The organism is Microcoleus sp. CAWBG640 (assembly GCF_020883015.1).
Classification (GTDB): domain Bacteria; phylum Cyanobacteriota; class Cyanobacteriia; order Cyanobacteriales; family Microcoleaceae; genus Microcoleus; species Microcoleus anatoxicus.
In genome coordinates this window covers 8,938-66,608 of record NZ_JAHRFC010000012.1, presented here as the reverse complement: position 1 = coordinate 66,608, position 57,671 = coordinate 8,938, and the positions used below count along the sequence as shown (strand labels likewise).

Annotated in this window: 39 protein-coding genes and 1 tRNA gene (1 of these 40 running past the window's edge); 13 read left to right on the top strand and 27 right to left on the bottom strand. The window is 45.7% G+C overall.

The window, feature by feature from the left end; all coding sequences use genetic code 11:
• From AAFP11_RS08920 to AAFP11_RS08875, 10 genes are all read right to left on the bottom strand, one after another.
• Positions 1-326 carry the 5' portion of a PAS domain S-box protein gene (locus tag AAFP11_RS08920; RefSeq protein ID WP_341736722.1) on the bottom strand. The gene continues 3,838 nt to the left of window position 1, outside the view, so the window shows 326 of its 4,164 coding nt (coding positions 1-326); the start codon lies at positions 324-326; the stop codon falls past the left edge of the window.
• A gap of 75 nt (positions 327-401) precedes the next feature.
• Positions 402-5,660 (bottom strand): PAS domain S-box protein, encoded by a 5,259-nt coding sequence (locus AAFP11_RS08915; RefSeq protein ID WP_341736721.1) that lies wholly within the window; start codon positions 5,658-5,660, stop codon positions 402-404.
• Between the two features lie 823 nt (positions 5,661-6,483).
• A complete protein-coding gene (locus AAFP11_RS08910; protein ID WP_341736720.1) occupies positions 6,484-7,770 on the bottom strand; it encodes a response regulator in 1,287 nt (428 codons plus the stop codon).
• Positions 7,767-9,989, bottom strand: a complete 2,223-nt coding sequence (locus tag AAFP11_RS08905) for an ATP-binding protein (protein WP_341736719.1) — start codon at positions 9,987-9,989, stop codon at positions 7,767-7,769. Before AAFP11_RS08905 ends, AAFP11_RS08910 begins: the two co-directional genes overlap by 4 nt.
• Entirely contained in the window at positions 9,986-10,924 is a 939-nt protein-coding gene (locus tag AAFP11_RS08900; protein ID WP_341736774.1) for an ABC transporter substrate-binding protein, read from the bottom strand. Before AAFP11_RS08900 ends, AAFP11_RS08905 begins: the two co-directional genes overlap by 4 nt.
• Before the next feature lie 710 nt (positions 10,925-11,634).
• Complete coding sequence (cydB, locus tag AAFP11_RS08895; protein WP_341733200.1) at positions 11,635-12,648, bottom strand: cytochrome d ubiquinol oxidase subunit II; 1,014 nt, start codon at positions 12,646-12,648, stop codon at positions 11,635-11,637.
• A gap of 8 nt (positions 12,649-12,656) precedes the next feature.
• Entirely contained in the window at positions 12,657-14,099 is a 1,443-nt protein-coding gene (locus tag AAFP11_RS08890; protein ID WP_341736718.1) for a cytochrome ubiquinol oxidase subunit I, read from the bottom strand.
• Between the two features lie 284 nt (positions 14,100-14,383).
• A complete protein-coding gene (locus AAFP11_RS08885; RefSeq protein WP_341736717.1) occupies positions 14,384-14,776 on the bottom strand; it encodes a hypothetical protein in 393 nt (130 codons plus the stop codon).
• Between the two features lie 55 nt (positions 14,777-14,831).
• The gene (locus AAFP11_RS08880; RefSeq protein ID WP_341736716.1) at positions 14,832-16,037 is read right to left on the bottom strand and encodes a sulfite exporter TauE/SafE family protein; all 1,206 of its coding nucleotides are present in this window, start codon (positions 16,035-16,037) and stop codon (positions 14,832-14,834) included.
• Positions 16,038-16,107: 70 nt separating this feature from the next.
• Positions 16,108-18,309, bottom strand: coding sequence for a transglycosylase SLT domain-containing protein (locus AAFP11_RS08875; RefSeq protein WP_341736715.1), 2,202 nt, complete (start codon positions 18,307-18,309; stop codon positions 16,108-16,110).
• A 227-nt stretch (positions 18,310-18,536) separates the two neighbouring features.
• On the opposite strand from AAFP11_RS08875, the gene AAFP11_RS08870 reads away from it, so the two are divergent.
• Both AAFP11_RS08870 and AAFP11_RS08865 read left to right on the top strand, forming a co-directional pair.
• Positions 18,537-20,009: a leucyl aminopeptidase gene (locus tag AAFP11_RS08870; protein WP_341736773.1), complete on the top strand. Its 1,473-nt coding sequence runs from the start codon at positions 18,537-18,539 to the stop codon at positions 20,007-20,009.
• A 563-nt stretch (positions 20,010-20,572) separates the two neighbouring features.
• Positions 20,573-20,713, top strand: coding sequence for a photosystem II reaction center protein Ycf12 (locus AAFP11_RS08865; RefSeq protein ID WP_340525940.1), 141 nt, complete (start codon positions 20,573-20,575; stop codon positions 20,711-20,713).
• 106 nt (positions 20,714-20,819) lie between these two features.
• Here the strand turns inward: AAFP11_RS08865 and recJ are convergent, their stop codons facing one another.
• A complete protein-coding gene (recJ, locus tag AAFP11_RS08860) occupies positions 20,820-22,907 on the bottom strand; it encodes a single-stranded-DNA-specific exonuclease RecJ (protein WP_341736714.1) in 2,088 nt (695 codons plus the stop codon).
• A 246-nt stretch (positions 22,908-23,153) separates the two neighbouring features.
• Here recJ and AAFP11_RS08855 point away from each other — a divergent pair, with 246 nt between their 5' ends.
• The gene (locus AAFP11_RS08855; RefSeq protein ID WP_341736713.1) at positions 23,154-24,056 is read left to right on the top strand and encodes a bestrophin family ion channel; all 903 of its coding nucleotides are present in this window, start codon (positions 23,154-23,156) and stop codon (positions 24,054-24,056) included.
• A 93-nt stretch (positions 24,057-24,149) separates the two neighbouring features.
• On the opposite strand, the gene AAFP11_RS08850 is transcribed toward AAFP11_RS08855, so the two are convergent.
• The 6 genes from AAFP11_RS08850 to ndhL all read right to left on the bottom strand — a co-directional run bounded on the left by AAFP11_RS08850 (position 24,150) and on the right by ndhL (position 35,186).
• Positions 24,150-30,080, bottom strand: coding sequence for a Calx-beta domain-containing protein (locus tag AAFP11_RS08850; RefSeq protein WP_341736712.1), 5,931 nt, complete (start codon positions 30,078-30,080; stop codon positions 24,150-24,152).
• Between the two features lie 171 nt (positions 30,081-30,251).
• Positions 30,252-31,178, bottom strand: a complete 927-nt coding sequence (locus AAFP11_RS08845) for a metal-dependent phosphohydrolase (RefSeq protein ID WP_341736711.1) — start codon at positions 31,176-31,178, stop codon at positions 30,252-30,254.
• Positions 31,179-31,399: 221 nt separating this feature from the next.
• Positions 31,400-33,412 (bottom strand): apolipoprotein N-acyltransferase, encoded by a 2,013-nt coding sequence (gene lnt / locus AAFP11_RS08840; RefSeq protein ID WP_341736772.1) that lies wholly within the window; start codon positions 33,410-33,412, stop codon positions 31,400-31,402.
• A 360-nt stretch (positions 33,413-33,772) separates the two neighbouring features.
• Positions 33,773-34,570, bottom strand: a complete 798-nt coding sequence (gene trpA, locus AAFP11_RS08835) for a tryptophan synthase subunit alpha (protein ID WP_341736710.1) — start codon at positions 34,568-34,570, stop codon at positions 33,773-33,775.
• 94 nt (positions 34,571-34,664) lie between these two features.
• Positions 34,665-34,970 carry a DUF3007 family protein gene (locus tag AAFP11_RS08830; RefSeq protein WP_340522087.1) on the bottom strand — a complete coding sequence of 102 codons (306 nt, stop codon included), beginning with the start codon at positions 34,968-34,970 and terminating at the stop codon, positions 34,665-34,667.
• Positions 34,971-35,186, bottom strand: coding sequence for an NAD(P)H-quinone oxidoreductase subunit L (gene ndhL / locus AAFP11_RS08825; protein ID WP_340522086.1), 216 nt, complete (start codon positions 35,184-35,186; stop codon positions 34,971-34,973).
• A 210-nt stretch (positions 35,187-35,396) separates the two neighbouring features.
• On the opposite strand from ndhL, the gene AAFP11_RS08820 reads away from it, so the two are divergent.
• Together AAFP11_RS08820 and thiL are read left to right on the top strand one after the other, a co-directional pair.
• Positions 35,397-35,481 (top strand) — tRNA-Leu (locus AAFP11_RS08820).
• Positions 35,482-35,598: 117 nt separating this feature from the next.
• Positions 35,599-36,840: a thiamine-phosphate kinase gene (gene thiL, locus AAFP11_RS08815; RefSeq protein WP_341736709.1), complete on the top strand. Its 1,242-nt coding sequence runs from the start codon at positions 35,599-35,601 to the stop codon at positions 36,838-36,840.
• 40 nt (positions 36,841-36,880) lie between these two features.
• Here the strand turns inward: thiL and AAFP11_RS08810 are convergent, their stop codons facing one another.
• The 4 genes from AAFP11_RS08810 to AAFP11_RS08795 form a co-directional block, all read right to left on the bottom strand.
• A complete protein-coding gene (locus tag AAFP11_RS08810; protein ID WP_341736708.1) occupies positions 36,881-37,528 on the bottom strand; it encodes a hypothetical protein in 648 nt (215 codons plus the stop codon).
• Positions 37,529-37,699: 171 nt separating this feature from the next.
• Positions 37,700-37,900 (bottom strand): hypothetical protein, encoded by a 201-nt coding sequence (locus AAFP11_RS08805; protein WP_341736707.1) that lies wholly within the window; start codon positions 37,898-37,900, stop codon positions 37,700-37,702.
• 7 nt (positions 37,901-37,907) lie between these two features.
• On the bottom strand, positions 37,908-39,077 hold the full coding sequence (locus AAFP11_RS08800) for a cysteine desulfurase family protein (protein WP_341736706.1): 1,170 nt from the start codon (positions 39,075-39,077) through the stop codon (positions 37,908-37,910).
• A gap of 67 nt (positions 39,078-39,144) precedes the next feature.
• The gene (locus tag AAFP11_RS08795) at positions 39,145-39,546 is read right to left on the bottom strand and encodes a hypothetical protein (RefSeq protein ID WP_341736705.1); all 402 of its coding nucleotides are present in this window, start codon (positions 39,544-39,546) and stop codon (positions 39,145-39,147) included.
• 191 nt (positions 39,547-39,737) lie between these two features.
• Between AAFP11_RS08795 and AAFP11_RS08790 the strand changes: the two genes are divergently transcribed.
• On the top strand, positions 39,738-41,423 hold the full coding sequence (locus tag AAFP11_RS08790) for a phospholipase D-like domain-containing protein (RefSeq protein ID WP_341736704.1): 1,686 nt from the start codon (positions 39,738-39,740) through the stop codon (positions 41,421-41,423).
• Positions 41,424-41,715: 292 nt separating this feature from the next.
• Here AAFP11_RS08790 and AAFP11_RS08785 read toward each other — a convergent pair whose 3' ends face one another.
• The 3 genes from AAFP11_RS08785 to AAFP11_RS08775 form a co-directional block, all read right to left on the bottom strand.
• Positions 41,716-42,426: an MORN motif-containing protein gene (locus AAFP11_RS08785; RefSeq protein ID WP_341736771.1), complete on the bottom strand. Its 711-nt coding sequence runs from the start codon at positions 42,424-42,426 to the stop codon at positions 41,716-41,718.
• 102 nt (positions 42,427-42,528) lie between these two features.
• Positions 42,529-43,281, bottom strand: a complete 753-nt coding sequence (locus AAFP11_RS08780) for an MORN motif-containing protein (protein ID WP_341736703.1) — start codon at positions 43,279-43,281, stop codon at positions 42,529-42,531.
• A gap of 415 nt (positions 43,282-43,696) precedes the next feature.
• Positions 43,697-45,685: a hypothetical protein gene (locus AAFP11_RS08775; protein ID WP_341736702.1), complete on the bottom strand. Its 1,989-nt coding sequence runs from the start codon at positions 45,683-45,685 to the stop codon at positions 43,697-43,699.
• 499 nt (positions 45,686-46,184) lie between these two features.
• Between AAFP11_RS08775 and gpmI the strand changes: the two genes are divergently transcribed.
• From gpmI to AAFP11_RS08740, 7 genes are all read left to right on the top strand, one after another.
• Entirely contained in the window at positions 46,185-47,786 is a 1,602-nt protein-coding gene (gene gpmI, locus AAFP11_RS08770; protein ID WP_341736701.1) for a 2,3-bisphosphoglycerate-independent phosphoglycerate mutase, read from the top strand.
• Between the two features lie 365 nt (positions 47,787-48,151).
• Positions 48,152-48,391: a preprotein translocase subunit SecG gene (secG, locus tag AAFP11_RS08765; RefSeq protein ID WP_341736700.1), complete on the top strand. Its 240-nt coding sequence runs from the start codon at positions 48,152-48,154 to the stop codon at positions 48,389-48,391.
• Positions 48,392-48,663: 272 nt separating this feature from the next.
• Complete coding sequence (locus AAFP11_RS08760) at positions 48,664-49,314, top strand: peptidase (RefSeq protein WP_341736699.1); 651 nt, start codon at positions 48,664-48,666, stop codon at positions 49,312-49,314.
• 117 nt (positions 49,315-49,431) lie between these two features.
• Positions 49,432-49,899, top strand: coding sequence for an NUDIX domain-containing protein (locus tag AAFP11_RS08755; protein WP_341736698.1), 468 nt, complete (start codon positions 49,432-49,434; stop codon positions 49,897-49,899).
• A gap of 781 nt (positions 49,900-50,680) precedes the next feature.
• Entirely contained in the window at positions 50,681-51,391 is a 711-nt protein-coding gene (locus AAFP11_RS08750; protein WP_341736697.1) for a hypothetical protein, read from the top strand.
• 45 nt (positions 51,392-51,436) lie between these two features.
• A complete protein-coding gene (locus AAFP11_RS08745) occupies positions 51,437-53,302 on the top strand; it encodes a hypothetical protein (protein WP_341736696.1) in 1,866 nt (621 codons plus the stop codon).
• Between the two features lie 12 nt (positions 53,303-53,314).
• Positions 53,315-54,796, top strand: a complete 1,482-nt coding sequence (locus AAFP11_RS08740) for a DUF1802 family protein (protein WP_341736695.1) — start codon at positions 53,315-53,317, stop codon at positions 54,794-54,796.
• Positions 54,797-54,855: 59 nt separating this feature from the next.
• Here AAFP11_RS08740 and AAFP11_RS08735 read toward each other — a convergent pair whose 3' ends face one another.
• The 3 genes from AAFP11_RS08735 to AAFP11_RS08725 form a co-directional block, all read right to left on the bottom strand.
• Positions 54,856-55,668, bottom strand: coding sequence for a Uma2 family endonuclease (locus AAFP11_RS08735; RefSeq protein WP_341736694.1), 813 nt, complete (start codon positions 55,666-55,668; stop codon positions 54,856-54,858).
• Positions 55,669-55,752: 84 nt separating this feature from the next.
• The gene (locus tag AAFP11_RS08730; protein WP_341736693.1) at positions 55,753-56,343 is read right to left on the bottom strand and encodes a YdcF family protein; all 591 of its coding nucleotides are present in this window, start codon (positions 56,341-56,343) and stop codon (positions 55,753-55,755) included.
• A 904-nt stretch (positions 56,344-57,247) separates the two neighbouring features.
• The coding region (locus AAFP11_RS08725; RefSeq protein ID WP_341736692.1) for a GUN4 domain-containing protein at positions 57,248-57,671 on the bottom strand (424 nt) is incomplete at its 5' end.

Sequence of the window (57,671 nt, the reverse complement as noted above, 5' to 3'; positions counted from 1 at the left end):
GTGCGGATTTCTCCATCAGCCCGCACTAGAGAGAATTCTCCTCGTGCTGTTTCTGGTTGTCGCCATTGTTGCCATAGTTGTGTAAAATCAACTCCAGGCTCAGTAAAATCACTAATAGAGCGTCCGAGGAGTTCATCTGTGTCTTGGCCAAATAATTTACAGGCGGCGGGGTTGAGATCGAGATATCTGCCTTCGTCGTCGGCGATCGCGATCGCATCTAAGGCAGTTTCCAACACAGCCCGCAATTGTGTGTCTCTAGCGGATAGCAAAGGGCGATCGTTTGGGGCCATGTCATCGTTTAAGAATTGGCACGTAAACTTTACCATTCTAGCCCAAAGCGTGCTACAAACACGGGTTTTTCAACCCCATTTCTGGAAATGTCCGCTTTTCCACACGTAAATTTATGTGGGTTTTAACTCACAAATCGGTAACTCGATCGCCAACTCAGTCCCCTCTCCCAGTGTAGAAATACACCGCAAATTACCACGATGATTTTCCGTGACAATTTGATAGCTATTTGCTAACCCCATCCCCGTACCTTTTCCGATAGGTTTCGTCGTGAAAAATGGATTAAATATTTTTTCTTGAACTTCGGGAGTCATGCCGCAGCCATTATCCTGAACAGAGATGCGAACCCAATTTTCCGAAGCCATAGAAGTGGCGATGCTAATGTGACCAAAGTAATCTAACGTGGTGCTATTTTCGATATTTTCTTGCCGTTGTTCGATGGCATCAATAGCATTGCTCAACAAATTCATAAACACCTGATTTAATAAACCGCCATAACATTCAATTAAAGGTAATGCGCCATAATTCTTGGTAATATTAATTTCTGGTTTTCCAGCCCTACCGTTCAACCGATTTTGCAAAATCATTAAGGTACTATCCATATTTTCATGGATATCTATTTCTTTTAAATCTGCTTCGTCCAAGCGCGAAAAAGTCCGCAGAGACTTGACAATATCTCTAATTCTTGTGGCTCCTGTTTTCATAGATTCCAAGAGCTTAGAAAAATCACTTGCCAGATACTCAAAGTCGATATCTTCGAGAATATCCGAAATGACCTGCGGTGGACTCGGATAGTATTTTTGGTAAAGGTGAATTACCTTAATTAATTCGCTCGCATAATCAGTGGCAGGTTGCAGATTACCATAAATGAAACTGACGGGATTATTAATTTCATGAGCAATTCCGGCTACTAATTGCCCCAAACTTGACATTTTTTCGGCTTGAATTAACTGACTTTGGGTTTGTTGCAACTTGTTGAGGGTGGTGGCTAATTCTTCTGATTGCAGCCGCAGTTGCATGGACGATCGACGCAAGGCTGCTTCCGCCTGCATCCGTTCCATTTCCGCACCGGCACGGGTGGCAAAAATTTTCAAGATAGCTGACTGCATTTCGATATCTTGTACCATGGGTTTAGTGTCTAAAACTACCAATAGTCCCAAACGATTGCCCGTCGCATCTACAATCGGCAAACCAGCATAACTTTCGGCTTGGAGAGTGACTAAATCATCATCTTTGGGGAACAAGCACTGGACCAGATTTGGGTATCGACACACCTCAGCGATGCGATGGACATTGTGACAGGGTGTGCCACATAGATTGTAGGTAAAATTCTCGCCAAAGTCGTCTCCAGCCCAAAATGCAAGAGTTGTGGCGATGGATTTTTCGGAGTTAACAAATTCGGAAATACAAGCATAACGGACTTCTAAGGCTTGGGCGAGATATTGAACGCAACTTTTGAAGAATTCTTCCCCTGTTTTCGCCGCCGTACCTTCGACAATTAAGCGGAGAGCTTGTTCTTGACGTTTGCGATCGGTAATATCTCTGGCTACCCAAACTACTCGCTCTTGAGACATGGGAGAAATCCTGGCATCAAACCACAATAAACGATCGCCTACGGGTAAGGAATATTCCAACTGGGTGACGGATTGAGTAATGATGGCTTGGTGAATGCCATTGAGGAAAGTATCGGCGAGATTTTGGGGTAAGACTTCGTGAAGAGTTTTGCCCAAAAGTTCCTGGGAAGGTCGGTATAACAGACTTGATGAACCACCAGCTATTTTGAGATAGCGTCCCTCTGTATTCAGGACAATAATCACATCCTGTATGGCATTCAATAATGCCGTTAACTCTGCTTGAGATGTGGCTAACTTGATTTCAGCTTGTTTGCGATCGCTAATATCAGTGACAGTGCCCACATATCCTTCGATTTCACCCCTACTATCAATCAGAGGTAAAGCTTGACCTAGCACCCAAGCGACACTACCATCGGGCCGCAGAAAGCGGTACTCTGATTGAAATTTTTGTTTAACTGAGGCGCTGTCATACCATTCTTTAAAAACGCGCTCTCGGTCTTGAGGATGGAGAGTCCGATCCCAATTTAGACCGAGGGCTTTTTCCTGAGTTAATCCCGTAGTTTGCGACCAAGTTTGATTCACATAGAGACAGTCTCCTTTGGCATCAGTTAAGAACACGCCAATTGGTGATGCTTCTGCTAGGGTTTCATAACGTTTTTGGCTTTTTTGAATTAGCATTTCGGCTTGTTTGCGATCGCTGATATCAATAATCACTGACCAGATATATTGACTCCCATCCTTACCTGTCACCAATACTCCGAGCAATTCCACGGGCAACAAAGATCCATCCTTGCGGATATACTCTTTTTGGTAAGGGCCGTAACGACCGATGGTGTTGAGCAATTCTAATTGATGGATTTCAGCAGCGGCATACTTTTGAGGGGTTAAATCCAAATAGCTTAAGTGCTTCAATTCCTCAAGAGTATAGCCATAGATGGTTTCGGCGGCGCTATTGACTTCGATGAAACGACCTTGCATATCCTTGAGTGCAATTCCCAAAGGACACAAGTCGAAGAGCGATCGCAGTTTTTCTTCACTCGCTCGTAGAGCATTTTCTGCTTGCTTGCGATCTGTGATATCTTCAGAAATCCCTAATAAGTATTTCGGATTGCCAAGTTCATCCAGAATCGGAATTTTCCTTGTATGCAAAATTCGAGTGCCTTGATGACTCGTTTGAATCCGTTCTTCAGGAATATCCAAAACCTGACTGCTGGCCAAGGCTGCTCGATCTTGGGAGCGGAATGAATCGGCTGCGGCTGCTGTAAACAAGTCGTAGTCATTTTTTCCTAGTAATGCTGTTCTTGGATAACCGATTAGTTCTTCGCCAGCTTTGTTGAAGCTCACATATTTAAGATCGACGGCATCTTTGACAAATACCATGTTGGGGATATTTTCAATGACTGAGCTGAGGAACTTCTGAATCCGCCAATTTTCTAACTCTGCTTGTTTGCGCTCTGTGATATCCCGTGCGGTGGCATAAATCAAATTTCCACAGGGAGTAGAACGCCATTCCATATATCGATAACTACCATCTTTGGCGCGATAGCGATTAGTGAACTGGGGAATTGGTTTCTGTTGGCTCAAATTAGATATTGCATCTAGAGTTGAGGCGAGATCGTCGGGATGAACCAAATCGAGAAAGAGTTGACCTTCTAGTTCTTGAGTGCTGTAGCCGAGAACTGTTTCCCAAGCGCGATTCAGGCGACGAAAATGGCCGCTGACATCGGCAATGCAGAGCAAATCGATAGCAAGGCTAAAAAACTGTTCGAGTTCTAATTCAGCGGTTTTGCGATCGCTAATATCACAATGAGTGCCAATAAACCGCAAAGGTTTACCTTCAGTATCCCACTCAACCACCTGGCCACGGTCTAAAATCCACTTGTAAGAACCGTCTTTGCAGCGCAGGCGATGCTCGTTGCGATAGGTAGAAGTTTCGCGGTCAAAGTGTTTGGCAAAATCTGCATAGCATCGAGCTTTATCTTCTGGATGCACCAGAAGATCCCACTCTGCTAAAACATTCGTAATTTCATGTTCTGCATAGCCCAGCATCGCTTTCCACTGCCGAGAAAAGATAACTTCATTCGTTTTGAGGTTCCAATCCCAAGTGCCGTCTCCTGCTCCTTCTATGGCTAGCTCCCAGCGGCTGTTGCTTGCTTCTAAAGCGATTTGTGCTTGCTTTTCGGCGTGGATATTACGCGCTATTCCCAAACAAAAAACCCCAGGTCTATCGTGATTTGGCAAGGCGGTTAAATTTGCCGAATGCCAGTAATAATTGCCATCTTTATGCAAAACTCTGTATTCAATTCCCCGCAGTTTCTCACCTTGCAAACAGCGATGTAGGGTATTTACACAAATTGGTAAATCTGCTGGATAAACCCAAGGAGCAAAAGGCCGCTCTAACAATTCTGTTATTTCGTATCCCGTCATATCTTTTAATTGGGGACCCAGATAGCTGAAGGTGCGATCGGGATTGATGACATAAACCAGATCGTTGATATTTTCAATGATGCTGCGGAATTTTTCTTCACTGGTTCGGAGTGCTAGTTCTGTGGCTTTAGTCTCTGTGATATCCCGCATAATTACGGAAAAGTGTTCTGCTGTTCCATCTTTCGATTTATGAGCTAGGACGACCAAAGAAACCGGGATTTCACCTCCTGCCGGATCTAGTAAAAATGTCTCGCCCCGCCAAGTACCACAACGGGCTGTTTCCGGTAAAACTTGATTGAAAATACGATCTAAAACCCACTGGGGATGAGCATTAGAGATTTCGACGGAGGCTATAGCCTCCTCATCGTGATTCAGGAATTTTCGCCAAGCTTGATTGAGGTAAATGGGTTTACCTGTGACATCAGCAGTGGCGATGAAATCTGAGGTGGTTTCTAAAATGGCCAGCAGACGTTGAGTATCAGCTTCGGCAGTTTTGATGTCAGTGATATCTCGAATATAGCCATACCAAATAATACTGCCATCAGTTTCTCGCTGGGGTGTAGAACTACCGCGCAACCACAGCACTCGCCCATCGGGTAAGCAAGTTCGATATTCGCAATACCAAGGTGTCAGATGGGCGGCGGAATCGAGAATGGATTGATGGATGCGATCGATGTCATCCGGGTGGATTGCTTTAAATACCCCAGAGGCATCTTCGCACACTTCTTTGGGGGAAACTGCATGAATCTCTCGCAATTTCTCGCTGGCGTAGGGGAAATGGAAACTACCATCAGGGCGCATCCGAAATTGATACAGCACTCCCCCGATGTGGCGGGCAATTTCATCTAGGCGATGATACTCTGGCGGAACATTTGGGCTGGCGGGCTCCATGTTGGCCGATCGCACTTGGGCTCTTTCTTGGGCGAGTTGGCGGGTAAGTTCTTCTACTTGTGCTTCTGCTCGCTTGCAATCTGTGATGTCTCGCATTACTAACAGATGGCTCTGGGGTACAAAGTTTGCCGTCACCGCATATTCTACGGTGCGGATTTCTCCATCAGCCCGCACTAGGCTCAATTCCCCTCGTGCTGTTTCTGGTTGTCGCCATTGTTGCCATAGTTGTGTAAAATCAACTCCATGCTCAGTAAAATCACTAATAGAGCGTCCGAGGAGTTCATCTGTGTCTTGGCCAAATAATTTACAGGCGGCGGGGTTGAGATCGAGATATCTGCCTTCGTCGTCGGCGATCGCGATCGCATCTAGGACGGTTTCAAACACAGCCTGCAATTGTCTGTCTCTGGTGGATAGCAAAGGGCGATCGTCTTCAGTGGTTAAGGGATTAATTGGTTGATTCTGTTCTAAGGATTGGGACATAGATTTTCAACTGGGATGTTAAAAACGTTGGCTGTTTTTGGCAAATTTTACTACTTTAACTGTCCTATTCCTGCAAAAAACACTGCTCTTCTCTAGTTATTTACTAATCCTAGTTTTTGCTCTCGGATGCACCCTCGCAGTGGCTTAAGTTAGGAGATTTAAGTCCAGAAATTACAAAAAAGGTTATACCAATTTAATGTGAAGTTGCACATATTTCGATCCCCCTAAATCCCCACCCCCCCCTAGCCCCCCCCAAGGGGGGAAGGGGGACTTTGAGAAGATTCTTGTCCCCCCCTTCTTAAGGGGGGCTAGGGGGGATCGGATTCTATGCAGCCTCATAAAAAATTGGTATTAGAAGTTACCCAGCGGGTGCATCCCAGTTTGGCAAATATAGCCTTTCTCAGAAAGATGAGGTACGACTGGGCATAGGGCATGGGGCATGGGGCATAGGGCATAGGGTTCCGTGGGCATACCTCACTTTTTTGAGAACCGCTATATATTAGTAGGGGCGAAGCATGACCGCAGACAATTTATTAGTTATAACCAGAGATTTACTACGGTCATGCTTCGCCTATGCAAAATTGAAATGCACCCTACCCAGGTAAGGAGAAATATGCAATTTAAGGGGTAAATCCTATGGTAAATCCTATAGTTGCATTTGGATTATAACTGATTGGGAATGATAAATGGGCTGCCAGCGATCTAAAGTGCCGATCGCACTTGCAGCTTGTTAGGCATAGGTGATTCAGGTAGATATATATCAAATTGCTTTAATGTTGAGATTTAAATTAGAACCTTTCCTTATATTCTATTCCATTTTATTTTATGATTTGACAGGAATGGCGATCGCAAACTCTGTACCGTGGTCAGGTACTGAATTAACAGTAAGTTTACCACCATGTTTTTCAACAATAATTTGATGGGCGATCGCCAATCCCAACCCGGTACCTTTACCCACCCCTTTCGTAGTAAATAAATGGTCAAATATTCTTTGTTTCACTTCTTCAGTCATCCCTTTACCCCCATCCTTAATCCGAATCACCACTTCGCCATCGCCCGATAACTCCGTAGTGATCACAATTTGCCTAGGCCGAGCCTCAATCTCCTCATAAGTCCGCCCTTGATTGCTCTCATCGATCGCATCGATCGCATTAGCCAACAGATTCATAAACACCTGATTCAACTGCCCCGCATAGCACTCCACCAGTGGCAAATCCCCATAGTTCGCGACTACAGGAATTTCGGGACGCAACTCATTAGCCTTGAGACGATGTTGAAGAATCATTAGCGTACTGTCGATGCCATCATGAATGTTATAGGGCACAGGGCGATCGGTATCTGCACGAGAAAAAGTACGCAGACTCTGGCTAATGGCCTTAATGCGATCGCCACCCTCCTTCATCGCCTTCACCAGCTTCGGCAAATCTTGGCGCACATAGTCCAAATCAACCCTCTCTAACGCCATCAACATCTCAGGATCGGGATGGGGCAACCTCTGGCCATAGAGTTCAATGATGCCAAACAAAACCGCAAAATAATCATTTACCGCACCCACATTACCCACAATGCAGCCAATGGGATTATTGATTTCATGAGCCACCCCAGCCACCAAATTGCCCAGGGCCGACATCTTTTCGCTTTGAATAACTTGCAGATGAGAACGCTGGAGTTCCTCCAGAGCCAGACTCAGTTGGCTCGTGCGCTCCCGCACCTGCTGCTCCAGAGTTTGAGTCAGATGACGCAGTTGGAGGTGGACGCGCACGCGGGCAATAGTTTCCTGCTGCTCAAAAGGCTTAGTGATGTAATCCACCGCCCCCAGAGATAGCCCCTTCACCTTGCTAGTAGTATCAGAAAGGGCCGTCATAAAAATAATGGGAATATCAGCAGTCTTCGGATTAGCCTTCAGTCGCAGACAAACCTCAAAGCCGTCGATTCCAGGCATCTGTACATCCAGCAAGATCAGCTCCGGCGGATTTTGTGCTACTTTGCTAAGGGCATCTTCGCCATCTATGGCAATGCGGACTTGCCAGCCCACACTGCGGAGTGCTTGGGAAATTACTGCCAGATTGGTAGGATTGTCATCCACAACCAAAATAAATCCGCCACTCATGATGCCGCCTCCAGATACTCTTGAATGAATGCCATTAATTTTTTAGCTTGGAAACTCTCAGCCAGTTGAATTACAGCCTCAGCAAAAAAAGCACACCCAGGCTGGGACTGAGCCAAACTATGACACTCTTCTTCGACTTTGAAAAGGTCTCCTTCTTCTATCAATTGAGCTAAATATTGTAGGATTTCGATCGCCGGTGGAACTATTGCTGGGGGACTTTCAGAGACTGTTTGATTCCAATTAGGGTTGGCAGATTCATAAATCCATTCGAGTTTGAGCAGTGCTTGCAATTTGTCTAGCAGGATTTCCGCCTGGACTGGCTTGGCCAAAAAGCTGTTACCTCCGGCGACGATGCTTTTGTCCTGGTCTAGCTCAAACACGCTGGCGGAAGATACAATCACAGGCAAGGTTTGGTAAGCTGGATTTTGGCGCAGATGTTTGAGCATCTCAAAGCCATTAAGAATCGGCATCGCAATATCAGTGATGACTAAATCTGGGCTGTGGACAAGTTGCGCCAAGCCTTCTTTCCCGTCACAGGCTTCGATCATTGTAAAGCCGATCGGCTCCAGCAAATTCACAATCACAGCCCGATTTTCCCATCGGTCATCCACAATTAATATCTTGCGCCTTTCCCCCTGATAGGCGATGATATTTCCGTGGATATTTTTGCGAGAAGCGATCGCCCACTCTGCCGCCTCAGTTAACTCAACTTCAAACCAAAAGGTACTGCCAACACCAAGCTCGCTTTTTACTTGAAGATGACTGCCCATTAATTCGACAATTTTTTGGCTAATTGATAGTCCTAATCCCGTCCCTTCTGACTGTTTTTTACTACTACCAACTTGCTCAAAAGGCAGAAAAATTTTCTGCAAATGGTCTGTCGCCATCCCCACACCCGTATCTTGAATTACGAACCGAGCCAGAAAGCAACCCGGTGTATGATCCGACTCAATATTCACCCTGAAAGTGACACAACCTCGATCGGTAAACTTAATAGCATTACCCAACAGATTAATCAAAACTTGACGCAACCGCTGCTCATCCGATCGCACCCCCAAGGGCAACTCACCAGGCGTGTAAATAAAATCAATACCCTTTTGTTCTGCCCGAATCCGACAAATTTCCGCAATCCCCTCAAGAAAAGAAGGCAAATGAAAATCGCCAGGGCGAATATCCATTTTGCGAGCCTCAATTTTAGAAATATCCAGAACATCGTTAATTAGAGTCAGGAGATGGGAACCACATTGATAAATAATGCTGACCCCCTTACTCCCTCGCTCAGTCAGATTTTCGCTACGATCAAGAATTTGAGCATAGCCCAGAATGCCATTGAGCGGAGTTCGCAATTCATGACTCATGTTGGCTAAGAAATCACTCTTAGCTTGGTTAGCACTATCAGCCAGCTTTTTCGCTTCAGACAAAACAACAGCCTGTTGACGAGCTTGTTCCAGTAAATCTAAATTTTGCTTAAAAATCCGATTAAACGTAGCAGCCAGGAAACCAATTTCATTACTAGAAATAGACGGCGGGAGGGCAAAGTTCCCTGTCTCCTGACTGAGGATTACCGCTTGACGCAAGCGATCGATCGGTTGCAAAACCAAGAGGCGAATCAAAACCCCTGTGAGCGCTAATATCGCTCCAATACCAGCCATAAAAACCAACATTGATGCCAGAAAAGTTTGCCAAATACCTCGCTCCATCTGCTCAACATCCAGCATCACAATTGCCAATCCTCGTCTGCCACCAACTTGAAATAAAGTGGTGCTAAAAGGCAACAAACCCACCAGCACAGCCTTGTCTTGCACCTGGAGGCGATCGCTAGTTTCCACCCCAGTCCTAGCAGCCTTCTCCATCACAACAGCCAACTCTGGATGAATTGCCCCATAGGGACGACTGGGGATAAACCCAGAACTATGAGCCATCACCGTGCCATTGGGACGGACGATCGCAATTTCCACCACCGCGGGCAAAGTAGCATAATTTTGAACCACCCGCTGCAAAGCACTCGTATTGTCAAGCTCAATTAACCCCTCAGTAGCAAACTGCAAACCTTGATTAATCGACGAAGCTCGCTGTTCCACTTGTTTTTCTAAATTGGTCCGAGTCAGTTGATAGTTGACTCCCAGTGTAGTTAGCCCGACGGCGACAAGAGACACACCAAGACTACCAAGCAACTGCCTCTGGAGACTGCGCCGCTTGAGCAAGATTGTAGACTTCAAGGTTTCCATAGCTCAATGGCAGCCTTAAGCGGCCGATCGTTAATATCAATATCTTCCCGGATGATTTGACGATGGCGAGAATCGGCAAGCAACTGAATAATTTGTTGCTTTGCCGACTCCAAACGACCTTCAAACATCCGTTTATTCATGGCAATATCTCCTTTTTTTAGTCCTGAATAATCTTGCATAAAGGACTCTTTGGTTTGTCCTAATTGCCGAGCTACACTCTCAAAGACTTCGTTGGGTTTGGTTTCTACTGCATGAATTGTATCGAACCATGCTAGGATAAATTGCGTGAATTCTGCTTCATGTTGGGCTGCAAAGCTGCTGCGAGTGGCTAAACCATCAATGACGAGACTATCTACATCTTTAGTAGTAAAAATAATTTTTCCTTTAATGGCTGTAGCTGTTTGACTTAATAGTGGTTCCCAAACGACTGCTGCATCGATTTTACCTTCCTTGAGCTGTTGAACTGCCGTGTCATTGGAAATGTCTTTGATTTTGATGTCGCTTGGTTGCAGATTCTGGGATTTCAAAGCTTCTAACAAAATCAAATGACTGACTGTCCCCAGCTTAGCTCCTACAGTTTTGCCACGCAAATCCGCCATCGATTTCACCTTTGATCCAGCGACAATTCCATCGGAACCGGAGGAAATATCTACCACCATCAAAAAAGCTGGGCGATCGTTCCCAGGGTCTACTTGCATCGCCTCCCACAGCGGTACAAAGCTGGCATCTAAAGACCCCCGAAGGCTGGCGCGAATGTTATCTTGCTGGTTGTTGAATCGAACTAATTCTACGTTGAGTCCGCGGTTCTTAAATATGCCTGCTTCTTTAGCATAGAGGGCGATCGCGTATCCAGGCCAATTATTCATCCCCACTCGCAAAGATTTAAGGGATAGGTTCTGTTTCCCGACACATCCATGTAGCAACATGGTAGATGCCAGGGTTAGGATAAATAGGCTCATGACGATTGACTGGAATTTAAGCGGGACTAATTTCATGTTTTTTTTAGATACAACAAGTGATGAAAATCAGGATCGAATGCTATCGATCGACTCTTTAGTTAGTGAATTTTTAAAAAAACTACAGCCCCCACGGCTTGTATTTTATATAGAATATTCACTTTTAAGCAATTTTTGAAAGTTGTGGGAGTTAAGTTACCATCGGGATTGATTTGAGATTTTTCTTTTGATCTTCCACCGTCTTATGATATCATGAGCAGAGCCATCCATACTCTTAGCAATCGCAGTATACAAAGTGCGATCGCTAAGAGTATTGATAGCTAAGAACTATTTTATCCGAGATTTTTTTCAAACAGGACTAAGGGAAAGTGTCCTATCAATTCCGGTAACAATATGAGCAGCTACTTTTAGATGTGCTCGTTTTTTAGTCTAAACTCCAGTAAGTTGTGATGGTATCAGAAAAGAATAATTTATAATTTTTAACCGCAGATACACGCAGGTATACGCAGATATATAGCAATCCTAAATCATTTGTGAATTTCTTACTCCCTCCCCTTACTAAGGGGAGGGTTGGGGTGGGGTAAAAAAACTTTACGACTCATTTAGGATTGCTATAGAGTGGCAATTATCTACTTATACCTGGTATATTTGCGTATATTTGCGGTTTTTTTTATGCGGCTTTATTCCCCGTAGTGACCACCAGCAACCTTACCCCGAAACACCACATAATTGTAGATGTTGTAGAAAATCATAATCGGGATCAGAAAGCCAATAAACACAATCATAAATACCAGGGCGCTGGGAGCCGCCGCCGCTTGATAAATCGTGAGTTGCGTGGGAATTATGTACGGAAAAACAATCAATCCCAAGCCGATAAAACTCAGCAAAAAAATCAAAATTGTCCAGACAAACGGCGTGCGTTCTTCTTTCCTTTCTAGACTTCTTAGCAAGAGTCCAACTAGCAACAATCCCAGCACAGGAATTGTCGCAAAGACATAAACTAGCGGTTTCTCGAACAATCTTGCTCTGGTACTTTCATAAAAAATGGGAGTGGCGATGGTAATCAAAATGGCTCCGATTAATGTCGTCACGGCCGCAATTTTAGCGGTGCGATAGTGAGTGGTTTGCAGTTCCCCATCTGTTTTCATGATCAGATAGGTAGAACCAATCAAAACGTAACCTTGAACTAAGGTTAAAGCCACTAAGATCGATCGCCAATCCAGCCAATCCCAAGTAGTACCCACAAAGTGACCTGCTTCATCCACCGCAATGCCTTCGAGCACCGCACCGAGGGCAAATCCTTGAGCTAAAGCAGCCAGAAAACTACCGGCCCCGAAGGCATAATTCCAGAATAACTTCCGATTAGAATGCTCGCGAAATTCAAAGGCTACAGCCCGAAATATCAACCCAAAAAGCATCATACAAATGGGTATGTACAAGGCAGTTAAAATCGTGCCATAAGCTAGCGGGAAAGCCCCAAATAAAGCTCCTCCCATCAAAACTAACCAAGTTTCGTTAGCATCCCAAACGTTGCCCAAACTTGTCATTAAGATGCCCCTGCGTTCATCGTCATCAGCAGTCAGAGACAAGATTCCTACTCCTAAATCAAAACCGTCTAGCATGACGTAGAGTAATAGAAATAGACCCAAAATTACGAACCAGACTTGCGGGAGAAAATGCTCCAAAGCTTGCATAAAATCTCCTATTGTTGTGCTTCTGCGGGACGTCGATCGGGAATGTGTTCTGCGGGTTCAGTTTCGATGGCTGGTTGATTGTCTAAACCAGGCACTGGCAGATTTAAATTAGGCCCTTTGCGGATAATGCGACTGCCAAAATACATGGCACAAACAAACAAAAAACTGTAAATAACTGCAAAGAAACTGAGGGAAGTTAAAACATTGCTAGCGGGGATGTTTGACACCGCGTCAGCCGTGCGAATTTGTCCGTATAAAACCCAAGGTTGTCTGCCGACACAGCGCACTATCCAACCCGATTCTACAGCTATATAACCTAGGGGCGCTGCTAATACCCAAGCGCGCATTAGCCAAGGTTGACTGCTAATATTTTCAGCGGAAAGTTTGCCTCGACTCCACTGAATTGTACTGAACAGCATCAATCCTACAAAGAAGAATCCAATGCCGGACATGATGCGGAAACAATAGTAGATTAAACCTACCATTTTGGGTCTATCTTCTGGCTGCCATTCTTTTAATCCTAGGACTGGTTCGGAGAGCTTTTCTTTGAATTCTAGAACGTATCCCAAGCCATTGGGAACTTTAATTTCCCAGTCATTTTTTTGGGCTTTTTCATTAGGAAGAGCCATTAAAGTCCAATCGGCGGAACTTCCGGCTGGGGAGGTTTCCCACTTAGCTTCGATGGCTGCTAATTTTGTGGGCTGATAGTGATAGACTTGTTCGGCGCTCAAATGTCCGATGAATATCTGTAAAGGTGCAACAGCAATGGCGGTAGCTATGGCAATCTTTAAAGATTTGGAAAAAAAGGCTTCGTTGCGCTGATTCAGAATGTACCAAGCGCTAATTCCTCCAATGACAAACAGCGAAGTTTCTAGCGTCGCAAAAAACATATGGAGAATGCTGTTTAAGGCGAAGGGGTTCATGATTGCTTGGAAGTAATCGGTGACAACAAACTTGCCGTTAATCATTTCTCCGCCGGCGGGTGTTTGCAGCCAAGAGTTAGCGACGAGAATCCAGACTGTTGATAGGTTTGCGCCGAAGGCTACCATGATTGTAGCAATGTAGTGGACGATCGGGTGAACGCGCCCCCAACCAAACAGCATAATGCCTAAAAAGCCGGCTTCTAGCATAAATGCCATGGAAGCTTCAAAGCCTAAAATACTGCCAAAAAAGTCACCAACTGCTTCGGAAAATGGTGCCCAATTTGTGCCGAATTGAAACTCCATGGGAATGCCAGAAGCTACTCCAATGCCGAAGTTTAAGACATAGAGTTGAGACCAAAAACGAGCATGATGGTAATAGTCAGGGTTGCGAGTTTTTAGCCATATTCCCTCAACAATTACCAGATAAATTCCCATTCCCGTAGTGAGAACTGGCCACAGCATATGAAATATAGCGGTTAGCGCAAATTGCATTCGCGATAGGGCTACGGTGTTAGATAAGATATCCATGTTTTTTTTGTATCCTTTGGTCAGTTCAATAGGGATTTGTTTGCACAATTCCGGGAAGTGACATTAACTACAGTGTAATGTAAGAATTTAGGATATGTTTTGGAGTCAGCCAATTTTAAGGTTTTCTACATATTTGGGTTGTATTTTATTCGGTTTTAAAATATAGAGGTAGATGAGGGTTTGCTGTTGGGTGGGGGCGGGTTTAGGAGATTGGGGATTTTAGGCAATTATGGTTGGTAAAACCCGCCCCTACAAGATTTATGTTGATTGATGCGGAGACGATCTTACCGAACGGTGATTTTATAAGTCAGTTTAAAGGGTTTAAAATTAGCTGCTGTTTTCGCCGATCCGCTCAGTTCTAATTCGTAAATCCCTGCCTTGGGAAATACAATATCAGCTCCGGGAATGCCTTTGTAACGCTCGGCAGATACTGCTTTTAAGGGGGGTTCAATCAGGGGTTTATCGCCTGGTTTATGACCTGGGGAATAAACGGCTAAGTTGCAATTACACTGCTCTAAGGGGATAATTATCCCGCCCTTGCGAGTTAGTGCAAACCAGACTTTGGCGGTCTCTCCGGCGCGGGGATTGTGGTTTGGTTCTAGGTGAAAGGTGGCGGCGACATCTCCTGATACTTCGACTTCGTGGGCTAACACTGAAGTTAATTTTAAGGGGGGCATGGGACCTATTCCTGCTTCAATTAGCAATCCCAAGAAAACTAACAATCCTAAATTTTTACTTTTGTTTGACAGGGGAAACATAGAAATTATCCAGTGATAAGAGGGACCAAAATAGGCGCGATCGCACCAACATAACTAATAGCGTAACCACCGCTAACACGGCTGTCAGCAGTTGATTGTGCAAGTTCCATTCAAAGCCGCCGAGATAGTGGGAACCGATGAGGGCTGCATGAAGGGTACACAGCAAGAAAGCGGGTATAGTTAATAGGTGGATTTGCCGCCATAGTTTGCCTAGATAGTCTTGAAGGCGATCGCAACTTGTAGCCGCCGCCGGTATCATTAACAGTAGCGCCACTATCCCAGCTATCATCCCTAACTGATGCTGAGGCAACATAAAAGATAGGGCGTCAAAATTCCATTGCAGGGTATGATCTAGCATATGAAATGTGTGGGCAAGGGCGATCGCAAACCCTCCAACACCCAAAGCTCTACGATAGCGCAAAAGTGGGGGGAAAAACTGACTAAGGGGACGGGAAATCAGTGCTAGGATTAAGCATAGTAGGGATGCGTGGCCCGTAACATCAACCATTTCATCGGTTCGCAACAGAGTAATTATGCCGATCGCCATTGTCACCCAACCACCAGCGCGAAAGAGTTGACTGCGTTTGTGGGCGCTGAATCTACTAGCAAAAAACCCGACTCCCAGCATTGTTGGTAGCGTACCCATTCCAAATGCCAACATCGTTGTCGCGCCCAAAATTGGGTTTCCGGTTTCTGCGGCTTTTATTTGTGCTGCATACAGGAAACCACAGGGAATGAAACCCCAAAGCAAACCCAAAGCCCATGGTATCCACCAACTTTTTTGAGTAGAAATCTTAGTCATTGCATGACTGATGCGATGGTGGGAAATTGGGTGCAATAATGGCAAACGTGGCAGTAAATCTGGTTTAATTTGTACTAATCCAAACCAAATTAGCATAGTACCAGTAAGAAGTGCGATCGCCCGTCGCCCTCCGCTACCAATCCCAGCCATTTGTCCCCCAGCAATTAATACCGAACCTACTCCACCAATGGCTGCCCCAACTAAGGCATAGGCAAAAATTCTGCCCAAATTTAAGAGTAAATTAAAGCGGAAAGAAGCTAATTTATCTTTGGGGTTAATGGACAAGGAAAATGCCACTGTCAGCGGGCCACACATTCCAGCGCAGTGTCCAAAACTGCCGATAAATCCTAAGATACTGATTAGTAGGAGCTCTAGCATGGTGAGGGAGTAGTTAGTAGTAATTATTCATCTCTTCCTTGGGCCATAAAATTTCTTCATGATTCCTTGATTAAGGTTTGGCTTTTGTTTGAGAAGCAGCGTAATTATCTGCGATTAACTTGCTAACTTCAGGATTGTAAATTCGCAGATAATTCCAGTAATTTTCAAACACAGATTTGACATATCCTTTGGTTTCAGGAAACGGAATTTTGTCTGCAAAAGCATCCGGGTCACTAAAACTAAACCTCTTCAACCAATCTGCTACTGCATTGGGTCCAGCATTGTAGCTAGCCACAGCTAACATTGAGTTATTCTTGTATTCGTCGTGGGTGTGACCTAAATACCATGTACCGAGTTTAATATTGTCGTCTACATTTTCCAATGAATACTTTTTGAGGTTAATTTTATCGGCAACCCAGGTTGCTGTTTCCGGCATGACTTGCATTAAACCTGTGGCTCCCACTGCGGATTTAATTTTGGGCATAAATCGGGATTCTTGCCGAATTAATGATGTCACCAAAAGTGGGTTAATTTTGCGTTCTTGAGACCATTGTACAATATTTTGTAAGTAAGGAAATGGATATAATGCTTGCCAGTAATTTGGCTGCTGTCTCAGGGCTAAATATTCCTTTTTTTCTTCTGGTTGTTCCCGGTTGCGCAAACTCCCAACCATCCACAAACCGTCTAGGTTATCTCCGACACCAATTCGCATTAAACCGTCGGTAAATTGCTCGGAAATACTGGGTTCTACTCGGTTTTTAAATTCTATTTGCCACAGTTTCCAAGCATCTCTGTCTTGACCTAATTGATAGAGTTCTTTTAAAACTGGAGAACCTGCGGTTGGTTCCAGGCGCTGAGGGGGGCGGACTACATTGGGAGAGAGGTCTCGGACTGTGGTAAAGTCGCCTACAGCCCAGCCGAGAAGTACAGCCGATCGCCATGCAAAGTAGGATTCGGGATAGCGTAAAATAGTGTATTCAAAAGCTGTTTTTGCGTCCTGTTCCCGACCGATTTGTTTTGCCCATTTGCCTACCCAAAATGCTGCTTCTGGTGCTAGTTCGCTGTCTGGATTGTGGGTGGTGAGTTCTCTGGCCCATTGCCAAGCTGAATTTAGATCTCCGGCTTTGGCAAATTGCTGGGCGACAGTCCATCGCAGTTCTGCTGCTTTATCGGAATTGTTGTATTTTTTTAAGAGTAGTTTGCGGGTGTCGGAGGCAGAGGTGGCGCTGCCTAATTTGTCTAGGAGTTGGGATTTATCGAATAAAGCTTCGGCGGCATGATTGGGGAAGTTGCTAATGACTCGATCGAGCAAAACGATCGCATCTTTGGGTTCGTTCAAGCGCGACAGCCTGATTAAGCCTAAACCGGTATCTTCGGCATCGGGAAATTGGTTGACTAATTCTTGATAGGCAATTTTCGATTCTGGTATTTTTCCGTCTAGCCACAAACCGCGAGCTTGGCGGTAAAGATTTTTGGCGGTGCGGGGAGCTTTCCCGTAGGCGATCGCTCCTTTGCCGTAATCTTGTTTTTCCCAATAGCCAAAAGCTATTTCTTCCCAATCTTCCGGTTTCAAGGCGCTGCTGTTTTGCTGCACCAATTGTTCTAAAATTGTACCATAATTATTGACATAATGACCGTGTTTTGCTACTATCAGCATCAACGGTGGCTGATTGGGATTTTCTTTTAACTTAGCCAGGGCAATTTCTACGCTGCGGGGATGGGCGGGAAATTGAGTGATTGCCTGCTGCCAATATTCTGGTTTGGATTTGCCTAAAACATATAAAGCTTCCACAGCTACTGGGTCATTGGGATAATTTTTGAGCAGTGACTGCCAAGCTGTTTCGGCTTTGTCCCGATCGCCACTTAATTGGTAAGCTTCTGCCCGTTTCAGGGCAATGTGAGAGGCTAAAAGTGGATATTCTTGCTCTAATTTGTCCAATAAATTTAATGCTTTGGCAGGGTTTCCTTGCTGGATTAAATCCGTGGCCAGGAGGTAGCGGGCGCGGCTTTGAGAGGAGACTGGCTGTTGGGGATTTGTCGGTGCAGACTTACTGGTGGCGATCGCATCTAATTTCGTCGCCCTCTCCACCGCAGACAGGGATACCAGGCTTTTAACTTCCGATTCGGCATTTGCTATGTCCTTGGCTGGTTGAGCTTTCTGGAACGGGCCGACACCCATCAATTTGGCGAAAGTCAGCAAAGAGCCGATCGCCATAACGCAAATTGAAACACCCATTAAAACAGAAAGTTGAGTTTTGCGTCGCTTTAGCATGGGGTAATTTAAGAAAGTAAGGAGGTTCTAGCCTCCCCCGAAACAGATGATTGACGGCGGTGCCTGACATCAGCAAAGGGAGACTTCGCCGTATAGTACCAGAATTTATTTTGACGCGGACTGGGGAATTTGTCCGATCGCTCTATATATTTTGGAAAAATAAAAAGGGACAAAGCACGAAGGACAAAGTACAATCAAAATCTAAAATCTTAACAGCAAATCAAAACATGGAATTTCGAGTCACCGATACACCCCGCTCTGTGTGGACAGGAGATGCCCTGGCAATTGGTCTATTTGAAGACGCGGTAGAGCTCACCGGCGACTTGGCACAATTAGATGAACAGCTTACAGGCACTTTGAAAGAGCTGCTACTGGAAACAGATTTTCAGGGCAAAGCTGGTACCATTGCCATTACCCGTGTTGGGGGCAAAAGTCTGCTACGTAAAATTGCGATCGTCGGTTTAGGTTCTGCTGAAAACTTAAAATTAGATACTCTGCGACAAGCAGCAGGTATGTGTGCCAAGCTAGCGAAAAAGGAAAAATGTAAAACCCTCGCTCTTAGCTTTCCGGTGTGGCAAAATACGCCGGATGCTACAGCTAGTGCGATCGTCGAAGGTGTAGAACTTGCCGTCCATCAAGATCACCGTTTCAAGTCGGAATCCGAAGACAAAAGCGGTGCGATCGAGCAAGTAGACTTGCTGGGTTTTGTCGGTAGCGAAAGTGCGATCGTCCGCGCCAGACAAATCACTGCCGGAGTCATTTTAGCACGGGAATTAGTCGCAGCCCCAGCCAATTTCGTGACCCCAATTACCATGGCAGAAACCGCCCAGAGTCTTGCTGCTGAATGCGGTTTAGAATTAACAATATTGGAGCAAGCAGACTGCGAAAAACTGGGTATGGGAGCATTTCTGGGCGTTGCCAAAGCATCGGACTTGCCACCAAAATTCATTCACCTGATTTATAAACCAGAAGGCAAACCGCGGCGCAAAATCGCCATTGTGGGCAAAGGATTGACTTTCGATTCCGGCGGTTTGAACATCAAACCAACGGGCAGTGGCATTGAAATCATGAAAGTCGATATGGGCGGTGCGGCGGCTACTTTGGGTGCTGCCAAGGCGATCGGTCACATCAAACCCGATGTGGAAGTTCACTTTATCAGTGCCGTGACTGAAAACATGATCAGCGGCAACGCTATGCGCCCTGGAGACATCCTCACAGCTTCTAATGGCAAAACTATCGAAGTTAACAATACCGATGCAGAAGGGCGTTTAACTCTGGCTGATGCTTTGGTATTTGCTGATAAATTGGGAGTGGATGCGATCGTGGATTTAGCAACTCTCACCGGTGCCTGTGTAATTGCTTTGGGTGATGATATCGCTGGTTTGTGGAGTCCTCAAGATAGTGTGGCATCCGAAATTGTGGCAGCCTCAGAAATGGCTGGGGAAAAGTTTTGGCGAATGCCGATGGAAGAGAAGTATTTTGAGGGATTGAAAGCTTTGCACGCTGACATGAAAAACACTGGCCCTCGTGCTGGTGGCTCGATTACGGCGGCTCTATTTTTAAAGCAGTTTGTGAAGGATACTCCTTGGGCGCATTTAGATATTGCTGGCCCGGTTTGGATTGAAAAAGAAAATGGCTACAACGGCCCTGGGGCTACGGGTTTTGGAGTTCGGACTCTGGTGCATTGGGCCTTGAATTAAACGCCATGATACAGGGCAGTGCGATCGCCTATCACCATTAACCACAGGGAAATTGCAGACACTTGATGATTCAAAAAACAGGTAGATTTTCAAGAATTAGTGGTGTATTGACGATCGCACTGTCTGGCGGCTGCGGATTATTTGTGTTCAAAAAACCCGTACAATCTATCCCATCCCTCAAGTCATATCAAATCCTCTCTTCATCGGAATAGTAAATTCGAGTTCACTGTTCACTGTTCACTGTCAACCGTCAACCGTCAACTGTCAACCGTCAACTGTCAACATCACCTGACGGTGTAACCGGAAATGATATCAGGGGCTTCCCGCTCGTCTTTTGGTCAAAACTTGGGATGGCGATCTCCGGATCTAGCCCTGGTGGCTCGATCGGGCGATACCCGTTTCGCCAGCCCCCTCCCTTTGTCTGAGGGCGGAGGATGAAGCCGATCGCTAAAAAGTTGAATTTTGTAAACTTTCTTAAAAAATAGGGCCCCTCGCCCGGTAAAATCAGAGACGGATTTTCTAATTCAACAATCTAGACTAACTAACTACAGTCAGGAGGACACATGGACTTTATAACCGATCTGTTCAGCGGTGCTGGCAGTGTCAACATCCAACTAATTGTTCAGGTCGCTTTGCTCGCAGCAGTCGTGCTTTCTGGCCCGATCGTGATTTTTCTATTGGCTGCTAGAGGCGGCGATCTCTAAGATTAGTATGATACCGGGCGATCGAGAGTTGGGAGCTTTGAGTTGTTAACCATTCAGATTTCTCAAAATTCGATCGCCAATTTTCAAATCCCCCTAGAGTTTACGTTCAAATCCCCAGGGCATTTTTAGCAGCTTGAATCAAGCTGTAAAAGAAAGGTTTAGACAAATCGACTTCCCTAGCATTTTCCCGGCTATTACCCAACAAACCAGTGGTTTGTCCAGGCGAAACCGCTAACACCTGCCCGACGGAGTTGCGAATTCTCAACTCAGTCCGATCGCCAGATCGAGATAAACTACAAGCATAAGTGCGATCGGAAAAATCAAACTCAGCCTTCCCCGAAACAAACGGCCTAGAATCCGCCTCACCAGTAGCCAGTCGAACACCCAACAACTCTAACTGCACCGATATCTTGCCATTAAAAGAATTTTCCCGCAATCGGTAAGCAATATCAACCAACCGAGGCAAAGGAAAATATTCACCCCAACGCCAAGCAATACCCTGTAAACTGGCTGGTACTTTTCCAGTTTGACTTGCAGTTAGTTTCAGATGATTTCCTTTCCCAACAATTTTCTGTTCAGTTATACAAACATTCGGTGTCCAAAACACAGGAGCCTTATTTTCAATCCCGCAAGGTTCCAGAGCATCAATTTGTCGATAAAGCTCCAAATTAATCTCAGATAAATCCGCTTGCACATCCACAGAAACCAGCGGCTTGAGATGTTCTGGCTGCAAACATTGATTAGCAAAAACCGCAAGTTGACTGCGGAATTTGGCCAGATTCTCCGCAGGCATAGAAAAACCACCCGCTGCTTTGTGTCCACCAAATTTAGTTAATAAATCCGCACAAAAATTCAGCCCGTCAAATACATTAAACTCAGGAATTCCCCTCGCCGAACCCCGCACAATCTTCGACTTATTAGCCTCATCCTCATCCGCCTCATCCTCAAAAGTACCAATAAACACCGGCACACCATAACGCTCCACCAACCGAGAAGCCACAATCCCAATCACCCCGTGATGCCAACCAGGCCTTACCACAACCAAAACCCGTTCCTGCTGCAAATTCAGCGAACTTTCCTCACACCAAGCGATCGCTTCCTCTTCAATTTCAATACACAACTCCTGCCGGCGCTGATTAATTTGTTCGCACTCCATCGCCCTTTGCAGAGCCAAATCGCGATCGTCCGTAGTCAACAATTCTATCACAATTTGAGGGTCTGCCAGCCTACCCACAGCATTAATCCTCGGTCCAAGTCTAAAACCAATATCTTCAGGTTTTAAGGAATTTTGAGTAGGACTTTTAAAGTTGGGAATCAAAGGAGTTTCCGCACTTCCAGGCTGCACCCCAGCCACCTGAATCAAAGCCTGAATCCCCGCCAATTGCGAGTGAGGCAACAGCCGCAAACCCCGCTTCACCCAGCGACGATTCACCCCAGTCAAAGGCGCTAAATCCGCAATAGTTCCCAAAGTAAATAACTCCAGCAGCGGATTCACCAACCCGCCAACTTGCTGCAAACTCTGAGCTAAACAAATTGCCAAAACATAAGCCACACCAACCCCAGCTAAACCGCGATAAGGCGAAGATTCAGCAATTAATTTCGGATTCAGAATCGCATCCGCCGGCGGTAGTTGTGGCGGCAAATCGTGATGGTCTGTAATAATTACTTTTACACCCAGTTCTCGCGCTCTTTTCACCGGCCCCAAAGCGGCAATGCCGTTATCTACAGTCAGAATGAGAGCCACACCTTCGGAGTGAAATTCTTCTACAATGCGATCGTTAATCCCATAACCTTCCCGCATCCGACTCGGAATCGCATAATCCACCTTCGCCCCCAGAGCCCTCAGAGCTCGCAGCAACAAAGCCGTGCTCGTCATCCCATCAGCATCATAATCCCCACAAATCGCAATCTTGCTTCCTTTGGCAATTGCTTCCCGCAACAATTTCACACTCACCGCCAAATCAGGAAACTCATCCATTGGCTGTGGCAAAACCAGAGATTCCGGCTCTACAAATCCTTGCACTTCTGTCAGTGTATCGATGCCCCGATTAATCAGTACCTGGGCTAACAGTGGCGACAAACCAATTTCTCTAGCAAACTGTTCCGCTTGCTGTGGTTGAGGCGCATAGATTTGCCACCGTTGGTTCGGCAACCGATGAAGATGGGAGGAATTAGAAGTGGGTATATCTGGCACGGAAAATTGCGTTTAAAGATACATAGCTAATATTAGCTAATTTAAGTACCGGAATTAATCAATTTTAGATTTTAAATTTTAGATTTGAAAATTGTCCTAAAGATGAGTCTTTTGGTAAAATTCAAAGACTGCTTACCTAGATGCTATACTTTCAAACTCCCCTGGGAGGTAAAAATGAAGCCTAGCAAGCATTTACACAGCCCGTACATTCCCTGATTCTTGATTTTAGCTAAAGAGGAGATTTAGATGACTGCTGAAAAACGACCATGGTTTCAAACTGCATTAAAGTTGCGGGGGTCTGTCATTCCCTCAATTTTACCCCGTGTTTTACTCTGCGCTGGTTTTGGTTTTTTTATTTCACTGCTGTACTCTCTTGGTATTCCAGTATCTTTACCAATCTTGTCTAGCGTTGTGCCCAGCATTGTCCTCGGTTTATTATTAGTCTTTCGGACAAATACGGCTTACGATCGCTTTTGGGAAGGTAGGAGAATTTGGGGAACTTTAATCATTGCTGTTCGGAATTTGGCGCGTCAAATATGGGTATCTATTAGCGACAATAAGCCGGAGGATTTCCTTGAGAAAAAGTCAGCTATACGGTTATTAATTGCTTTTGCAATCGCACTGAAGTTGCACCTACGCCAAGAGAAAATTAACTCAGAAATAGAGCCGTTTGTATTGCCATATCAGTATGAAGTTCTCAAACAAATGAACAATCCCCCACTCGAAATTGGTTTTTGGATTGCAGATTACTTGACCCAACAGCACGATAAAAATAACCTTGATGTCTATCGGTTGACTGCGATGAATCAGTTAGTCAATAACATGATTGAGGCCTTGAGTGGTTGCGAGCGAATTTTGAGAACCCCTATGCCTCTAGCTTACGCGATTCATCTAAAACAGCTATTGTTACTTTATTCCTTAGCACTGCCATTTCAAATGGTGAAAGATTTGGGTTGGGGAACGGCCCCAGTAGTAGCTTTAATTAGTTTTACTTTGTTCGGAATCGAAGCAATCGGCATTGAAATCGAAAATCCTTTTGGTCACGATACTAATGATTTGCCCTTGGATAATATTTGTGCTACCATTCAGCGCAATATCGAAGATTTAATTTCTTTGTCTCCTAGTGTTCACAATCATGTGGAAAAGTAGTAGTCAGAGCAATCAATTAAGATAAAAACTTCGGAGTTACTTATCGGTAAAGTACGCACTGCGTACCTTACCGATAGATAGGATCTGATCTGCTTAAATCAGTCGGAAATCGTTAAGTCCAATTTGTGAAGCATTCACTCCGGTTAAAGAGACGATCGCAATACCATTCACTTTAATCAGAGTGCTGTTATTACTCTGGCTAATTTCCAATTGGTTGAAACTCAAGCCACTAGACAATCCTAGCACATCTTCTCCTTTCACAAAGTCGGAAATAATATCCAATCCCAGATTATTGCCGATCGCAAACGTGTCATTGCCCAAACCGCCAATTAAGCTGTCGTTGCCTAAACCTCCAAACAAGATATCGTTGCCTTCGCAACCGAGAAGCGTATCGTTACCTTGGTCTCCATAAATCGAATCATTGCCCTTACCGCCGTCAATTAAATCATTGCCTTGACCGCCATAAACTAGGTCATTTCCGGCATCGCCAGACAAAGTATCGTCCCCAACTTCTCCGAAGAGAGTATCATTGCCTTCGCTACCTAGCATTAAATCCTCACCGTTTCCGCCGAATAAAGTATCGTTTCCTTTACCGCCATCGATAAAATCGTTACCTTCATTACCCAAGATTAAGTCATCATCTTCTTGCCCGTTAAGTGAATCGTTTCCTTGATTTCCGAAAATAACATCTTTACCAAAACCGCCAAGAATGATGTCGTTTCCTTTGCCACCCAACAGGATATCGTCTCCCTTGTAGCCGTTAATGAAATCGTTGCCTTCGTTGCCGTTTAAAATGTCGGCGCTGTTGCCACCAATTAGGTTGTCGTTACCTGCTTTGGCATCGAATATATTGGGGCTGTTGCTGCCAAAATAACCGTCATTTTTGGGAGTACCGATCGGGATGCCGGAATTGCCGTTGATGATATTATCGACTGGATTTGGTCGATCGAGGTTTGGTCGTTCAATGCGATCGCCAATGCAGGTTAGATCGGGTGTGGGCGTACCAGTAGGCGTTGGTGTAGGCGTGGGAGTAGGAGTCGGCGTGGGGGTTGGCGTTGGAGTCGCCGTCGTATCCACAATAGTCAAAATCGCCGTTTTCTGATTTCCCAAACTAGCATTATTTGTGGCATTTGTCAAGCTGAGATTTACAGTTTCATTACCTTCTACTAAGGTGTCGTTAGTAATGGGAATAGTGAAAGTTTTGCTAGTTTCACCAGAAAGAAAGTTTAACGTACCCGATGTAGCAGTGTAGTCACTTCCGGCGGTGGCGCTACCGTCAGCAGTGCCGTAACTGACAGAGGCGGAGACATTGCTGCCACCTGTACGATTAACCGTAATTGTTTGGGTTGTGCCATTTTCATTAACGCTGTAAGTGCCACTGCTGAAATTAAAGGTTCCCGGCGCTGATATATCGTTATCGGCGATCGCCACGGAAGCAGTTTCAGTACCAGCAGCCCCCAAATTATAAGCAGCCGCACCGACTAAAGTCAGCTTCACAGCCTCGCTACCTTCCACAAGGGTATCGTCAATTGGAGTAATAGTAACATCTACAAAAGATTGACCAGCCGGAATGATAATGTTGCCCGTTAAATTTGGTGTGTAATCATTGCTGGTGGCAAAGCCGATACCGCTAGCAGCAGTATAATTGACTGTTAGTGGGAGTGCGGTACTGCCCGATCGCGTAATGCGGAAAACACCAGGATTTGCAGCAGATTCGGCTGCTGCTGCGTCTGTCGCAGTAATAGTGACAGTCGGTAAGGCAATGTTAAACCGGGCGACACTCGGATCGTGGTCGCTGTCTTGGTCGGCAAATTCTGAGTTAATATGAACGACATCAAATCCGGCTAAATTTTTAGCTAAGTTATTGCTAGCTAAAATGTGGTCGAGAACCTGCGCGTTGCCTTGAAAATTATAGGTGTACTGCTCATTTATCGGCAGAGTTTCGATTAAGTTTTGCAGTACCGCAGTGCCACTACCGCCGGGAATTCCCCGCACCACATTCAGCGGTTCGGAAAATGCAAAATCATTCAAATCTCCGGCAACAATTACATTCGCATTGGCATCAACTGCCAAAATGCTATCCACAAAATTGTTGACAATTTGTGCTTGTTGCAGGCGCTGAGTTTCTGAAGTTAGAACTGGTGGCTGATTGGGACCGAAAAGCGGTTGGTCGCCTCCTTTTGAGTTGAAGTGATTGGCAATTACAAACACCGATTGGCCGTTGAATTGAAATTCACCGACTAGAGGCTTGCGGCTGGTATTAAATGCTGCATTGGTAGGGTCAATTCTGCCGGGACTTGCTGACAGTGCGGGCGCGCCACTGACGGTGTTAACCGTTGTTGCGGTTGTGGAAGTGCCGCCAGTGCGATCGACAAAAGTAACGCGGCTGGGATTGAACAAAAATCCGACGCGAATATTGCCGCCCGGTTCGCCGCCGTCTTGGTTGTTTACCGGGTTAATTTGCCGGAATTCATAAGTCGGGCCGCCCGCTGTTTTAATTGCCGTAATTAAGGTGTTGTAAGTTGTATCTGCCGCCACTACACCGTCATTGGTTGCGCCGTTGTTGTCTTGAATTTCCTCCACATTAATAATGTCAGGACTTTTGAGATTGGTGACAATGCGGCTGGCGATGGCTGGGAATTTGGCAGTATCGCTGGGGTCTAAATTCTCGACATTGAAAGTAGCAACTGTTAGCTGGGTGGCATTTCCAGTTAGGTTTGTAACTTCCTTAGTCAGCCCGCCAGATGTAACGCTGGCTTGAGGAATTTGAGTGGTATTTAAAAGCTCGTAATTGCTGAAACTGTAACCGATAACGCCCGTAACTGTGCTTAATTTGTCGGCGACGTTGGTAACAGGTGACAAGCTGCCATTGGTGGGAGGATTCAGCAGAGTATCGTCAATTTGAATCCGTTCGGGATTAAAATCAGTAGCAGAAACGGCAATCCCGCCGCGACTTGTTCGGCCCGTAGCATTCACACCGTTATCTGGCAAAACATAGAATTCGCCAAAGTTGTTTGTTGGGCCGACAACTACTGGATTGTTGACTTGTACCAGCATTGATTCTAAACTTTCGTAGAAGTCGATGCCTTCAGTTGTTGGGTCAAAATCGCCGCCAGTTTCTACATTGCCGGCAGTAGTGAAGTCGTTTTGAATGAAGGTTGTCGGTTGAATTCGGCCACTGGTACCAATGATAGTTGGAGTAATTGTTCCTAAAGATGCGATCGCACCTACAGCAGCCCCAGTAACCGTAGCATTAATTTGGGTAGTGGTAAGATTGGTGGCGTTGTTAGCAGGGCGGAATTCATCAACTCGACCAGTTACTTGTACCGATTGTCCGACTGTCGGATTGGGTATTGTCGAACTTCCCAAGAACACAAAAATCGCTTCCGATGTAGAATCTGGATTAGCCCCGGTGTCGGGAGTCGGGTCTTGCATATAAAAACCGCGACCGCTACCAGTGGCGATTAAGGCTGTGACTACACCTGGAACATTGCTAACAGTTTGAGTGGCTAAAGATGATGTGTGACTTGCGCCTTGAATGTTGCGGATACGAACCGGAGAACTACCCAAAGTTACGATATCGCTGCGGAATTTTTGGAAGTTTTCCTGGGGCAAATCTTTGGAGATAACATTGTCGCCGTACCACAGATTGTCGCCGTTATCAACTAATAGCTGAATCTGACTGCTATCGGTTAAGTTATTCGGCACTTCGACAATTGATTCAAAACTGCCACCTGCATTTAAAGCAGTCAAGTTTGCCGATCGCACTTGAGGCGCATCAGCAGCATTCCCAGTCCAAGTATACAACCGGAAATCTTTCGGCGCAGTACCCGTAGCACTGTCAGCAGGGCCGGCAACAATTAGGTATTCGTTGTTAGCATTGCGATCGATACTGCGAATTCCGCGCCCGCCCAAATCTAGTTGAATTGGAGCACCAATTGTGGCGCTAGTAGCGGTTCCCGTTACCAAGCTGGCAAAGTTGGTAATCGGTGCGATCAAAGCTTTTGTGCGATCGCTTGCTGGAACTTGCGGAGCCCGGAATGCCACATAGCCAGTAGTGTTGTCAGGTGCAAACGTCAAACCTTCGATATTGAAACCGTCTAAGGTAGTAGCTTCTGGGATTTTGCCCGCAGCCGCACTAGCAGTAAAATTGAAACCGTTAGTATCTCCCCACGCGATCAAATCGCCTTTCAGGTTGTCGTATCTGCCAGCAAAAGTCAGATTGGTTGTCGCACCGCTACCGGAGATATCGGTAGCAAACAAGCGGTTGCGATTCGGCCGCGAGTTGCCGCTGCTAGCGTTGCTTTCGGAACCCATCCAGTAAATGCGGTTGCCGAGTCGGGTAGAAGCTTCGATGTCCACTTCTCTGGGAAGGCCGCCGGAGATATCCGTCAAACCAAGAGAGTTGGTAAAGTCAAAGCTTTTGACTGGTAAACCGGAATTGGCCCGATCGTACAAACGAAGGGCTTGGTCTTCGTCGTCGCCAACTAGCATATAGTTAGAGTCGATCGCGATCGCCGTACTCGCATCGCTTGTTCCAGTCAGAAAACGGCTAATTGTCGGAGTGACAGAAGCAGCCGAAGCCGCGTATTTCAGAACAGTAGATGTTGTGTTTATACCGTCACTTACAGTTACAGTCACGTCAGCATAGCCGACACCCACAGGATTGATTTTTAGATTGCGACTTGCGCCAGTTCCGCTAATAGCTAAATTGGCATTGGGAACCACAGCAGTGTTGCTGCTGGTTGCGGTTAATGTCAGGTTGGCAACAGCAGTTTCGGCATCAGCTAGAGTAAAGTTAACGCCGAAATTCTTAGCCGGATCTGTGGGGTCGTTGATGACGCCAGACAAGCTAGGAACTGTTAAAAATGTAGAAGCTGCACTCGGTGCGATCGTCGGCGGAGTGTTAGCAGTCGCTGTCACAGTTGTAGTGACGGCGGTAGTCGAGGAATTGTTGGTTTCGTTGCTTTCGGCGATCGCACTTCCCGGATCGGCAACTGCGTCACCTATAGCACTGGTGACAGTGCCCGCAGTAGTACGAGTCACATTAACAGTCAGGGGAACGCTGCCGCCAGCCGCGATCGCACCGCCAGTAAAAGTAACGACTCCAGCCGCTTGACTGACTGTATAACCCGTACCGCTGGCCGAGTTGTATGTCACCCCCGCAGGTAAAGTAAATTTGGCGCTAACTCCTGTCGCAGCAGTACCGCTGTTAGCCAATGTCAGCGTGTAGTTGAAGGGATTGTTGACAGTTGCATTAGCCGGGGCGCTGCTGGTGATGGTTAAGTCGGGTAAAGGAGTGGTTGTGGCGATCGTCACGGCAGCAGCAATATCTGTCAATGCAGTAGGATTAGTCACAGTCGTAGCTGTGCGCGGAGTCGTCCAAGTACCCGTAACAGCATTGTAAGTGCCAGTTAACTTAGTAAATGCCCCGCCCGCCGGATCGGGAAAAAGAGTTGTATTAGTTCCATCCCCAAAAGTTCCCTGGGCATTCTTGTAGATATCACTTGTAGGCAATACATAACCGCCAGTAGCTGGATTTGCAGTCCCTACACCCGTGCCAAAAAATACAGCATCAACAGGAACAGTGGTGCTAGTAATACTGGCGATCGGAACATCAAAAATCGCAATCCCGTCAGCATTAGCGCCTCCATTTCCTAGCACTCCGCCACTGTTAAAATCTCCAAAACCCTCACCCGCAGTTGTGCCTGTATTGATAGTTTTCAGCCAATTTGCCCCAGAAATATCTGTAGTGGCTACACCATTAATTAGCTTGCCCGAACCGCCTACATAAGCAACTTGTCCCTTAGTGAGAGTACCTGAATTAATACTGAAACCGTAAGTCAAAGCAGCCCCGCTAACCCATCCGTTGGCGAGTGCAGTTCCATTATTTGCCCACACCACGGTGTAGGGAGTCGCTGCAAAGTCGATCGCCTCTGTAGCAATTACCTGCAAATACTCGTAAGGGCTATCTGTACCGGCTGGATTTGCCATGTAGCCCGAAATAATTAACTTGGTGGCCATAGCACTTTTTCCCAATTTGCGATCGTTGTTCACTCCCAAAGACAGATACTACGATGCTAACGTTAAGGAATAGTAACTGTTTATTTAAGTAACAATTAATAACTACAAAACCAAAAAACTGCATACCCACACGACTTACGCAACTGGCATATAGTGTTCCTTAGTTTTATCTCAAATTATCTCATTGCTATAATGTTTATTTAACCAACTTGACAAACTCTTAAAAATATTAGTCTTGCTACCACTATAAAGACAATCTAGCTCTTTTTCTACAGTAGTGCGGTTGCCATACAAATTATCCAGAATGGCACAACCAGAGGGAGACATCTCCAAATAGCGAATACTATCTTTCAGATAAAGAGATACAACGTGCCAGTAAAACCGAGGATAACCAGCCCTTAAATCTTGATAATTTGAGTATCCCAATAACTTATTACTACCTACTTCTTCAAACTCGGAAAATAAAGCAGGTAACTTAAACAGATAAGATGGATCGGATAACTGACCAATTAAATCAGCCCCGCGAGTCAAACCCGGAAAATCAAGTGTGTCTTGGTGTAAGTGGTCTTTAGGAACAGGAAAACGAGTTAATTCAATATTTAATTGAATAATATCTAAATTAATCAACTCATACTTACTAAAATTTTCAATTACAAACAACTTACCACGATCCACATGATATGGTGTTAAACTAGCACCCGTAGCTGTCGGAGAAATGTTAATACTATCACCATCAACCCCTGTCACGAAAATATGTTCTGCCATGCAATCCTGGCTGCAAATTCCCTTCAGGTAGCCAATATCATGGCAAAGTAAAGACACAATGAAATTCAGCCAATCATGGGCAGAAACCTGTTCTTTGCAAAGGAGTTTGCCAGAGAGAATTTCCTGACCAACTAAAACCACTTGAACAGTGTGTTCTAGATTGTGATAGGGCGCATCGCAATTCGCGATCGCCTCTAGAATCTGTGGACCTATCAAACTAAATAAATCGAGATATTCCCGCTGTTCTTCTCCGTAAATATACTGATACTCAGTCGTGAGATATTTAATACAGTGGTGAATCAACTTAGATTGAGCTTGAGGAATGGCAGTCATACTCTCAATCGACAAGACGAAGGTTTTTTTAATGATAACTCATGGTCTATTTATAGCAAGTATTGAAACTGGATTTATCGCAGACAACTAAACTTTTAAACAAAATTTAAACAAACATTAACTATAGCAATCCTAAATCAATAGATGTATTTACTTTTACAAATCCCTAAAATTAGCGCATAAACCAAGAAATAAATCTTTGAAAACAGCTTTAAAATAATTTAGACGATTCGGTACCAAACTACGGCCAAGCCAGCCAAAACTAACAATACAGGCATCAACCAATCGCCCCACCGTACATACAAAGTCTGAGTTTGCCTGCGATAAATAGTAGCATCTTGGACTTCATAAGTATTAATTCCCGACATCCACAGCGTCTCACCGTGAGGATTCACAAAAGCAGAATAACCCGTATTAGTTGCGATCGCCGCCCATCGATCCGTCTCAATTGCCCGCATCACATCAAGAGCATGGTGCTGAGCCAACATCGGCGGTTTATAATGAGCATTATTGGAAGCTGTTAGCATAAATTCGCCCCCATTCGCCGCCTGATATCGAAAAATTTCTGAAAACGCTGAATCGTAACAAATACCGACAATCGCGCGGCCAAAAGGCGTATCAAACAATTGTTTGGGATTTCCCGGTACTAAATGCGCGTCTAAAGGAGAAAGCCGATTGATCATCCCCCCTAAGATTTCGTAAAATGGGATATATTCGCCTAAAGGTACGAGCTTGGTTTTATCGTAGCGGCTGATGATTTCTCCGGTTTTGTCGATCGCCAATAAGCTATTAGTCATACCATCCCCTTCCTGTCCAAAGCCTCCCACCAAAGCGAGAATACCGCGATCGAGAATTGCTTGATAAAAAGACAGAGTAGAACGCTGATAGTCATTTGTCCAGAAAAAAGGCAAAGCCGTCTCTGGAATTAGCACAACATCCACGCCTCTATCTGCTAACTGTTTGTATCCCGCCGTGTAACCTTCCAAGGCCCGACGCCAGCCCTGGGAGTCAAACTTAATCTCGTTCGGAATATTACCTTGAATAATTCCTATTTTTAACGCCATTCCCGGCTCTTCAATTAAGGGGCGATTATATAAACTCCACCCCACAATATGCAAAATTAAACACAAAATTCCCGGTAACAAATAAGTAATCCAATTCTTCCTTCTTCCTTCCCCCATCCCCCCTAGGGGGGGGTAGGGGGGGGTTTCTTCTTCCATCCCCCCTAGGGGGGGGTAGGGGGGGGTTTCTTCTTGTTTCCCCCCTAGGGGGGGGTAGGGGGGGGTTTCTTCTTGTTTCCCCCCTAGGGGGGAGTAGGGGGGGGTTTCTTCTTGTTTCCCCCCTAGGGGGGAGTAGGGGGGGGTTTCTTCTTGTTTCCCCCCTAGGGGGGGGTAGGGGGTGGTTTCTTCTTGTTTCCCCCCTAGGGGGGGGTAGGGGGTGGTTTCTTCTTCCATCCCCCCTAGGGGGGGGTAGGGGGGGGTTCTTCCTTGGGGGTAGGGGGTGGTTCTTCCTTGGGGGTAGGGGGTGGTTCTTCCTTGGGGGTAGGGGGTGGTTCTTCTTCCTTCCATCCAAGCTTCAGCAATTAACCCATTTACTGCTACAATGGCCGCCGTTACTGCACTCGGCCCAGAGAGTTGACCGAGGTGTAAAATAGCTAAATTGTGGGGGCTTTGGGTGTAAGATAGTGATGTCCACCACAGCGAACCTTGACTCCAAAAACTTTCTAAAGCACACCATAATGCCGTGCCAATTAAAACACGAATTAATGATGAGAATTTGGAGTTACCCCCCCCAGCCCCCCCTTGTAAAGGGGGGGAGTGAAGAGTTCCCCTTTTAAAAATGGGGGAGTTAAGAAGAACCCCCCCCAGCCCCCCCCTAGGGGGGAAAGAAGAGAGGGAGTTGAAAGTTACAAATAGCCATGCCCAAACAGCAACTAAGGCGGCTCCCCAGAGAGTGATGAATGCCCAACAAAAAAGTGCGATCGCTAAACTAGGCCACCACGGAACCCCCAACCAAGTCATGGGGTGAATTCCCATAATCCAAGACAAAGCTAATCCGTGATAGCCAATTCCCCAGAGTAAAGGAAGAAGGAACAAGGAAGAGGGAATAAAAAAGAATTTTTGTTTGTTTACTTCTTGTTTTGGCTGTTGGTAATCTACAACCAAAACCCAGAGGGGAACTAAGGCGAACCAAGCCAAAAGCCAAGCATTTACTGGTGCGGTTGTCAATCCCATCACAATACCGCCCAAAAGTGCGATCGCCCATCCTAATTTCTGAGGTGTATTCACCTCGATTTTTTGAAATTTGCGTTTATTAAATGAGCTACTTATATAAAATCCTCTCTTCATCGTCCTGTATTAAACTCTCTCTTCTCTTGCTTCGGGTACTTCGCGCCTTCGCGGTTAAATCATTCCGATACAACCGGAATTGATATTACTACGCGCTTTGTTATCTCAAAAAAACCTCCCTTCAGGTCGGAAACCTAAAGGAAGAAAACCTTTTATCTCAAGTACAACAATGTCTTTAGGAGCAATTATGGCAAGCTAGATCGCACTCCGGCATCTATCTAATGATAGAAATTATCGGCAAGGTGGCTAAGTATTTTGAATTGCTGCTTTGAGACTCTTGCAGAATTGGGCGATAGATTCTAAACCCTGTTCTGGAGTGCCATCAGCTAAACGTTTGACAAAAGCACTGCCCACAATGGCAGCATCTGCGCCCCATTCTTTCACTTGACGAGCGTGTTCCGGTGTCGAAATTCCAAAACCGATGCCGATGGGTTTTTCGGTGACGCTGCGCAGTTCTTGCAGTAACTCTTTTGCTCGCTTTTCTAATCCATCCCGCACTCCTGTAACGCCGGTGACGCTGACTAAGTAAATAAATCCTTGAGACTGCTTAGCAATAGCTTCTATGCGGCTTTTGGGACTTGTGGGAGCAACTAATAATGTGAGTTCAATGCCTAATTTGTTGGCTGGTTGAATTAGGGTTTCGGCTTCTTCTAAGGGCAAATCTGGTACTACTAATCCCTGGACTCCGGCACTTTTGATTTGCTGCAAGAAAGTTTCTACACCTCGATACAAAATCGGGTTATAGTAGGTGAACAGAATAATGGGCGATCGCAAATTAGGGCTAACTTTGGCGACCATTTCCAGCACGTCATCTAAGCGAGTTCCGTGCTGCAAAGCCCTGGTAGCAGCAGCTTGAATGACTGGCCCGTCAGCCAGGGGGTCGGAATAGGGAACACCAAGTTCGATCGCATCAGCACCGTTGTCATCCAAAACTTGCAGTGCTTTGGCCGTTGTCTCCAAGTCGGGGTCGCCAGCAGTAATGAAAGGGATTAAAGCGCACTGATTTTTTTGGCGCAGGTTTTCAAAGCAATTAGAAATAGTCATTAGTTATTGGTTATTAGTCAGTGGTTATTGATTATTGGTTATTGGCAGCACCGCGCCCTGAGCGTAGTCGAAGGACGCCGCTAATAACAAATAACTAATTATTTTTTTCCTGTTCAATTTCAGCTTGAATTTTTGCCAATTCTTCGGGAGTCAGTGCATCAAGCTGCTTCTGCAATACTGCTTCTTTGTAGTCCTTCAGTTGCTGACTGTAGGTCATACCTTGAGTAACAGCTCGAAATAGATAGGTAGCCAGCCATCCAATTAAGCCGGCCACCAAAAATAATTGACTCCAGATACCAGCCTTGGTGCTGTCGAGTCCCGCCAATTGCAGCAACAAGTAGGCTAACCCACCAGCCACAAAGACACCGAGTGTGATTCCAATTACGTCTATACGTCGCATTTAGGCTTCTATCTGCCGCCGTTTGGGGCGAAAATTTAAAAATGGAGCTAGGAGAAACATACCTGGGAAAAAGAAGAACATCAAGAAGTACATGAACGCCCGTTCCAAAGAAGTAGCAATGTACCAGCGGCTGTTGAGATAGGCGTAGGTAGCTGCGGGTACTACCAGGAGATAAGCTCCCGCCAAGACGGCGTACAGCAGTAGGGTAATATACATAGATTTGCTTTAGGGGAATAATTACAGGCGGTAGGTGAGATAGGCGCGATCGCCTAGGACACACTGATTGATTATTGTACCGCTTAGGGGGATGCAGCGCGGTTTTTGAGAAATTTTAGATTAGGGGTTGCGTAAAATAGGGTTTTGGTTGTATTGTATAAAGCTGTGGTTGTCTGTGGGGGCATAATCCTGCTACAGTAACTTAAATCAGGGGGTGTGGCGGAATGGTAGACGCTACGGACTTAAAATCCGTTGACCCGAAACGGTCGTGTGGGTTCAAGTCCCTCCACCCCCATTCAAATTCGATGCTTTGTGAGTCAAGACTCTCAGATTTACTGATTGACCGAGATTTTTGTTTGCCGCTCATCATAACCATAAGAAGCTCTCTTCCCTCTGGGATGAATTAAAAATTATGGTCATTAAAGATATCGGAGAACAAGGTCTTTTAAAAATATTGCAAAAATTCTGCCCCCCAGAGATAGTCGGTGATGATTGCGCTGTGATGGTGACAAGTCCCAACCAATCTCTGGCTGTGACGACGGATATGTTGGTGGATGGAGTGCATTTTAGCGATCGCACTACCAGCCCCTATGATGCAGGATGGCGCGCGGCAGCCGCGAATTTGTCGGATCTGGCAGCGATGGGAGCAAGACCTCTGGGGGTGACAGTAGCCCTGGCTGTGGCGGCGGATACGGCTGTGCTGTGGGTGGAAGAGTTTTATCGGGGGATGACGGCTTGTTTGCAAGTGTATCAGACGCCGATCGCCGGGGGAGATGTTGTACGATCGCCCGTTGTGACTGTGGCGATTACGGCTTTTGGGGAGGTTGAGCGCGATCGTATCATTAGTAGGTCACAGGCGCGATCGGGCTGGGCGATTGTGGCTACGGGTGTTCACGGGGCCTCTCGCGCTGGATTGGAGTTGCTGTTGAATCCTGAATTTGGGCAAAATCTCACCACAGGCGATCGGGCTACTTTGATTCTAGCCCACCAGCGCCCTCAACCGCGGCTGGATGTTTTGCCGGTGCTTTGGGAAATCTTGGGTTGTGAAGATGGGATGGAACCCCCCCTCAGTCCCCCCCTTGCTAAGGGGGGGAAGCCGGATTTGAATTCTCCCCCCCTGGGTAAGGAAGGGAAGCCGGATTTGAATTCTCCCCCCCTGGGTAAGGAAGGGAAGCCGGATTTGAATTCTCCCCCCCTTAGCAAGGGGGGGCCGGGGGGGGTTAATTCTCCCACGCTGATGAATGAGGATCTAAATTCTCCCCCCCTTAGCAAGGGGGGGCCGGGGGGGGTTAATTCCCCAATTCCGATCGCCGGAATGGACAGTAGCGATGGCTTAGCAGATGCGATTATTCAAATTTGTCTGGCTAGCGGTGTTGGCGCAAAAGTCGATCGCCCCAAAATACCAATTCCCCATATTTTCAGCGAACTTATATCAACTGAAACAGCTTTAGAATGGGCATTGTACGGCGGGGAAGACTTTGAGTTAGTGCTGTTTTTGCCACTGGTGCAAGCTCAGTTATTGGTAGAAAAAATCGGAAATGGGGCCGCGATTGTGGGAATGACTACAGATAGCACGGATATCTGGTTGACTGATAGCAGCGGTATTTATCCTGATGTTGTATTAAAGCTCGATCGAGGATTTCAGCACTTCTAAATAATCTCTTGTCAGCCTAGGAACTTGGGCGAGGGTTGAGTCAAGCCGGCGAACCATTGGTTCTGTTACTGTAAGCAGTAGCCAGATTCTGTTGAGTTTGAGCAAACTTTTCGCTCCCCGGTTCCCGATTACTTAAAACTATTTGATAACCAGTAATGGCAATTTCCATATTCTTCTCTTTATTACCGCTGCTAAACTCACTAATATGACCACTCAAACTTTCAATTAGGCCAATAATTGAGCTAATTGTTTCTGAATTTTCACCGTCCAGTAACTTAAAAGAAACTTGCTCTAAAGTCCGGGCAAAACTGTCATTGAGGAGATGTTGCCGTTGAGCTAGCATGGGGAAAATTACTGCACTATCGCTATTGCTAGCTTGTTCTGCTTGCAATAATTCTAGGAAGAAGTTTGCATATTCTTGAAAATTTTCACCTTCAGATATATTGCTATCTCCGTCATCATTCATATCCATAAATTGCCCTAGCTCACGGGCCAGATTTCGCAGAAATTGAGCGCCATTTTCCCCTCCTTGTTGAGCCAAGGTTGATGCTACTAACTCGCAAGTTTCCAGAAATCCGCGATCCAACAATTCTGAGTTATCCTGTAATATCTGCGGTTCTTCGACCTTGGGGCAATTCAGCAAGCTGTGAATTAATTGGAGATAGGCTTGGGCGCGGTTTTTTTCCATTGTGGAGAGTTGTCAATAACACCGGAATGTATTTTATCATGATTGGTCGGTGACGAGAAACCGGGTTTTTGCGACAGACTTGGTTACAGGCGAAAACTCTGGAAAAAACCCGGTTTCTTTGGTTATGTGTAGAAAGAATGGAGTCGGCGATTGAAATCGCCGCATCATCTATTACAATTGATTTGGATCGATTCCCATTTCTCGGAGTCTTGATTCTAAAGCTTGCGATCGCGACGGGTCAAACATTTCGAGTCCCTTGTCAGATAACTGGAACCGGACGCCCAGTCTGGGACTGATCCAACCGTCTATTTGTTCGATCGCTTCTAATTGTTCTTGTTGACGTTGCCATCCTGTAAACGATTTCAACGTCATTGGTAGCTTATTTACATAATGCTACCTTGGGAATTAATCTCTCCAAAATTTGCTCGATCGCCTTGGCAGTCCAATCAATATCAGCTTCCGTTGTTTCCCGTCCCAGACTCAACCGAATGCCGCAAATAGCCATTGTTTTGCTATATCCCATTGCCAATAATATCGAACTCGGTGTCAGTTTTCCGCTGTTACAAGCAGAACCGGAACTAATGCCAATTCCCGCCAAATTGAGCTGTCTTACTAAAGTTTTTCCCGTCACTTTTCCTGGGTCGCAGTCGGGAGAAACAATGCAAAAACTGACGTGGTGTGGCAGTCTACAATATCGATCGCCAGTTGGTACTAAACTAGGTACGTGGGCTAATCCGTCAAAAAGGCGATCGCGCAATTCAATTAATCTTGCAGTTTCCCCATCCATCTCCTGGGATGCCAATTCCGCCGCCACCCCAAAACCCACAATTATGGGCACTGCTTGCGTCCCGGAACGCAGTTTCAATTCTTGGCCACCACCAGTCAAGATTGGCGCTAATTTTACACCAGGACGCACGTAAAGCGCCCCCGCACCTTGGGGCCCATACAGCTTGTGACTGGAAAGGGAAAGCAAGTCTACGGGAAGTTTCTGGACATCGATGGGTAATCTGCCAGCAACTTGAACTGCATCGGTATGAAACAGGATATCGCGATCGCGGGCGATCTTTCCTAATGCTTCAATTGGTTGCAGCGTGCCAACTTCGCTTTGTCCGTAAATGATGGAAATTAACACTGTATTCGATCGCACTGACTGCTGCAAATCCCAAGGGTGAACTCGCCCAAGTTTATCCACCTGTAGGCGAGTCACTTCCCATCCCCACTGTTCAAGTTGTAGCGCGGTTTCTGATACTGCTGAATGCTCTACGCTAGAGATAATTATGTGCTGTGGCGTAGTATAAAGACGCGCAATTCCCAGGATGGCTAAGTTGTCAGCTTCAGTACCACCTGAAGTAAAAATCATCGATTCTGGGAGAGCGTTAATCAGGCTAGCTACCTGCATTCTGGCTAATTCTAAAGCTGTGGCAGCTCTTTGTCCCCACTCGTGCAAACTCGAAGGATTTCCCCACAGTTGAGCAATAGCTTTTTGCATCGCATCAATTGATTCTGGGCGTGTGGGAGTCGTGGCGCTATAGTCGAGATAAATTTGCATGGCTTTAAATAGGTTAGTTATTGGTTATTTGTTATTGGTTATTTGTTATTGGTTATTGGTTATTTAACTAACTTCCCGGTTTACAAACATTATAGTCTTCGTGGGACAAAACTTTTTGGGGAATCAAGAACGTCCCACAATCTTCGCAGAGCATTCTGTAGTTGCGCGTTACAGGAATACTCACGATCAAACGATTGTGACGCAGGCGTTTGCCACCAAAATCTCTGTAATTTTTATTTTCACCCAAAGCTGCTATAATTGCTCGTGCTTTAGTAACTACATGATCTGGCAGACCTCTGAGATCGATGATATCTCTGGCAAATGAAGCCTCCCTTTCCTGTTTTTTGGTTTGTTTTTCCGCCCGCAGTTGGACGCACTGCTGCTGTGCTGCAAACTCTTGCGTACAGCGATGACACGCTTTACCATATCCTTTGTGACCGCACGGAAAAAGTGTTTTTCTTTTAGCCATAAAGCAGCAGTATCGGGTTCGATCCACGCCCCTGAATGCTGCTACCCTACCAGTGATGCTTCCGGCATCGAGGCAGTCTTAAAAGACGTACAATCTATTCCCTTTCATAAATTTAATAGGTTCTAACCATACATTATCGAATATATTTGAACAGTAAGCTGATAAATAACCTCAAGATTTTTTAAACTTTTGTGGATAAACTTTTTTATATTTTACTGCGTTTGTGCTCGCTTTTGTTACTGACAATCGGTCTGGCTGCTTGTGGACAACGAGAGCAAGAGTTGCCTAAATCATCTCCCAGTCTGACTCCTTTGCCTCAAGACCCTTTGTTGCAAGTATACTTCAATCAGTCACTCACTTCCAGTTATACAGAGCCTTATCGTCTGCAAACTAGACCTGGAGATGATTTGGAAAAGTTGGTCACGGAGGCGATCGCCACTGCTGAATCGACGGTAGACGTAGCGGTGCAGGAGTTTCGCTTGCCCGGTATAGCGCGAGTTTTAGCCGATCGCCAACGTTCTGGGATCAAAGTGAGATTGATTGTCGAACATATGTATAGTCGCCCTTGGAGCGATTTTTCCGCGTCGGAGTTAGGGAAATTACCAGAAAGAGAGCGCGATCGCTACCAGGAATTTGTTCAACTTGCAGATACCAATAAAGACGGGAAATTGAGTGCCGATGAAATCCAGAAAAATGATGCTTTGCTAATTCTCAAAAATGCAGCTATTCCTTTAATAGATGATAGGGCTGACGGTTCTAAAGGTAGCGGCTTGATGCACCATAAATTTGTGATTATTGACAATAAAACCGTGATTGTAACTTCAGCTAATTTTACAACTAGCGATGTACATGGTGATTTCAAAACAGCAGAAAGCCGTGGCAACGCTAACAATTTATTAAAAATTCAAAATCCTGAATTAGCACAAATATTTACTCAAGAATTTAACATCATGTGGGGCGATGGACCAGGAGGTAAACCAGACAGTAAATTTGGCATTAAAAAGCCCTTTCGTCAAGTACAAAAAATCCGAGTAGGGAATGGGAATGTGGCGGTGCAATTTTCGCCGACTTCCAAGACATTACCATGGGAAAAAAGTGTTAACAGTTTGATTAATAAAACTTTGGGACGTGCCAAAAAGTCAGTGGATTTGGCACTGTTTGTTTTTTCTGCTCAGCGGTTAGCAAATACTCTGGAAATTGAGGCGAGGCGGGGAGTTGCAGTGCGAGCTTTAATTGACTCTAATTTTATTTATCGCTCTTACAGTGAAGGTTTGGATATGATGGGGGCGACTTTGATTGAACATTGCCAGTTGGAAGCGGACAATCGCCCTTGGAAACAACCCCTAACTACGGTGGGAGTGCCTGTGTTACCAAAGGGCGATCGCCTGCACCACAAATTTGGGGTTGTAGATGGAAGTATCGTGATTACAGGCTCTCACAACTGGAGTGAGGCGGCAAATCATGGGAATGATGAGACGCTATTGGCGATCGACAATCCGGTAGTTGCAGCCCATTTTGAGCGGGAGTTCGATCGGCTTTACAAAGGTGCAATGTTGGGAATTCCGCCTCGAATCAAGCAGAGAATTGATGCTAGGAAAAAAGAGTGCGAATCAGTACCATTAGCATCCAAATCTTCAACAGTGGTGGCGGGAAATGTCGCCGCCAAACTTCCAATTGCTTCTGGTAAAAAATTAGTTAATTTGAATACCGCGAGTCAGGCAGAATTGGAGACTTTGCCGGGAGTTGGGCCAAAGTTAGCCGAAAGGATTATGGCAGCGCGGCAACAGCAACCTTTCACATCTGTGGACGACGTGGCGCGGGTGCAGGGCATTGGGGAGAAGCTTTTAGAGAGATGGCGCGATCGAGTAACTTGGTAATTAAGTTTGTACTCAGGACTTCATTCCTGACAAAGTTCACAGTCCGAAATTCCATCCTTCCTTTCGCAACCCAGCATCAAAGACTCAAGTCCTCACTAGAAACCTATTGAACCTACTTTGACAACAAAAGGGCGAAAGATTGGCGACGAAGTTGCCTGAGTTAGGAGTCAATCCGAACCCATTGAAAACTAACAATTTTATGCGATTTCCCCGACTTCTTAAAGAAGTCAGGGATCTGGATCTATTGGGCAGTGGACTTACTTAATAGCGGTCAATAGCACTTATTCCCAGTTTATCGAGTCAGCCGCTGGCCGTCCTTGAACACTCCCGGAAAACGCTTACCACTGGTATCAATAATTATCCCTTTACCGTGAGGCAATCCCTTGCGAAATTCTCCCTCATAGCGGATACCATTGGAGAACGCACAACTACCCCTAGCATCGAGTTCTTGATTAAAAAATTGTCCCGAACACCGGGTACCGTCGGCGCGGGTGAACACCCCGGCACCTAAAGGTTTACCCCCCAAAAATTGACCGACAAATCGATCGCCATTAGCAAAAATGAATTGCCCCTGTCCAGTCGGCGTACCCACTTTCCAATCGAGAGAAAACGGCCCAACGTAGCGATCGCCATTAGTAAAAATAGCAGTCCCAAAACTAATTCTGCCATTTCGGAATACGCCCTCGACGCGAGCATCATCCTTAAAAATAAATTGTCCTCGACCATTTGGCTGGCCAAGGCTGAACAGCCCCTCATAGCGATCGCCGTTAGAGTAGATATACACCCCCGTGCCGCCCGGTAAACCGTTAACTAAGTCTCCGATGTAGCTATCGCCATTATCATAATCGCACCGAACTCTAGCTGTAGCGATAGCTGGCACACAGCGACCGGTTCTAGCTCCTCCTTGCGCCATTGATGGCAATGGATAAGTCGCATAACTACCAATGCCCAAAACTGATGCAACTAATAAAGCAATTCCACTGGTTTTAAAACGGGAAATCATTAACCAAGTTTCTCCTATGCGATTCTGGATATTATTTTCCTTCGTCATTTGTCGTTTGTCCGATTTCCGCTCAAAACTGGCCTTAAAGGCTCAATTTATGATTTACGAAAGTCCCGGTTTGCCATTGCGGAATACCCCCGGAAAGCGTCTGCCACTAGCGTCGATCATCGTCCCGACACCGTGAGGCAATCCCTTTCGCAATTCTCCTTCATAGCGCGTACCATTAGGGAAAGTGCAGGTAACGGAAGCATCAAGTCCTAGATTAAAAAAACTACCTGAGCAGCGAGTTCCGTCTGCCCGCACCAATAGCCCTGGCCCAAAGGGTGAACCTGCAAAGAATAGTCCTTCATAACGATCGCCATTGGAGTAAAAAAATTGACCCCGCCCAGCCGGTTGGCTACTAATCACATTAGTCTGAACATTTCTGACAACTCCAAAGTCTCCGATGTAGCGTTCTCCATTGGGAAAAATCACCGTCCCAGACCTCATCGTGCCGTCTTGGAAGATGCCTATGTAGCGGCCATCATCTTTAAAAATAAATGTCCCTCGGCCATTGGGGACTCCATTGCGAAATTGTCCTTCGTAGCGATCGCCATTAGCATATACATAAACACCCGTACCATCGGGCAAGCCATTCACAAAGTCTCCCTCGTAGTTGTCGGCCCCCTCATAATTACATTTCACTTTCCCCGTAGGAGGATTACCTTGACATACGGGAGGACGTTTGCCTTCTTCTTTTTTTGGCTCATCTTTTGGTTGAGCAATTGACGGCTGAGGATTCAAGAGATTAGTCGCGCTTCCGATACAAGAAGCAACTAATATCACCATCCCTAATTTTTGAATTGAACCGAGCATGAGAAATCTCCTTTGACTTGAAAATATAGGGATTTTAGAGAAGTTAAGGCTTGCTGAAATGTTTGGTATTTTTCAATTCTAATGTTGATTTTTCAGGAGCGCTAATTGCTGTGTCTTGGCTGTAGGGACACTCCAAGAGCCCATTGGTGTCAATTTAAGGTAGAACCTATAGTCCGCCAGGGGTTGAAACCCCTGCCTCAAAGCTCAAGTCCTCTCAAGAGGACTGAAGAGAAGAATTTTCAACTCATTAGTCCTCTTTAGAGGACTTTAGCTATTAGACAGGGAATTCATTCCCTGGCGGACTGGCGGGAGGACTAACAGATTTGGCGGGCTGATATCGAAGTCAGCCCTAAATACAAAAAGGCAAAAATTAAAGTTTTTGCCCTTAGCATTTTTGCTGCTTTACTGTCAATTATTAGCGCCCCGTCGCTCTATTAGCATTTGGCAGACGACTAATAACTGCATTGGCGGGTTTTGGTTCACGACTTGGAGCTTTTTCCCCAACTCCTTTAGCAACTTCAACGCCGTTTTCTTCCAGAATCACGATCGGGTCTGCTCCTGACTTGACATCAACCCGCTTCACCAAAACTCGCCCGTTAGACAACCGCTGCCCTACTTTGACATATCGACTGGTTGGTTCATTCGGTACTCTGACAATCACTTGCGTCTCGCTCCCCACTTTCACAACACCGCTGACTTCAGTGCCTGTAGCGAGGTCAGTAGAAGGTGGTGGAGGAGGCCCAGGAATTGCCGGCACTTGCTTGACTGGAGGCGGATTGGGGTCTACCCACTGGGGCGGACGCTTGTCTACTGGCAGTGGTGGTAGATTCGGCACTCCTAGGGGTTTAGCTGCAATTGGCTGGGGCGGGCGTGGATTCCTAGCGGTCAGCGGATTCCTATCGGCAGTTGTTGCTGGATTTGGACGGCGGCCAAAGGGAGGCGTAGTGATCCCCGGAACTTGGCGTGGGGAGCCAACTTGCGAGCCATCACCTCCCGGCAAACCGGGCTGTCCGGGGCGACCACCAAACGGAGGCGCATTGAGTCCCGGAACTTGGCGCGGGGAGCCAACTTGCGAGCCATCACCTCCCGGCAAACCGGGCTGTCCGGGGCGACCACCAAACGGAGGCGCATTGAGTCCGGGAACTTGGCGCGGGGAGCCAACTTGCGCTCCATCGCCTCCTGGCAAACCACCCTGTTCGGAGCGACTTGCCAATTGAGGAGCATCTACTCCCGGTACTTGCCGTGGGCTGCCAAGTTGCGCTCCCTCGCCTCCCGGCAAAGTAGGATTTTGTGGAGAGCGAAGGCGTGGTATTTGTGGCACCGCAGCTAAGTCCCTACCCAGGGCCTTTTCCCCTGCGGGTTGAGGATTTGTCGGAGTTTCGGATAGAACTGGCAGCAGAGGTGCTTTTGCAATTGTTCGCGCCTCATAGTCTTGATCGCGGACGGCTGCATCAAGCCTATTCTTTCCCTGTCGCCAAACTGCTTGCAGCAAATTGATTCGCGTCACGCAAGAAAGAGATCCCCTTCTTTCTGTCGGTGGTCGATATACCTCAATTGCTTCTGCAATTTGCGGCACAATGGAACACCGGAGAGCATCAGGAGGTGATTTATCCCCATAAATGTTCCACAAGTTTGAGGCTGTTTCATATTCACCCAGAGCCTTTTCTATTCTTCGGAAGAATGGCCGGTTAGTTAGGAGTAACTCTCGTCTGGTGGAACTCTGTTCTCCTTCTTTGCCGTAAATAGTACGAACCAATCTACTCAAATCCGTACCGTACTCAGAGTATTTTGTGGTGTCATCCAGCAGAGCCTGAAGCGTCCTGAATTCATTGACAACACCTCTGGCGATCGGGCTGAGATTGATTGGGGGAGCGGCGGGGCCTTTGAGTTTAGTTCCTCCAATTTGGACAGGGCGAGTTAGCTCTGGCAGCTTGGGTAGCAGGTCAATCTTTCGCGATACCAGTTTGGGCAATGGATTGGCTGTCATCGGCCCTGCTGCAACTCCTACCGATTCTGCTCCGGCTGGGTTTTGAACTGCGATCGGTGGCAGCGGCCCAAAGGGGTCTATCTGAGCAGGATTTGGTGTCAACGCTCCCGACGGTATGGGTTGACCAGGGGCCGGTGGGTTTTTGGGCTGGCTCTTGTTGTCGCCAATCCCTGTGGCACTCTGTTGTGCCCGTTGGTCTGGGTTAGTCGATCGAATTAACCCCGGAGGCTGAGCGGCTACGACTGGAGACGGGAAAGTCTGAGTTCCTGGGGTGGGGCTAGCTGCTGCTGACGGTGATGGAGAAGCTCCACCAGGAGTGGGGCTGGGGCTGGCTGTGTTGCCACCCCCACCGTCACCACAGCCTCCGATCGAGAAAGCTAGTAGTCCTATAGTTGCAAAATATAAAAGTTTGTGCATTGCCGATCGCCCCTAAATGCTTGATTTCAAGATCCAACAAGGCTTTGCAATTACAGCCTGTTATCGCTTTTAGTTTATCTGTGTTCGATGTTATGCGATCGCTTCACAATTGCCAAGTTCCCCCAGGTGTCATTCCCACCGTTCTCACCGTTACCCCGACCATCGCCATCGCCTTGAGTCCGCAATTTTTCCCCTCACAGCCCTAGGCCTATCTAGAAAAGCCCCTCTGGAACAGGCTGTTTGACCCAAAAAATGGGATTCAAGCCCCGTCCTTCTAGGACGGGCGAGTGTCAACTGTGCCACAATAACTATTGCAAAGGTCCATAGTCTTGACATCTAAAGGTCAATTATGTTAATTTGCCGTTTTAATAGTGAATGAAAATTTCATTCCGTAAAAAAGAAAATCCCCTAAAATTATCCCTTGGCTTCGGGTGAACAATCACACCGTATATATCTGTCTACTTAACTGAGAAATTATACTTACAAATAGGGTATTGTCATGCCACAAGCGTCCGTATCTCCTGTAGTGCTGATTATTCTAGACGGCTGGGGTTATCGTGAAGAAAAAGACGGAAATGCGATCGCCACTGCAAAAACACCAGTTATGGACAGTCTGTGGGCCGCTTATCCCAGAACTCTAATTCGCACTTCTGGCAGAGCCGTAGGCCTACCCGAAGGGCAAATGGGCAACTCCGAAGTCGGTCACTTGAATCTGGGTGCGGGTAGGGTAGTCCCTCAAGAGTTGGTGCGGATATCGGATGCAGTGGAAGATGGTTCTTTGCTGAGCAATCCGGCTCTAGTTAAGCTTTGCGAGGAAGTGCAAGCTAGGGGCGGGAAGTTGCACCTGACTGGCCTTTGTTCCGAAGGTGGGGTTCATTCCCATCTCAGTCATATTCTAGGCTTACTGCAATTGGCAAAAGCCCAGGGCATTTCTGAGGTTTGCATTCACGCCATTACCGACGGCCGCGATACTACCCCGAAAGAGGGTGTGGAAGCTCTCGCCAAAATAGAAGGTTATATCCAAGAGGTAGGGATTGGCAAAATAGCTACTCTCAGCGGTCGCTATTATGCGATGGATCGTGACAAGCGCTGGGATCGGGTGCAACGTGCCTATGATGTGATGGTGACTGAGAGTGTGCCTGATGGTCGATCGGCTGTGGAGGTATTGCAGGCATCTTATGGTGAAGGGGTGACGGACGAGTTTGCCCTCCCGACCCGCATTGCGCCCGGAGCAGTGGCATCCGGCGATGGGCTGATTTTCTTTAATTTTCGCCCGGACAGGGCTAGAGAGTTGACTCAGGCCTTTGTAGATCCAAATTTTAAAGGGTTTGAACGGCAGTTAATTGAGCCGCTGACCTTTGCTAGTTTTACTCAATACGATCCGAAGTTGTCTTCAGTTTTGGTGGCTTTTGAACCTCAGAATTTGAACAATATTCTCGGTGAGGTGATCTCGAAACAGGGTTTGCGGCAGTTGCGGACGGCGGAAACTGAAAAGTATGCTCATGTGACTTATTTTTTTAATGGAGGTCTAGAAGATCCTTTTGAGGGAGAAGACCGGGAAATGGTGCAGAGTCCGATGGTGGCGACTTACGATGAGGCACCAGAAATGTCGGCGGCCCTGGTGACGGATGGGGCGCTGGCGGCGATTGAGAAGGGTATTTATTCGTTTGTGGCGATTAACTACGCTAACCCCGATATGGTGGGTCATACGGGGATGATGGATGCCACTGTAAGTGCGATCGAAACTGTGGACAAATGTTTGGGGAGGCTGGTGACTGGCGTTACCAAAGCTGGGGGAACGGCAATTATTATCGCTGACCACGGTAATGCTGAGCAGATGTTTGATGAGGATGGGAATCCTTGGACGGCTCACACTACTAACCCAGTGCCGTTTATTCTGGTAGAAGGCGAAGGTCTGAAGATTCCTGGTCACGGAACGGATGTTCCTTTGAGGGAAGATGGCTGTTTGGCTGATATTGCACCGACGATTTTGGAGTTTTTGAGATTGCCTCAGCCTCCTGAGATGACAGGACGTTCTATGATTCGATCGGCTGATTTTGAAGTTCGCGCTAATCGATCTCCGGTGCGAGTCCGGTTGTAGTAGGGACGCGGCAATGCCCATTGGTGTCAACTTAAGGTACAACCAATAGTCCGACAGGGGTTTAAACCCCTGTCTCATAGCGAAAGTCCTCTCAAAGAGGACTGAAGAGTTAATTGATCTGTATTGGTTTCAGGCAAATATTCAGTCAGTTTCAGGCAAATATTCAGTCGGTTTCAACCGACTTTAGCTATGAGACAGGGGTTTCAACCCCTGGCGGACTCGTGGAATGACTGACAGACTTAATGCGCTGACAGCTTAAGTTGACACCTATCGACATCACCATCTCCCCACATAAATTGCGAGCGCTCGACCAGATTTGATATAATAATTAATTACCGATTACCAATTACCAATTACCGAGAATTATGAATATTGTTTCTCTCTTACAAGTTATCTGGTCTGTGTCTGCTTTCGGAGTTGTAGTTCTTGTGTTGCTACACAGCCCTAAAGGTGATGGCATTGGAGGTATTGGTGGACAAGCTCAATTGTTTACAAGTACCAAGAGTGCGGAGACTACTCTGAATCGGATTACTTGGGGTTTGGCTATTGTTTTTATCGGTTTGACGGTGATTTTGAGTGCTGGTTGGTTGACTCCTAAGTTATAAGATTAGGCAATAATTCACGGGCAAGATGTGCGTGCCACAATCAAATTGATTCGGGATCATCCCAATTTTGTAAGGGCTAGAGCATCCTAGGAATATATTTGCAAAACACAGATGCACCCATTGATTCTTTGTAGAACAGGCATTTTGCCTGTTCTTGAAAAGGGTGCAACATATGAGGTTTAACTGCGGTTGCAAAAATGTGGTTGTGGAAAGTTACCAGAAGATTTCGGACACTGTTTTCAGTCGCTTTATGTTGTTTTATCCTGATAATTTTGACTCAGGTTAATGCTCCTGCTGCGGGTCTTCCTGCTCTCCCCGATAGTTGGCCCTCTCCACAGGTTCATTCTTTGCCACCAACGCTGGCTAATTGGCAAGATTCAACTGATAGTGGCGATTATTTCGATCGCATAAAGCCCCCGACAGTCGGTCATTTGGTTTGGTCAAAATTTCCAATTCGGGTTTATGTGCAACCTCCGGTTAATACCAATCGCTCTCTTGAATGGGTTGAGGCTGTGTTGGGTATTGTTCGGGAATGGGGGGTTTATTTGCCGTTGGTAGTGGTGGATAGTTCCGAGGTGGCTGATATTAAAATTTTAATTCAGGCTCCACCTTTGCGTCAAGGGTTGTTGCGATCGCGATCGGGAGAATCTGTCTATGAATTATACACCCGCAATGATGGCGATAAAACAGTGTTATCTCATCGGTTTTCGGTTTATCTGAATCCGAATCAGGTGGGCAAATATATGGCTGCGGTGGCCCGTCACGAGTTTGGTCATGCTTTGGGAATTTGGGGTCATAGTTTGATGGAAACTGATGTGCTTTATTTTGCTCAAGTGAGGAATCCTCCACCTATTTCTGTCAAGGATATTAATACTTTGAAACGAATTTATGAACAGCCTACTCGCTTGGGTTGGGAATTTTAGTTAAAACTACACACAAATTCCCGGCGAATAGAATTCGCGTCTACACAAACGAAGTCCGCCTGCGCGGACTAAAGAAAAAAAGATTGGGATTAGTTAGTAATAGGAAACAGAAAAACCATGAAAGATGAAGCTTTTGGAATAGTGCCAGTTTTTGTGAATGAAACTGATACTTTGTTTTTATTAATTCAACATCAAGCCGGACATTGGGCGTTTCCCAAAGGTCATGCCGATCCTGGGGAATCTGCATTGGAAACGGCTAAACGGGAATTGGAAGAGGAAACTGGCATCCGTGATTATGAAGTGGTGGAGGAGCCTAGTTTTGTGGAATATTATTCTTTTGTTCAGGAATCTGCTCCCAGTTCTGTGAAACATTATGCCTTTGCTAAGCAAGGGGAGGTAATTGAAAAGACTGTTACTTACTTTGTGGCTTTTGTCAATTCAATGGATGTTGTTTTGCAGGTAGAGGAAGTTCAAAATTCTGCTTGGAGTTCTTTTGAGGAAGCTATTAATTTGATTACTTTTGATGGAAATCGACAAGTTTTGAGGGAAGTTAAAGCATATTTGGACGGCAGGAAGGAAAATTAAATCGATTTAAAATTGGAGATTTGAGATTGAACAAATCGACTCTAGGTGATATCAAATCCGGTAACATCGGAATTATTCATCTCTCTTATCTCCCTCTGTGTTCTCTGCGTTCTAGTAAGGTTAAATCATTCCGATGCAGCCGGAAACGATATGACTCCGAAACCCGACTTATTTAATAAGTCGGGTATTGGTCTAGGAGCGGAGATTATTTGTTAATTTTCTGTGCTTTTGCGTGCTGTTGTAGGCGAGAGAAATCGCTATAATTTGTTGAGGTTGCTCAGGGAAGTTGATACTGGCGACTGTTTTGTAATACTAAAGTCGCTGTAGACTCTCATGGCGTTGAATAATTCATGTTCAATAACTTACCCATTTTTTGATATTCATCCTGATTCTGCGAAGGATTGAATGGGGGGATTTAGGAATCAATTGCTTTTGGTAAGACCGCAGATAATATCAAATAACAGTTTTTTAGTCAACCCCTATTTTTTTAAATAATCAACTTTAAGAATACGGATGAGTAAGTAGAAGGAAGAAGTCACCCCCCCCCTGCCCCCCCCAAGGGGGGAAATTCAGGAAGAAGGAAGAAGACTTATGCAGTCAGCTTTTCGGTCATCCGTATTTTACGTTTAATTAAGTGGATTTACTTAATAAAATTATTGCAGCCGCAAATCTGCATAAATTATTGGCAGCATCTGGAGAAATTTGCCGGACAATTGAGATGTTTTTTAGCAGGATTTCTGATAAAATTCGATGTTAATAACTGGTATTTGAAGGTATGAATATGTCTAAAAAAGCTGAAATTGCGTTGACGGCCGCAGAGCAATTGCTGTGGAATGCGAAGGCAAAAGTTCGGGTGCTGTTGAATTTGTGGGATGAGGGGGAAGGGAAAAATAAGGTTAATCAAGGGAAGTTGACTAAGCTGATTGCGAGAACTAATGAGACTAAAAAGACTTATGAGCCGATTTTGAAGGAATTAGAGGAATCGGGAGCGATCGCATATTTGCGAGAAAAAGGACGATCGCAGGTGGAATTGACTGCGAAGGGGAAAGAGGTTTTAGCGGCTGGTTTGAAAAGTCAGGATTCTTTGTTTGAGTTTGATGGTTCTCAAATGGGTGCTCGGCTGGGAAATGCTCTGTTGAAATGGATACGGCATGAGGATGGTGCGACGGGTGTTGGTGTTGAGACGGGGAAAGAGGATGTAGGGGCGATCGCCTCCTATGACGATTTTAAGGCTGTGGCGTTGAAGGTATACGACAGCTTGAACCGGGATTATAACTTAGACGATTTAGTGCCTATTTATCGGATGCGGCGGGCGATCGGGGAAAGAGTTGCGCGATCGCAATTCAATGAGTGGCTGTTGGAAATGCAGGCTAATGACATTTTTCAGCTTCAGGGTGGAAGCGTCGAAGATAGCGCTGCGGACAAAATTCAAGATTCCATTACTACTGAAGTGGGCGGATTGCGCTGCTATGCCCAACGTCTGAAACCCTAATTTTTTTCGCTTCTTACTCCTCATTTTGTGAGCATAACTAGGAATATGACTACATCTAGCATTGACGAACTCATTAGAAATCACAATCCATTTGCAGGACATACTGTGGTAAGACCCCAGCAAATCTGGGGCAAGAGTTTTCCTGATGTTCCCTCAATCAATGCCCACGTTTCTAATGCGATTTTTCAGGCTGTTGCACAAGTGCGGCAAGGGCAGCGTCAAACTGTGGGTATCACTATCACAGGAGAAAAGGGACTAGGTAAAAGCCAAATAATCAGTCGAATTCGGCACGGCTTACAGCCAGATGGCAGTGCTTTATTTGTCTACATGGGTAAGTATGACAACTTAAATCAGATTAAGTATCAATTTCTCCAAAATGTAGCCTCTAGCCTCAGAGCATTTGGGAGTTACCAAGGAGTGATGCAGTGGCAAGAACTGGCAGCAGCTTTAATTAACGAAGCTAAGAATTTCAGCTACACGCCTCAGCAGTATATCAGTATGTTCCCATCTTGGTTGAAAAAACACCCAAATCAATTAGTCGATCGCTTTACTGATTGGGTTATTCAAATTAAGCCGGAAATTAATAACCCTTATCTAGTGAAAGCTATTTTGTGGACACTTTCTTCTGACCATGCTATCTATGCTACTCACTGGCTTTCTGGATTGGAATTGACAGATACACGTTCTGAAGAAATGGGGCTGCCCAATTCTCAAAGAGAGCATAAAGAAGCAGAAGCATTAACCACAGTCCGCCAAATTTTAGACATACTGAGCGATTACAGAGTGCCAGTAATATGCTTTGATGAACTAGATAATACTGATGCCGATGACAATGGTTTTACAGCAGCACAGGTTGTTGCTAGCTTGGCTAAGGATTTATACAACAACCTCAAACGCGGTGTGCTGCTGCTAGCTATGTATCCTGAAACTTGGAGAGACCAAGTTAAGGTTTTACCAAAAGCTGATGCAGTAATCGATCGGCTTGGCGGTAAACCTATCGAACTGAACTATCTCAACTCGGATGATGTTGTAGTGATTGTTTCTTATTGGTTGAAAGAGTTTTATCAGGAACATCAACAAACTTCCCCATCACCTCTCTATCCATTTGATGAAAATAAACTTAAAGAATTTGGGAAGCAAAGACCTACTGTAAGAGCGGTATTGAACTGGTGTGCAGAGCATTTTGTCGTGCCTGAAGATATCTCGCCAACGCCAACACCGCCGCCACCACCGCAGCATCCGGTTGAACCTGCGTTTAATAATGAGTTGGCCAGTGTTGAGGAATCTCTATATAATTATCTAGAAGATAATGATGCAATTGGCAACGCTCTTCGGCTTGGATTTTCCAACTTAGTCGGAGAGACAGTAGAGGAAGTTAAAATCGCTCAGGTTGCAGTAATTCAAGGCAAAAAATGCTACCTAGGCTTCAAAATTATTGGCGAAGAAGATGGAAAAACAGTCAAAATAGGGGTAGCTATTGTTCAGCAATCGGGTGGAGCAGGCGTACAGGCTATATTAGGTCAACTGATTGATTACGAAAAATTTGATTTAACTCGCGGTTGCCTAGTTCGCTCTAAAAAAATCAGTCCAAGTGCTACCAAAGCTAGAGAATTTGTCAGGACCCTGCTGAATGAAAAAGGGGGAGAATGGGTGCTGTTACGAGGTGAAGATATCAAGCCTCTTTTGGCGATTCAATTGGTTTTAGAGAACCGTGAAAGTTACAAATTGAGTGAAGCGGAGATTATCGATTTCATCAAGCAGAAGCAAGTAGCCATTAATAACCCTCTAATCAGAGAGATTTTGAGCGATCCTTCGGGTCAGGAGCCGGAAAATTTGATGGATGAAGATATGCCCGTCAGCATTCCTCAAGGTGTGCTTGACTCAGCTAATCAAGTCAACTTAGGAATTTAGCTAACTAAAAAAATGAGCCAGCTAGTTTCACTTTCAACAGCATTGTGTCTGCCCATGCCTGAGATTGAAGCCTTAATCAAAGGGCAAACGATCGCAGCTATGCCTCGGATATTTCTCAATCCTGGCAGGCAATTTGCTCTGTATCCTGCTAATTCCTCTACAATCCCGCTTTCAGTTGAGCGATACTACCGCTTAAATTTATTTTCTATTGCTGAAAATTCTCTGCTTCAGTTGGACACTGAGACTGTAGCGATTAAAGCTTGGGCGAGGTGCGAATTGTGCCAAGTCGTAGATGATACTGAAACGTTAGATGTTTTGTCGCGGTTAACAGTATGGACAAAAGAAGGAATGCAGGAGGCACTTGGGTTGTGGAATAATATCTTTCTGGCTTACTTGCGTGTCTATAATCTTCCTCAACCGCTGGAGGTGTCAGTGAATCCAAACAGTCAGGATAAGATAGGTAAATTTGTAGGTTTACCTCGTTCGGTGACTGTGACTAATGCTTCCCCTGTGTTCAGGGATACTATCTTTGCTAAACGCCGTCAACAACTGGAAAAACTAGAGCCACCAGAGCATCCAGAATTGGAAGAGTTGCAAAGTGCGATCGCCCTTTTATCAACTACCAACCCAAAAGCCAAACAACTAGACGCAGAAATCAAAATATTTCTAGGTTGGTCAGAAAATTCACCTACAACAAAACCAGATCCTGATTTAGATTGGATTAAAACGATCGCACAAATTGGCAACTCTAGCGATGGTCATACATTTGAAAAGTTAGTCCGCCAAAGTTTTATCAAGCTAGGATTTGCCAATTCTAACAATAAACCAGAAGCTAGCCTCGATCCAGAATCAACAGGCGGTGCTGGCGGACTAGATTTCTACTGTGAAACTCCCTATCAGGTAGTGGGAGAATGCAAAGCTACCAAAAGTGAAACCGTAGCTGATGGAACGCCAGCGCAACTTATCAAGTTAGGACATAAGCATCTTCAGGAACAATACAACTGCTGTATTAAGATAATTATGGCGGCTGGTCAGCTAAATAGACACGCTAAACAAACTGCTATCGGAAATCACATGAATGTAATTCGCCCAGAAACATTGCAAAGATTAGTTGAATTGAAAGCTAACCAACCAGGTTCGATCGATTTATTAGAGTTAAAACCTTGTTTGGAACAACAGCCATTTGGTGACGAAGCCGATGCTAAGGTTAATCGCTATATTGACGATGTGCGGGAAAAGCTTAAAGTGCGATCGCACGTTCTTTCTATTCTGAAAAAGTATTTAGAAACTACAGGTTCTAAAAGAGCCAGTATTGATTCTTTGAGCGGTGCGTATTCCATGTCTAACCCACCCAAGCAGTTGTCCCGCGAAGAGTTGCACGAAATTTTAGTAGAACTTTCTTCTCCGCTGACAGGTTATGCAGGGCGAATTAAAGGAGATAATTTATGGCGCGATCGCTTTTATTTCCTGCGTGATTTGTTTTTAGATGATTGAGATAGCTGAAGGGCGATTCCCTTCGGGATAGCTTTGCTTCACGCACTTCATCGAATATCCTAAACAGAATCAGGATCTACGCCCAACTCCCGCAACCTCGCCGCCAATCTGTCAGCACGTTGACGTTCCTCTTGAGTACGTTGACGTTCGATTACAGCTTCCTGTTCGAGTTGCTGAGTACGTTGACGTTCGATTACAGCTTGCTGCTGGAATTCCTGCAACTGAGCTTGTTCTGCCTTCACTAACTCCTCCACCAATGGCGGATTTAGTATTTCATCCACTGATAAAACCAAATCTGGAAATACTACAGATATAATTTCCTCACCAGGCAAGAAATCTGTGTAAGTGTAACCATCTTCACCTTCAATCAATGCAAAAAGCCTAATTTTTTCCTTGCCATTTTTAGGGTCAACAATGCAATATTCCGGCACGTTAGCTTGTTCGTACTCTCCCCGTTTAATCACGTAATCTGCCCGCCGATTTTCGCTCACCACTTCTATCACTAATAGTGGCTTTTCGTCAAAATCGAGGATGCCTCCACCTGGCCTAGCAGCAGCTTGTTCCAAAAGATTTTGAGTGCAGACAACTACATCGGGAATCCGAGATTTATCTTCATCTGTTCTTACTCCCAGACCAGTTTTTACTACTAAGTCGAGATTATGAGCAGCTAGGTAACGCTGCAATTTGTAAACTAAATATTCGCAAATTTTGATGTGTAAAACTGTTGCTGTTGGCATCGGTATTAATTTGCCTTTGTACAGTTCATATTGTACATCAAGTTCGCCTTGATAAACTCGGTATTCTTCAAAGGTTAATGTGGGTGAATCATCAACTTGTTGGTCTGTCAAAACTGGCGCAATTGATTGAGACATATGTTTTCCTATGAGTTGAAATTGATCTAGTTTCTATTGTAACTCACAACCCAAGGTATCAAATATAAGTCATACTTTCTTAGTTTATTTAATTCTGGCTTGACTTAAATTAGCCCCCGTATAACCGGTAGTCAGCCACACAATAGCTCTCACACCATCGCGCACTGCTTTTTGCACCGGTTCGGGTTCTCGGCCCGAAGGAACAGCCACAGGCTTGAAACGAATACCTCTACTACCGAAAACAATCTCTCCGATGATCCAAGCTCGTCTCATGTGATCGTCTGATGTAATCAGATACAAGCTATCAATTCCCCGATCGCGCAACTCATCTACCAATGTGGTAAAGTTGGTTACAGTATCCACCGCTCTGTAGTCCAAATGCACGCGATCGGACCTAATACCCGCCTCTGAAAACACCCATTGAGCGAACTCAGGATTACTCCCAGAAGAAACCCAAATCGGCAAATCAGGATGCTTGCGAGCAAAGTTAGCGGCAAACACCTCCCGCTCTGTCGCCCCACCCAACACCAACAAAGCTTGGGGTCTTTGAAATTCACTCTTGAGCTGTTGATAGCCCAACCAAAAAGCCATCAACAGTGCTACTAGCAACCGAACTTGCTGCGAACTCCTCAAACGTTTGTAACGTCGCTTGTTTAAATTGACTCTTAACCACATTTAAACCTATAAAAAATTTGTGTAGCTGACATAGGAACAATAACAAAAAATACGGCACTTACAGCCTATTAACAGGAATTTAACTTTAAAAATTAAGAAGTGGGCATGATGCGGATGTTTTAAAAGGACCCATGCAGAAACCCAGTTTTTTAAGGCAATTATGTCAGCGAAACTTCTTGGGACTCCATCCAAAACCTTAAAAGAAAAGGGCAAAACCTAGACTTTGCCCTTTTGCTTTAAATTGTCCTTAATTTGTCTACGGGACTGGCCGGGTTCGAACCGGCGACCTAGCGCTTCAGATTTGTGTGAGTTTCCCCACTCTCTGGACTATTCCTTCACCGTAGGCTTGCGACCTTTAGGTGGTGGCCGTATGTTTAGGAGGTTTTATGATGTTTACTTCCTAAAGCCAGTCTCTGCACCTTCTCTACCAAAATTTGAGTATTAGTAGAGCTTGGCTCAAGATTACCTTATCCGTTGTCAGACTTAGGCTTCCTTGAGTTTGACCACATTCACTCCCAGAGTTTCCTACCAGGGTGCCCGATTCTTCAGGAGGCGCTTGCTCTATCCATCTGAGCCACAGCCCCAGTTACTGAACCGTTTTGATTATAGCAGCTAATGTCGATTTTAAATTTAAAGTTTTCGATTCAATTTCTACGCACACACAAGGCCAAAAACCCGGTTTCTCCGAAAAATTGGGAATTATACCATTCTCTAAAATCGTGCAACCCCCCCGTCCCCCCCCCTAGAGCGTGTTTTCAAACCCGGAGATCCCCCCTAGGGCGTGTTTTCAAACCCGGAGATCCCCCCCAACCCCCCTTAAAAAGGGGGGAGAAAGAAGCTCAAAGTCCCCCTTCTTAAGGGGGATTTAGGGGGATCTCCGGGTTTTTTTGTCTTAGTCCTAAGTTTAATGATTTCCGCAAGCTGCAAGTCTTTGAGTAATCGCGACTAAGTTCTCTGCTGCGGTGAGTTGGCCAGCACCGTAACAAGCGCGCCGCCGCCAGACTGTGATGGGGAGGTGTCCCGGCGGGGCACTGTCGCGAAAGGATAATTCTTCGTAATATTTCCAATTATCCTTGACTCGCCAGCCTACCCGATCGCAAAATTCCGTATATTTGCCCCCAACGCTTTCCCAAATCTGGTGCTGTACGCTCAGCCCAAACCGTCCATCGCTGTATTGTTGCCAAAGTTGGTCGATCGTGCAAAGGTCTGTACAAGGAAAATTGTCAATATCCGCAGCACTGAGCCAACCTTCCTCTTCCCTCAAACTTATAGACAGCAAAATTTCCCAAGTATGCTCGTCAGCTTTCTGCCATTTTCCAGTTTTTAAC

What these genes read in the sequence shown, in the direction of transcription:
- AAFP11_RS08845 (WP_341736711.1), bottom strand. Translation starts at nt 31,178, where the DNA reads ATGACTGCCATTCCTCAAGCTCAATCTAAGTTGATTCACCACTGTATT.
- AAFP11_RS08735 (WP_341736694.1), bottom strand. Translation starts at nt 55,668, where the DNA reads ATGTCTCAATCAATTGCGCCAGTTTTGACAGACCAACAAGTTGATGAT.
- AAFP11_RS08880 (WP_341736716.1), bottom strand. Translation starts at nt 16,037, where the DNA reads ATGCTAGAGCTCCTACTAATCAGTATCTTAGGATTTATCGGCAGTTTT.
- AAFP11_RS08755 (WP_341736698.1), top strand. Translation starts at nt 49,432, where the DNA reads ATGAAAGATGAAGCTTTTGGAATAGTGCCAGTTTTTGTGAATGAAACT.
- secG (WP_341736700.1), top strand. Translation starts at nt 48,152, where the DNA reads ATGAATATTGTTTCTCTCTTACAAGTTATCTGGTCTGTGTCTGCTTTC.
- AAFP11_RS08730 (WP_341736693.1), bottom strand. Translation starts at nt 56,343, where the DNA reads ATGTGGTTAAGAGTCAATTTAAACAAGCGACGTTACAAACGTTTGAGG.
- AAFP11_RS08740 (WP_341736695.1), top strand. Translation starts at nt 53,315, where the DNA reads ATGAGCCAGCTAGTTTCACTTTCAACAGCATTGTGTCTGCCCATGCCT.
- AAFP11_RS08890 (WP_341736718.1), bottom strand. Translation starts at nt 14,099, where the DNA reads ATGGATATCTTATCTAACACCGTAGCCCTATCGCGAATGCAATTTGCG.
- lnt (WP_341736772.1), bottom strand. Translation starts at nt 33,412, where the DNA reads ATGGGATTGACAACCGCACCAGTAAATGCTTGGCTTTTGGCTTGGTTC.
- AAFP11_RS08855 (WP_341736713.1), top strand. Translation starts at nt 23,154, where the DNA reads ATGACTGCTGAAAAACGACCATGGTTTCAAACTGCATTAAAGTTGCGG.
- AAFP11_RS08800 (WP_341736706.1), bottom strand. Translation starts at nt 39,077, where the DNA reads ATGCAAATTTATCTCGACTATAGCGCCACGACTCCCACACGCCCAGAA.
- AAFP11_RS08900 (WP_341736774.1), bottom strand. Translation starts at nt 10,924, where the DNA reads ATGTTGCTACATGGATGTGTCGGGAAACAGAACCTATCCCTTAAATCT.
- trpA (WP_341736710.1), bottom strand. Translation starts at nt 34,570, where the DNA reads ATGACTATTTCTAATTGCTTTGAAAACCTGCGCCAAAAAAATCAGTGC.
- AAFP11_RS08780 (WP_341736703.1), bottom strand. Translation starts at nt 43,281, where the DNA reads ATGCTCGGTTCAATTCAAAAATTAGGGATGGTGATATTAGTTGCTTCT.
- AAFP11_RS08805 (WP_341736707.1), bottom strand. Translation starts at nt 37,900, where the DNA reads ATGACGTTGAAATCGTTTACAGGATGGCAACGTCAACAAGAACAATTA.
- AAFP11_RS08785 (WP_341736771.1), bottom strand. Translation starts at nt 42,426, where the DNA reads ATGATTTCCCGTTTTAAAACCAGTGGAATTGCTTTATTAGTTGCATCA.
- thiL (WP_341736709.1), top strand. Translation starts at nt 35,599, where the DNA reads ATGGTCATTAAAGATATCGGAGAACAAGGTCTTTTAAAAATATTGCAA.
- AAFP11_RS08865 (WP_340525940.1), top strand. Translation starts at nt 20,573, where the DNA reads ATGGACTTTATAACCGATCTGTTCAGCGGTGCTGGCAGTGTCAACATC.
- AAFP11_RS08750 (WP_341736697.1), top strand. Translation starts at nt 50,681, where the DNA reads ATGTCTAAAAAAGCTGAAATTGCGTTGACGGCCGCAGAGCAATTGCTG.
- ndhL (WP_340522086.1), bottom strand. Translation starts at nt 35,186, where the DNA reads ATGTATATTACCCTACTGCTGTACGCCGTCTTGGCGGGAGCTTATCTC.
- AAFP11_RS08775 (WP_341736702.1), bottom strand. Translation starts at nt 45,685, where the DNA reads ATGCACAAACTTTTATATTTTGCAACTATAGGACTACTAGCTTTCTCG.
- AAFP11_RS08915 (WP_341736721.1), bottom strand. Translation starts at nt 5,660, where the DNA reads ATGTCCCAATCCTTAGAACAGAATCAACCAATTAATCCCTTAACCACT.
- AAFP11_RS08830 (WP_340522087.1), bottom strand. Translation starts at nt 34,970, where the DNA reads ATGCGACGTATAGACGTAATTGGAATCACACTCGGTGTCTTTGTGGCT.
- gpmI (WP_341736701.1), top strand. Translation starts at nt 46,185, where the DNA reads ATGCCACAAGCGTCCGTATCTCCTGTAGTGCTGATTATTCTAGACGGC.
- AAFP11_RS08745 (WP_341736696.1), top strand. Translation starts at nt 51,437, where the DNA reads ATGACTACATCTAGCATTGACGAACTCATTAGAAATCACAATCCATTT.
- AAFP11_RS08850 (WP_341736712.1), bottom strand. Translation starts at nt 30,080, where the DNA reads ATGGCCACCAAGTTAATTATTTCGGGCTACATGGCAAATCCAGCCGGT.
- AAFP11_RS08795 (WP_341736705.1), bottom strand. Translation starts at nt 39,546, where the DNA reads ATGGCTAAAAGAAAAACACTTTTTCCGTGCGGTCACAAAGGATATGGT.
- AAFP11_RS08910 (WP_341736720.1), bottom strand. Translation starts at nt 7,770, where the DNA reads ATGAGTGGCGGATTTATTTTGGTTGTGGATGACAATCCTACCAATCTG.
- AAFP11_RS08885 (WP_341736717.1), bottom strand. Translation starts at nt 14,776, where the DNA reads ATGCCCCCCTTAAAATTAACTTCAGTGTTAGCCCACGAAGTCGAAGTA.
- AAFP11_RS08810 (WP_341736708.1), bottom strand. Translation starts at nt 37,528, where the DNA reads ATGGAAAAAAACCGCGCCCAAGCCTATCTCCAATTAATTCACAGCTTG.
- AAFP11_RS08870 (WP_341736773.1), top strand. Translation starts at nt 18,537, where the DNA reads ATGGAATTTCGAGTCACCGATACACCCCGCTCTGTGTGGACAGGAGAT.
- AAFP11_RS08875 (WP_341736715.1), bottom strand. Translation starts at nt 18,309, where the DNA reads ATGCTAAAGCGACGCAAAACTCAACTTTCTGTTTTAATGGGTGTTTCA.
- cydB (WP_341733200.1), bottom strand. Translation starts at nt 12,648, where the DNA reads ATGCAAGCTTTGGAGCATTTTCTCCCGCAAGTCTGGTTCGTAATTTTG.